Annotated in this window: 58 protein-coding genes, 2 tRNA genes and 1 other RNA gene (1 of these 61 running past the window's edge); 15 read left to right on the forward strand and 46 right to left on the reverse strand. The window is 48.2% G+C overall.

Features of this window, described 5'->3' with window-relative positions:
- Positions 1-131 precede the first annotated feature (131 nt).
- Positions 132-1,061, reverse strand: coding sequence for an NHL repeat-containing protein (locus tag LSE01S_RS06395; RefSeq protein WP_061776804.1), 930 nt, complete (start codon positions 1,059-1,061; stop codon positions 132-134).
- 160 nt (positions 1,062-1,221) lie between these two features.
- A complete protein-coding gene (locus LSE01S_RS06400; RefSeq protein ID WP_061776805.1) occupies positions 1,222-1,821 on the reverse strand; it encodes a DUF1054 family protein in 600 nt (199 codons plus the stop codon).
- A gap of 73 nt (positions 1,822-1,894) precedes the next feature.
- Between LSE01S_RS06400 and LSE01S_RS06405 the strand changes: the two genes are divergently transcribed.
- From LSE01S_RS06405 to LSE01S_RS06420, 4 genes are all read left to right on the forward strand, one after another.
- The gene (locus LSE01S_RS06405) at positions 1,895-2,356 is read left to right on the forward strand and encodes a YueI family protein (protein WP_061776806.1); all 462 of its coding nucleotides are present in this window, start codon (positions 1,895-1,897) and stop codon (positions 2,354-2,356) included.
- Positions 2,357-2,373: 17 nt separating this feature from the next.
- Positions 2,374-3,645, forward strand: coding sequence for a replication-associated recombination protein A (locus LSE01S_RS06410; protein ID WP_061776807.1), 1,272 nt, complete (start codon positions 2,374-2,376; stop codon positions 3,643-3,645).
- Between the two features lie 299 nt (positions 3,646-3,944).
- On the forward strand, positions 3,945-4,232 hold the full coding sequence (locus LSE01S_RS06415; RefSeq protein ID WP_061776808.1) for a hypothetical protein: 288 nt from the start codon (positions 3,945-3,947) through the stop codon (positions 4,230-4,232).
- 95 nt (positions 4,233-4,327) lie between these two features.
- Positions 4,328-4,807, forward strand: a complete 480-nt coding sequence (locus LSE01S_RS06420) for a universal stress protein (protein ID WP_061776809.1) — start codon at positions 4,328-4,330, stop codon at positions 4,805-4,807.
- Between the two features lie 67 nt (positions 4,808-4,874).
- Here the strand turns inward: LSE01S_RS06420 and LSE01S_RS06425 are convergent, their stop codons facing one another.
- From LSE01S_RS06425 to LSE01S_RS06550, 26 genes are all read right to left on the reverse strand, one after another.
- Positions 4,875-5,732: a helix-turn-helix transcriptional regulator gene (locus tag LSE01S_RS06425; protein ID WP_061776810.1), complete on the reverse strand. Its 858-nt coding sequence runs from the start codon at positions 5,730-5,732 to the stop codon at positions 4,875-4,877.
- Positions 5,733-6,085: 353 nt separating this feature from the next.
- On the reverse strand, positions 6,086-7,693 hold the full coding sequence (locus tag LSE01S_RS06430; RefSeq protein WP_061776811.1) for a glycerophosphodiester phosphodiesterase family protein: 1,608 nt from the start codon (positions 7,691-7,693) through the stop codon (positions 6,086-6,088).
- Between the two features lie 61 nt (positions 7,694-7,754).
- Entirely contained in the window at positions 7,755-8,897 is a 1,143-nt protein-coding gene (locus LSE01S_RS06435; RefSeq protein ID WP_061776812.1) for a D-alanine--D-alanine ligase family protein, read from the reverse strand.
- 74 nt (positions 8,898-8,971) lie between these two features.
- The gene (locus LSE01S_RS06440) at positions 8,972-9,946 is read right to left on the reverse strand and encodes a DUF2785 domain-containing protein (protein ID WP_061776813.1); all 975 of its coding nucleotides are present in this window, start codon (positions 9,944-9,946) and stop codon (positions 8,972-8,974) included.
- 30 nt (positions 9,947-9,976) lie between these two features.
- Positions 9,977-10,825 (reverse strand): SPFH domain-containing protein, encoded by an 849-nt coding sequence (locus tag LSE01S_RS06445; RefSeq protein WP_061776814.1) that lies wholly within the window; start codon positions 10,823-10,825, stop codon positions 9,977-9,979.
- A gap of 106 nt (positions 10,826-10,931) precedes the next feature.
- Positions 10,932-11,234 carry a glycine cleavage system H family protein gene (locus LSE01S_RS06450; protein ID WP_061776815.1) on the reverse strand — a complete coding sequence of 101 codons (303 nt, stop codon included), beginning with the start codon at positions 11,232-11,234 and terminating at the stop codon, positions 10,932-10,934.
- A 15-nt stretch (positions 11,235-11,249) separates the two neighbouring features.
- Complete coding sequence (locus LSE01S_RS06455; protein WP_061776816.1) at positions 11,250-12,455, reverse strand: FtsW/RodA/SpoVE family cell cycle protein; 1,206 nt, start codon at positions 12,453-12,455, stop codon at positions 11,250-11,252.
- A 96-nt stretch (positions 12,456-12,551) separates the two neighbouring features.
- The gene (locus LSE01S_RS06460; RefSeq protein WP_061776817.1) at positions 12,552-12,776 is read right to left on the reverse strand and encodes a DUF2969 domain-containing protein; all 225 of its coding nucleotides are present in this window, start codon (positions 12,774-12,776) and stop codon (positions 12,552-12,554) included.
- Positions 12,769-13,083, reverse strand: coding sequence for a membrane protein insertion efficiency factor YidD (gene yidD, locus LSE01S_RS06465; protein WP_420843296.1), 315 nt, complete (start codon positions 13,081-13,083; stop codon positions 12,769-12,771). The genes LSE01S_RS06460 and yidD overlap by 8 nt, the downstream gene beginning before the upstream one ends.
- A 24-nt stretch (positions 13,084-13,107) precedes the next feature.
- On the reverse strand, positions 13,108-14,115 hold the full coding sequence (locus LSE01S_RS06470; RefSeq protein ID WP_061776818.1) for a rod shape-determining protein: 1,008 nt from the start codon (positions 14,113-14,115) through the stop codon (positions 13,108-13,110).
- 127 nt (positions 14,116-14,242) lie between these two features.
- Complete coding sequence (gene murA / locus LSE01S_RS06475) at positions 14,243-15,550, reverse strand: UDP-N-acetylglucosamine 1-carboxyvinyltransferase (protein ID WP_061776819.1); 1,308 nt, start codon at positions 15,548-15,550, stop codon at positions 14,243-14,245.
- Positions 15,551-15,577: 27 nt separating this feature from the next.
- Positions 15,578-15,808 (reverse strand): DUF1146 family protein, encoded by a 231-nt coding sequence (locus tag LSE01S_RS06480; protein WP_061776820.1) that lies wholly within the window; start codon positions 15,806-15,808, stop codon positions 15,578-15,580.
- A 196-nt stretch (positions 15,809-16,004) separates the two neighbouring features.
- The gene (locus LSE01S_RS06485; RefSeq protein WP_061776821.1) at positions 16,005-16,424 is read right to left on the reverse strand and encodes a F0F1 ATP synthase subunit epsilon; all 420 of its coding nucleotides are present in this window, start codon (positions 16,422-16,424) and stop codon (positions 16,005-16,007) included.
- A gap of 13 nt (positions 16,425-16,437) precedes the next feature.
- A complete protein-coding gene (gene atpD / locus LSE01S_RS06490; RefSeq protein WP_061776822.1) occupies positions 16,438-17,853 on the reverse strand; it encodes a F0F1 ATP synthase subunit beta in 1,416 nt (471 codons plus the stop codon).
- A 22-nt stretch (positions 17,854-17,875) separates the two neighbouring features.
- Positions 17,876-18,778 carry a F0F1 ATP synthase subunit gamma gene (locus LSE01S_RS06495; RefSeq protein ID WP_061776823.1) on the reverse strand — a complete coding sequence of 301 codons (903 nt, stop codon included), beginning with the start codon at positions 18,776-18,778 and terminating at the stop codon, positions 17,876-17,878.
- A gap of 29 nt (positions 18,779-18,807) precedes the next feature.
- Complete coding sequence (gene atpA, locus LSE01S_RS06500) at positions 18,808-20,352, reverse strand: F0F1 ATP synthase subunit alpha (RefSeq protein ID WP_061776824.1); 1,545 nt, start codon at positions 20,350-20,352, stop codon at positions 18,808-18,810.
- Positions 20,353-20,383: 31 nt separating this feature from the next.
- Positions 20,384-20,926: an ATP synthase F1 subunit delta gene (gene atpH, locus LSE01S_RS06505; protein ID WP_061776825.1), complete on the reverse strand. Its 543-nt coding sequence runs from the start codon at positions 20,924-20,926 to the stop codon at positions 20,384-20,386.
- Complete coding sequence (gene atpF / locus LSE01S_RS06510) at positions 20,916-21,431, reverse strand: F0F1 ATP synthase subunit B (RefSeq protein WP_061776826.1); 516 nt, start codon at positions 21,429-21,431, stop codon at positions 20,916-20,918. Before atpF ends, atpH begins: the two co-directional genes overlap by 11 nt.
- 49 nt (positions 21,432-21,480) lie before the next feature.
- Positions 21,481-21,693, reverse strand: coding sequence for a F0F1 ATP synthase subunit C (gene atpE / locus LSE01S_RS06515; protein WP_061776827.1), 213 nt, complete (start codon positions 21,691-21,693; stop codon positions 21,481-21,483).
- A 42-nt stretch (positions 21,694-21,735) separates the two neighbouring features.
- The gene (gene atpB / locus LSE01S_RS06520) at positions 21,736-22,452 is read right to left on the reverse strand and encodes a F0F1 ATP synthase subunit A (protein ID WP_061776828.1); all 717 of its coding nucleotides are present in this window, start codon (positions 22,450-22,452) and stop codon (positions 21,736-21,738) included.
- A gap of 352 nt (positions 22,453-22,804) precedes the next feature.
- Positions 22,805-23,434, reverse strand: a complete 630-nt coding sequence (gene upp, locus LSE01S_RS06525) for a uracil phosphoribosyltransferase (RefSeq protein WP_061776829.1) — start codon at positions 23,432-23,434, stop codon at positions 22,805-22,807.
- Between the two features lie 91 nt (positions 23,435-23,525).
- Positions 23,526-24,767: a serine hydroxymethyltransferase gene (gene glyA, locus LSE01S_RS06530; protein WP_061776830.1), complete on the reverse strand. Its 1,242-nt coding sequence runs from the start codon at positions 24,765-24,767 to the stop codon at positions 23,526-23,528.
- A 91-nt stretch (positions 24,768-24,858) separates the two neighbouring features.
- Positions 24,859-25,875 (reverse strand): L-threonylcarbamoyladenylate synthase, encoded by a 1,017-nt coding sequence (locus LSE01S_RS06535; protein ID WP_061776831.1) that lies wholly within the window; start codon positions 25,873-25,875, stop codon positions 24,859-24,861.
- A gap of 19 nt (positions 25,876-25,894) precedes the next feature.
- A complete protein-coding gene (gene prmC, locus LSE01S_RS06540; protein ID WP_061776832.1) occupies positions 25,895-26,737 on the reverse strand; it encodes a peptide chain release factor N(5)-glutamine methyltransferase in 843 nt (280 codons plus the stop codon).
- Complete coding sequence (prfA, locus tag LSE01S_RS06545) at positions 26,730-27,815, reverse strand: peptide chain release factor 1 (RefSeq protein ID WP_061776833.1); 1,086 nt, start codon at positions 27,813-27,815, stop codon at positions 26,730-26,732. Before prfA ends, prmC begins: the two co-directional genes overlap by 8 nt.
- A gap of 69 nt (positions 27,816-27,884) precedes the next feature.
- On the reverse strand, positions 27,885-28,469 hold the full coding sequence (locus tag LSE01S_RS06550; RefSeq protein ID WP_061776834.1) for a thymidine kinase: 585 nt from the start codon (positions 28,467-28,469) through the stop codon (positions 27,885-27,887).
- A gap of 203 nt (positions 28,470-28,672) precedes the next feature.
- Between LSE01S_RS06550 and LSE01S_RS06555 the strand changes: the two genes are divergently transcribed.
- Both LSE01S_RS06555 and LSE01S_RS06560 read left to right on the forward strand, forming a co-directional pair.
- Positions 28,673-30,022, forward strand: coding sequence for a Mur ligase family protein (locus LSE01S_RS06555; RefSeq protein ID WP_061776835.1), 1,350 nt, complete (start codon positions 28,673-28,675; stop codon positions 30,020-30,022).
- Entirely contained in the window at positions 30,019-30,723 is a 705-nt protein-coding gene (locus LSE01S_RS06560; protein ID WP_061776836.1) for a type 1 glutamine amidotransferase, read from the forward strand. Before LSE01S_RS06555 ends, LSE01S_RS06560 begins: the two co-directional genes overlap by 4 nt.
- A 97-nt stretch (positions 30,724-30,820) precedes the next feature.
- Here the strand turns inward: LSE01S_RS06560 and LSE01S_RS06565 are convergent, their stop codons facing one another.
- The 3 genes from LSE01S_RS06565 to LSE01S_RS06575 form a co-directional block, all read right to left on the reverse strand.
- Complete coding sequence (locus LSE01S_RS06565; RefSeq protein ID WP_061776837.1) at positions 30,821-31,831, reverse strand: serine hydrolase domain-containing protein; 1,011 nt, start codon at positions 31,829-31,831, stop codon at positions 30,821-30,823.
- Between the two features lie 147 nt (positions 31,832-31,978).
- The gene (locus LSE01S_RS06570; RefSeq protein WP_061776838.1) at positions 31,979-33,811 is read right to left on the reverse strand and encodes an ABC transporter ATP-binding protein; all 1,833 of its coding nucleotides are present in this window, start codon (positions 33,809-33,811) and stop codon (positions 31,979-31,981) included.
- A complete protein-coding gene (locus LSE01S_RS06575) occupies positions 33,804-35,537 on the reverse strand; it encodes an ABC transporter ATP-binding protein (protein ID WP_061776839.1) in 1,734 nt (577 codons plus the stop codon). The genes LSE01S_RS06570 and LSE01S_RS06575 overlap by 8 nt, the downstream gene beginning before the upstream one ends.
- 170 nt (positions 35,538-35,707) lie before the next feature.
- Between LSE01S_RS06575 and LSE01S_RS06580 the strand changes: the two genes are divergently transcribed.
- Complete coding sequence (locus tag LSE01S_RS06580) at positions 35,708-36,037, forward strand: hypothetical protein (protein ID WP_082622360.1); 330 nt, start codon at positions 35,708-35,710, stop codon at positions 36,035-36,037.
- A 41-nt stretch (positions 36,038-36,078) separates the two neighbouring features.
- Here the strand turns inward: LSE01S_RS06580 and LSE01S_RS06585 are convergent, their stop codons facing one another.
- Both LSE01S_RS06585 and LSE01S_RS06590 read right to left on the reverse strand, forming a co-directional pair.
- Positions 36,079-36,282 (reverse strand): hypothetical protein, encoded by a 204-nt coding sequence (locus LSE01S_RS06585; protein ID WP_061776841.1) that lies wholly within the window; start codon positions 36,280-36,282, stop codon positions 36,079-36,081.
- A 90-nt stretch (positions 36,283-36,372) separates the two neighbouring features.
- The gene (locus tag LSE01S_RS06590) at positions 36,373-37,497 is read right to left on the reverse strand and encodes a GGDEF domain-containing protein (RefSeq protein WP_061776842.1); all 1,125 of its coding nucleotides are present in this window, start codon (positions 37,495-37,497) and stop codon (positions 36,373-36,375) included.
- A 292-nt stretch (positions 37,498-37,789) separates the two neighbouring features.
- On the opposite strand from LSE01S_RS06590, the gene LSE01S_RS06595 reads away from it, so the two are divergent.
- From LSE01S_RS06595 to LSE01S_RS06605, 4 genes are all read left to right on the forward strand, one after another.
- On the forward strand, positions 37,790-38,476 hold the full coding sequence (locus LSE01S_RS06595; protein ID WP_061776843.1) for an EAL domain-containing protein: 687 nt from the start codon (positions 37,790-37,792) through the stop codon (positions 38,474-38,476).
- Between the two features lie 209 nt (positions 38,477-38,685).
- Complete coding sequence (locus LSE01S_RS06600; RefSeq protein ID WP_061776844.1) at positions 38,686-38,979, forward strand: helix-turn-helix transcriptional regulator; 294 nt, start codon at positions 38,686-38,688, stop codon at positions 38,977-38,979.
- A gap of 190 nt (positions 38,980-39,169) precedes the next feature.
- Entirely contained in the window at positions 39,170-39,313 is a 144-nt protein-coding gene (locus LSE01S_RS11135; RefSeq protein WP_156470484.1) for a zinc-ribbon domain-containing protein, read from the forward strand.
- A 153-nt stretch (positions 39,314-39,466) separates the two neighbouring features.
- Positions 39,467-40,483, forward strand: a complete 1,017-nt coding sequence (locus tag LSE01S_RS06605; RefSeq protein WP_156470485.1) for a DUF805 domain-containing protein — start codon at positions 39,467-39,469, stop codon at positions 40,481-40,483.
- Positions 40,484-40,899: 416 nt separating this feature from the next.
- On the opposite strand, the gene LSE01S_RS06610 is transcribed toward LSE01S_RS06605, so the two are convergent.
- Positions 40,900-40,973 (reverse strand) — tRNA-Glu (locus LSE01S_RS06610).
- A gap of 174 nt (positions 40,974-41,147) precedes the next feature.
- Between LSE01S_RS06610 and LSE01S_RS06615 the strand changes: the two genes are divergently transcribed.
- Positions 41,148-41,220: transfer RNA gene (locus tag LSE01S_RS06615), tRNA-Gln, on the forward strand.
- Between the two features lie 356 nt (positions 41,221-41,576).
- On the opposite strand, the gene LSE01S_RS06620 is transcribed toward LSE01S_RS06615, so the two are convergent.
- The 6 genes from LSE01S_RS06620 to LSE01S_RS06645 form a co-directional block, all read right to left on the reverse strand.
- Positions 41,577-44,597, reverse strand: a complete 3,021-nt coding sequence (locus tag LSE01S_RS06620; protein ID WP_061776846.1) for a YfhO family protein — start codon at positions 44,595-44,597, stop codon at positions 41,577-41,579.
- Positions 44,598-44,813: 216 nt separating this feature from the next.
- Complete coding sequence (locus LSE01S_RS06625) at positions 44,814-46,160, reverse strand: glucose-6-phosphate isomerase (RefSeq protein ID WP_061776847.1); 1,347 nt, start codon at positions 46,158-46,160, stop codon at positions 44,814-44,816.
- Positions 46,161-46,287: 127 nt separating this feature from the next.
- Positions 46,288-47,154, reverse strand: coding sequence for a GRP family sugar transporter (locus LSE01S_RS06630; RefSeq protein WP_061776848.1), 867 nt, complete (start codon positions 47,152-47,154; stop codon positions 46,288-46,290).
- A gap of 183 nt (positions 47,155-47,337) precedes the next feature.
- A complete protein-coding gene (locus LSE01S_RS06635) occupies positions 47,338-48,486 on the reverse strand; it encodes a class I SAM-dependent methyltransferase (RefSeq protein WP_061776849.1) in 1,149 nt (382 codons plus the stop codon).
- 63 nt (positions 48,487-48,549) lie between these two features.
- Positions 48,550-50,025: an ATP-binding protein gene (locus tag LSE01S_RS06640; RefSeq protein WP_061776850.1), complete on the reverse strand. Its 1,476-nt coding sequence runs from the start codon at positions 50,023-50,025 to the stop codon at positions 48,550-48,552.
- Positions 50,022-50,756 carry a response regulator transcription factor gene (locus LSE01S_RS06645; RefSeq protein ID WP_061776851.1) on the reverse strand — a complete coding sequence of 245 codons (735 nt, stop codon included), beginning with the start codon at positions 50,754-50,756 and terminating at the stop codon, positions 50,022-50,024. The genes LSE01S_RS06640 and LSE01S_RS06645 overlap by 4 nt, the downstream gene beginning before the upstream one ends.
- A gap of 274 nt (positions 50,757-51,030) precedes the next feature.
- On the opposite strand from LSE01S_RS06645, the gene ssrA reads away from it, so the two are divergent.
- Positions 51,031-51,401: a transfer-messenger RNA gene (gene ssrA, locus LSE01S_RS06650) on the forward strand.
- A gap of 207 nt (positions 51,402-51,608) precedes the next feature.
- Positions 51,609-52,607: a cation diffusion facilitator family transporter gene (locus tag LSE01S_RS06655; protein ID WP_061776852.1), complete on the forward strand. Its 999-nt coding sequence runs from the start codon at positions 51,609-51,611 to the stop codon at positions 52,605-52,607.
- A 20-nt stretch (positions 52,608-52,627) separates the two neighbouring features.
- Here the strand turns inward: LSE01S_RS06655 and LSE01S_RS10935 are convergent, their stop codons facing one another.
- From LSE01S_RS10935 to LSE01S_RS06680, 6 genes are all read right to left on the reverse strand, one after another.
- Positions 52,628-52,798: a hypothetical protein gene (locus LSE01S_RS10935; protein WP_156470486.1), complete on the reverse strand. Its 171-nt coding sequence runs from the start codon at positions 52,796-52,798 to the stop codon at positions 52,628-52,630.
- Between the two features lie 133 nt (positions 52,799-52,931).
- Positions 52,932-53,513: a signal peptidase I gene (lepB, locus tag LSE01S_RS06660; RefSeq protein ID WP_061776853.1), complete on the reverse strand. Its 582-nt coding sequence runs from the start codon at positions 53,511-53,513 to the stop codon at positions 52,932-52,934.
- A 256-nt stretch (positions 53,514-53,769) separates the two neighbouring features.
- Complete coding sequence (locus tag LSE01S_RS06665; protein WP_082622361.1) at positions 53,770-55,146, reverse strand: M20/M25/M40 family metallo-hydrolase; 1,377 nt, start codon at positions 55,144-55,146, stop codon at positions 53,770-53,772.
- Between the two features lie 143 nt (positions 55,147-55,289).
- A complete protein-coding gene (locus LSE01S_RS06670) occupies positions 55,290-56,210 on the reverse strand; it encodes an anti sigma factor C-terminal domain-containing protein (protein WP_061776854.1) in 921 nt (306 codons plus the stop codon).
- On the reverse strand, positions 56,203-56,685 hold the full coding sequence (locus LSE01S_RS06675) for an RNA polymerase sigma factor (RefSeq protein WP_061776855.1): 483 nt from the start codon (positions 56,683-56,685) through the stop codon (positions 56,203-56,205). The genes LSE01S_RS06670 and LSE01S_RS06675 overlap by 8 nt, the downstream gene beginning before the upstream one ends.
- A gap of 188 nt (positions 56,686-56,873) precedes the next feature.
- Complete coding sequence (locus LSE01S_RS06680) at positions 56,874-57,365, reverse strand: alcohol dehydrogenase (RefSeq protein ID WP_061776856.1); 492 nt, start codon at positions 57,363-57,365, stop codon at positions 56,874-56,876.
- A gap of 211 nt (positions 57,366-57,576) precedes the next feature.
- On the opposite strand from LSE01S_RS06680, the gene LSE01S_RS06685 reads away from it, so the two are divergent.
- Positions 57,577-57,671, forward strand: the start of a protein-coding gene (locus tag LSE01S_RS06685) for a DUF1304 domain-containing protein (RefSeq protein WP_061776857.1). The gene runs 277 nt beyond the window's last position; the window shows 95 of its 372 coding nt (coding positions 1-95); it begins with the start codon at positions 57,577-57,579; the stop codon falls past the right edge of the window.

A 57,671-nucleotide genomic window follows, 5' to 3' on the forward strand; every position in this document is an offset into this window, starting at 1 on the left:
CAGACTTTTCCAAGACGGTGATTCTGAATTCAAAGTATCCAGTTGGCCGACCAACCAGCAACGAACGACACGCCGCATCAAAAAAGATTCAGCAACGTAAAGTCGTTGCTGAATCTTTTGATTTGACTCGACTATTTTTCACTAACTCGCTGCATTGTGCTATTACTAAAGACCACGTACACCCCCTGCTTACCGGCACTCACAGATACTGGTAAGGCACTGGTATCACTCGTGGTCTCCCAAACCAAGTCTCCAGTCGTAGCGGCCAATCGTTCATAAGCCGTCTGCCGATCATTGGTCTGGTAAACATGATAGAGATCGCCACTGGGCCCGACGGCTAACAGAGAATTGTGGCCACCGACGGACGTTGACCAAACCTGGTTCCCCTCAAAGTCAAACTTGAAGAGCACCCCGCTGGTTGCAACCCAAATGGCATCGTTAACGACGATGTTTTGCAGTTTGCCAGTAACCGCCTGCTGCCATTGCTCTTGACCATCGGCATCCAGCTTGGTCACAACCCCATTCGACCCAACATACGTATTCCCCTTGCCATCACAGGCCAACGTGTCGATCGGCGCATCAAAACTAGTAGTCCAATCAAGTTCGCCCGTCTTCGTGACCTTCTGAACCGATTGGCCCGTCACATTACCGACGATAATATTGTCAAGCTGGTCGGCCGCCATCGTCACGATGTAGCGATTCAACAAATCATTGGTCCACTCAGTATCCAATTGACGATTGAGCTTGGACAGATCGCCTGAAATGTCACCAAACAGTAAGTTGTCTTGATGATCCACAGCCAACGCACGAATTGCACTCAGAAATCGATGCGACCAAAGGGTGTTCTGCGCTGGATCGATTTTAGCAGCAAAGCCGTTGGCTCCCCCGACAATGGCATTACCATCCTGGTCGGTCCGCACCACGTACAGGCTTTGCTCGAACTCCTCAGTCCACTGAACCTGTGGGCCCCCAGATGTTCGTGACGTTGAGAGTGGTGTGGTCGCGGTCGACTGATCCTTCTCCTCGTGACGATGCTTGCGCCAACCACTAAAAATTCCCATGGAAATTCCTCCAATCATTCAGCTTCGAAATAAAGGTGTAATGAAATAATTATTAGATGAGTACGGTTGATACTTTAAACGGTCTACTTACCATTATTTTAGCAGACTTTCATTTAAATGAAATAAAGATTCCGATATTTCGAGTGCCAATTAAGTTGCCTTACAAACGAATCAGTTGATCGTAGACTGGTAGGAGTGCTTGTACATGGTCCCGAATCGTTTGGGCCTGTTGCGCCGCCGATAATTGAAAAAAGTCGCTACCTCGCAAGTAGTTACGGCCAACTTGCCACTCCGCATGTCGAGCCGTTTGGGTCGCCATCAACGCCTGATAATTCTCCCGATTCAGTGGTCGTCCCGAGTGCTTGTCGGTGTGATCACCCCCGCATTCGAAGTCCGCTGGCAATTGCAGCACTAAGTCTTCGCTCAATTGGCTCAATAAGGTTTGACGATTCTTGGCCTCTTCTAAGACCGCCAGCCAAATGAAGAACCGATCATCCCAGAAACCCACTTCAATGTGGGGGAGCATCTTGTATCCCCGCTTGGACGTGCTAAATGCTACCCAGGTATCAGTTGGCGGATTTTTAGTCCGGCGCCGATGCAGTGAAACATGTTCATAGATGGGCATTGCCAATTCGGCAAAGACCGGTTGCAGGTCTGCCGCGGTTTCCAGAAATTTCGGATCAATCTGCGCCTGGATTTTACCCAAGCGTCCTGGTAGGGTCAGATCGTCAAATACACGAAAGTCTTGATCCTGATACATGGTGACGCCTCCTTTGAACCCAATTTTAATTCCATGGTATACTAGTCTAACTACATTGAAAAGAGGTATTTGGATGGCGGAAAAGAGCTTAATGGAACAGCATATTCAAAAGGCACAATACGGAACGCCTAAGGTCAATCCCGATGAACAACGACACTACCTTGGGACGTTTCGTGAACGAATCTCTTTGATGATGACCATTGCAGAAGTGACAAGTCATCAACATCTTGACGCATTCACCACGGAAATCACCGCCCATCCTGACTACCAATTAATTTTAAACGGTCATATTGATCAGGCTAACCTCGCCCCCTACCTTAAGCTAGCCAGTCAACACCAGGTTCGCCTCACGATCCGGCAGGAAGCCATCTATGGTGAAGCGCCCGACGAGCTCGGTCTCATCGTGGCAAGTAATCAGGCCATCAATCAGAATCCCATTAGTCTTAATAAAAAGTATCCCCAAAAGATTGCCCCGACCCCGCCTACTGTTGCGCCAAAGCGCTCATGGTGGCAACGGTTGTGGCACCGTGATTAGTGAAAGGAGTCTCCCCATTGTCTGAACCATTAGCCTATCGCATGCGCCCCCAACGCCTCAGCGACGTTGTCGGCCAGCAACACCTCGTGGGCCCCGGAAAAATCATTGCGCGGATGGTTGCGGCTAAGCTACTGTCCTCGATGATTCTCTACGGTCCCCCTGGTACGGGAAAAACCAGTATTGCTAGTGCCATCGCGGGGTCTACCAAGTATGCCTTTCGCAAGCTAAATGCCGCCACCGATTCCAAGAAAGATCTGCAGATCGTGGCCGAAGAAGCCAAAATGAGCGGCACCGTCATTTTATTATTAGACGAAATTCATCGGCTGGACAAAACCAAACAAGACTTCTTGCTTCCCCACCTAGAAAGCGGCCGCATCATTCTGATCGGGGCAACTACCGAAAACCCCTATATCAATATCAATCCGGCCATTCGGAGTCGCACACAAATCTTCGAGGTTAAGCCCCTAACATTAACCGATATCGAAACCGCACTGGAACGAGCCCTGACCGATCCAGAACGGGGGCTCGGAAAGCTCCCAATTAAGCTTGACGATGATGCGAAGCGTTTCATGGCCGATGCCACCAACGGCGATCTTCGGAGTGCCCTGAACGGCCTCGAACTAGCCGCACAATCCACACCCCCAGCCGAAGACGGCACCATTCACATCACGCAGGCCATCGCCGAGGAATGTTTCCAGCGAAAAGCCATCGCCGGTGACAAGAATGGTGATGCCCATTATGATGTTATTTCCGCCTTTCAAAAGTCTATTCGGGGCAGCGACACCGATGCAGCACTCCACTATTTGGCTCAGCTCGTCGCGGCCGGCGATCTGCCAATCATTTGCCGACGACTCATGGTCATTGCCTACGAAGACGTCGGCTTGGCGAATCCACCAGCGGCTTCGCGCACGGTGCAAGCCGTTCAGGCAGCCCAGCAGCTTGGTCTGCCTGAGGGACGAATTCCCTTGGCCAATGCGGTCATTGAGTTGTGCCTATCGCCAAAATCAAACTCCGCCATGGTAGCCATGGATGCTGCCCTAACCGATGTGAACGCCGGTCATAATGGCGCCGTGCCGGATCACTTGAAGGACGCCCACTATGCGGGCGCTAAAAAACTAGGCCACGGGAACGACTATAAGTATCCGCATAATTTCCCGAACGACTGGGTGAAGCAGGATTACCTGCCAGCTGGTTTAAAAGGATCTGAATATTACCAACCGAAGATGAATGGTCGTTTTGAAACCCAGCTGGCTGAACAGTACCACCGGCTGCGTAAAGCCAACCAGTGACCCTAATTGAAATTTAGATATTTATATGCTAAGATACAGGTGGTTCTAAGGTGTACGCGTTGTCTCACTACAAGTTGCCGAACAAGTAATTCTTAAACGGGAATGTCTAACGGTAGAGAACATGACAGGCCTTATCACTTGGAAGTCAGACGCTCTATCAAGCTTTCCCCCCTGCATTGTCATCGCGGGTCAACATGACTAGACAATTAACGGCACCACTTAGATCATTCAAAGCCTAGCTTTGAGGGCCATTCCATTGAATGGTCCTTTTCTTTTCAAAAATGAAGGAGGCATCCCTTGTGGCCATTACGATTCTGATGATTTGTTATACCCTGATCGCCCTGTGGTTCGGCTGGTACCTATTTAGCCACCGGCAACGGACGTTCTTAGTCTTTCACCCGGAAAACACCCCTGCCCTGAGTAAAGTCGTTGCGACAGGTGGCGTCTTACTCCTGATTGTGGGTGTCCTGTCCGCAGTTGCAACATTCTTAAACAACACCGTCTTCATTGCTGCCGTCCTCTTGATCGGTATCATTATCATCGTTAGCCTCCAGGTTATCCTGGTTCGTTGGCTCCCCAAGAGTTAACCGGTTACATATCCATGACCTTTTTTGCTATTTTACTTTTTATTTACCCCTAAATAACGTATGATAAGAGTATAAAGTAATGAGAGGTGAGCAATATGTTACAACAATATAAACACATTTTAGTTCCAGTTGACGGTTCTTATGAGGCTGAATTAGCTTTCAAGAAAGCGGTTGCTGTGGCTAAGCGTAACGATGCTGATTTACATCTCGTTCACGTCGTAGACACCCGGGCTTTCCAAAACATTTCTAGTTTTGATACCAGTATGGTCGAACAAGTTACCGAAACGGCCAAGAAGACCCTCGATAAGTACGTGGCCGATGCCAAGGCTGAAGGCTTGGAAAATGTTGACTACGCCATCGAATATGGGGCGCCCAAGACCATTATCGCCCGTGACGTTCCTCGGGATAACGATACCGACTTGATCATGATTGGGGCCACCGGTCTAAACGCCGTTGAACGCCTCTTGATTGGGTCCGTGACTGAATATGTTACCCGGACGGCCGTTTGTGACGTGATTGTTGTGCGGACTGATTTGGACAATGAACCTGCCAAGCCCCAACATCCAGAAAAATAAGTCATAGTTTTCTAAACGCAAAGACGCCACTGCAATGATTGCAGTGGCGTCTTTTTTATGGACTCAATTAGTCGGCAACCAGTGACCCCAATGAGGGTGCCAATCGCTCCTGCAAAGCCACGTTGTGCGTAACCAACGCTAACGTCTTCGCAATCATCAAGCTTCGCTTGGCCGCAGCCGTCGCTAACAAGGCCTGTTCGGCTTGCCCACGAACTTCGTACAAGACATCGATTAGATACAACGATGCTTGATGCTTCACGGCGGTCAAAGCCGATTCAACATTTTCAATGACCAACTGAGGCTGTTCCAATTCCAAATACATCTGAGCCATCCGGTAACGGGCCCAGATGAGCCGTTTAAAGTTGGCCTCATCATGCCATTCGAAATCATCTAGATAGGTCATCGCTTCGTTGAGATAATAGCGAGCCTTTTCCAATTCGTGACGTTCCATGTAAGCCGCTGCCATCCCCACATTACCAACGATGGCGTACAGATCCCAAGGCATCCGATATGACCGGTGCAATAAGAGATTAAAGTGGAAAATAGCTTCATCGGGGCGTTGTTTAGCCCCTAACTCAACGAAACCACGATAATAGTGATACCGTTCGCGGTCAAAGGAATTCTGAACATTGCTCATGTTAAGCTTGCCCAGTAATCCATCGGCACTCAAATAGTCTCCCTTACGAATGGCCAGTGAAATGGCCTCGAACTGTTCGTCCATCCCGCTCCCCAGACCGGATAACACATCATTCAGCGAGACATTTAATCGCCGGCAAATTTGTAGAATAATCTTGATGCTTGGAACCTTGTTTTTCTTCTCCATTAAACTGACCGTAGCCTGGGTACAGATGCCATCAGCCAACTCCTGTTGTGATAAATTTTTCTGTTTACGATATTGTTTAACTTTACTCCCTAGTAGACGCATGTCTTCTCTCCCTCACAAAGCGTAACGTTGGTCAACTGCCGATTTATTCTGATAAAACCGAACATTATACAAAGCGCGATTGATGAAAATAGTTCGCTACTAATTTACCAAGCCTGTGAAAAAAACATTGAAAACTGAATGGCCTAGTCCAGTTGGTTTATCATTAATTATTATAATAAGCGTTCTACCAACGATTACAAGTAATATACGTTATTATGAAGGAAATCTCATCTGTCTAGGCCACTTTTTCATTTTGATATAAATATATTTATATTTAGCTAGATTATGCGTAGATAATTAATATATTTGTTGCGATCGTTCGTCTATTTGGAGACAACCTAATTACCGGATTATTAAATATAGCTATAAACAAAGTTCTGGAGAATGGCCCAACTCACTCGCCAGGGCTTTTGCGTCGTGACCTGGCGTAATTGCCCAAGATTATTCGTGATCTGACCATCGGCGCCCAATTCCCAACTCCGCGTCATGGTTGCCAGTGAATCGGGTGTCCAAACGTAGGCCGCGTGCCCTTGCTGCTTAGCAGCCAAGATGAACTGTCGGCTCACTGAAATTTGTTGTAAGGAATAAAAATTGGCGGGCAAGGCCTGTGGATTAACCCAATTGAAGGGCGTAATGTACCCTACCATTAGTCCGGGAACCCGTCGTCGTAGCTGTGCCACCACTCGGTAGTCGAGCGAATGGACACATGATCCATCGCGCCGCAGCCGCTGGCCATACTGCTTTCCAAACCGTCGTACCATGTCGGCTGAATCCGCCGGGGTCGTTTTAATCTCCACCAACAGGGGTTGATGCAGACGCTCGGCCAATCGCAGATAGGCCGGCCAACTAGCCAGATGAGCCCGTTGACCATTTTCCCTAATCGCTAGTTGTTGCAGTTGATGGAGTGTTAACTGACGTGGTGTCACCCGCCGCTTGGCCAGTGTCGCCAAATTTTCGTCATGTAAGACCACCCACTGACCATCACGCGTTTCGTGTAAATCCATCTCAACGAAGTCTGGGCGTTCACGATGAATCTTACGCAACGCCCCCAAGGTGTTTTGAACTCCCCGGCGGTGATCGACCCCCCGGTGGCTGATCAGGACCTGCTTCGTAAAGGTGGGCCCAGCCGTCATCGTTTGCCAACTCACCCCACCGGCTAATGCCAGTGTGGCAATACTCAAAACGATCCTCAGTCCGTGACGAACCTCAACTGTTCGGCGAAGTTCCGGAGCACCACACCAACTCCAAATGAGTGTCGTTATCCCTAAGACGGTCAGGCACTGAAAGCCCAACCAACTCACCATGATGCCAGCCGTTGTCACCATTTTCATCGACGTCGCCGAATCCGGTGGCCAGGCTTGCAAGCCCTTGACTAATAATTGACTACCACCAAACCATAGACCCAATAAGCCTAAGCTAACGCCGATTGCTCGGACCATCTGTCCCGGGCGCCCGGGATGCTGCAATCCGGGTGTCAATCGCCGAAAAAACCTGGGACCGCCGATCAAACAAAACAGCGTCACCAGTAAGTAGCCGATTGCGACACTAATAACCACCGGGCGCCGGTGCAACCCCACCAGGTTGACCCACTCACTAGGTAACCAAATACGGGCCAACAGCTGACTGCTAAGGCCAAAAAGGCCCCAGGGAATCATCAGCACCGTTAGTCCCAACTCAAGGAGCAGCCACATTAGCTTATGGGCCCACACGAGCCGCCAGACCCTTTGCCAGGTAACTGGTTGGTCCGGGTGACTAAAGGTTAATGCCAAGGCTGCTAGCTGCCCAGCAACCATGACCAGTGTCACTAGTGTGCCCAGTACTTGACCGAACGTCCAGCCCGGCCGCTCGCCCAACCAGCGTAATCCTGTCAGGGCGGTAATCACCGCCAGCCAACCCCATAACAGCCCTGGCGTCAAGCCACGCTGCCACGCACCGATCAACTTATGCCAACGTCGTTGCATCAATAATCCCCTCCAATAAAAAAATCGCTTGAGCCCGCAGCCCAACCGATTCTCGTTGACATTATTTCTTTGGTTTAAAGGTCGATGCTGCCGAATTATCATCCAATGGAATGAAGTCATAGGCCAACTCGTCCTGAACCTCAAACTCATCTTGTGCTAAGCCGATCAGCCGATCAATTAAGTCCGTATAGCTAATCCCGGTTGCTTGCCACAATTGTGGATATAAACTAATGTTAGTGAATCCAGGCAATGTGTTAACTTCACCGATGTAAGGAACCCCGTCCTTTGACACCAGGTAGTCAATCCGCGCCATCCCCTTCAAGCCCAAAGCCTTGTATGCTTCAAGCCCCATCGAGGTGATTTCGGCCGTCAAATTGTCTGACAATTCAACGGGTACTTCAAAGGTCACGCCACTAGCATCCACAAACTTATTGTTGTAGTCGTAGAAGACGTCTGACTTAGGAACCCGAATGGCCCCCAGCCGTGAAGCCTTAGGATCTTCATTACCCAAAATGGAAATTTCGACTTCTTCAGGACCATCGATGGTCTGTTCAACCAGCACTTTATAGTCATAACGGAAGGCATCAGAGATCCCTTCGATATACTCCTTAGCGTTGCTGGCTTTATGAATCCCAACTGATGAGCCTTGGTTAGCAGGCTTGATGAAGACGTTGGTCCCTAATTTTTCCTGAACCATTGCGTAATCGTAACGGTCCCGGTTGTCAGGGGTCAACACAAGATATTTCGTATTACGAATCCCGTGGGTCGTCAAGACTTGCTTCGTCATATCCTTATCAAAAGCCACGGCTGATGCTAAGACGCCACTCCCCACAAAAGGCTTTTTCAATAGGCGGAAAAGCCCCTGGATCGTCCCGTCTTCACCCAAGTTACCATGAATAATTGGGAAGAAAACATCAATGTCTTTTGCTTGGGATAAATTCCAAATGGGTGCCAATGGGTTAGACCGGTCTACTTTGGACAACTCCTCAGTTGCCACAGCAGCTTCATCCTCACCATCAAAGACCCGGCGAGAAGCCGCGTCGCTCAAAACAAATCCGCCCCGCGTCAGTAAGAATAAACTAACGTCGTAACGTGACTTGTCCATTGCATCGTAGATGTTGTGAGCCGAACGCTTTGAAACGTCATGCTCCGAGGAATTGCCACCGAATAATAGACCTACGTGTAACTTTGTTTTCGTCTCCATGTTGTCACTCATCCAATCGTATAAATTTCGGTTAGCCTACATTATACCATTTTTAATAAACTTTGCGTAGCGGATCAGCCTAAAAAGTCAATCGTTGAGTTCAAATAGTCCTCAAGACTTTGTGGCAGATCCTTATGTAACCGAAAAGAATCCAGAAGCCGTTTACGATTGAAAAATCGGTTCCATCCGGCAATGGTGTCGGGCCGCCGGTGAAGCGCAACCGCCTTGCGCCACTGCTGCAAAACCATCACCAACGTCTGTTCATAGAGGGTGTGTCGATTGGCCAGATCGATGAAGTACGCCGCCATCCGGTCATTTTCACCATAGATTAAGGGCGTCTTTAGCCGCCGCAATCGTTCGATCAGACTGACCATCAGAAATAGTTTATCGGCCCGATCCAGGCGTTCACTGGCCGCCAGAACAACCAATAAATCCGTCAACGCGGCGAAAGTATGGGCCCACCCCTGATGGTTGATGAACCCCCGGGTATCCGTTTCCAAACAAACGGCCGTGGTGGCCAAGATAACCAGCTGATGCCAGTCGATCTTAGCCGCTACCTGTCCGTTTTCGCCAACGAAATGCAAGAGCACCGCCAACAAATTAATCCGACCGGAACGGCCAAAGACGGCCGCATTGGCCGGTTCTAACGCGTGAGCAAACAGGTCCTCTGGCTGCGTCAGTTGATTAAAGATGAAGAGCAGCTGTTCAGAACTTAGAGCGTTTTGCTGTAGGGCATCATAAATGGTAAAGTTCACACCCTGATAGCGAATCAGCGGGTCCGGCGAGCCCAGGTGTTGGATGAGTTGCCGCATTTTGCGGAATGGCAGGTTAACCGGATCATTGGCCTGGAGCTGGCCCTTCAGGTTGGCCAAGATCTCATCGATCCCATCCTCGTCATCCGGTAACTCAACTTCGGTCCGCCGGCGTCGATGAATACCATCCATCAATTCACCGAGCCGCCGCCCCAATGACTGGTAAACCTCACCATTTTTCACCTCTGCGTTGAGCCCTTCGATTTGGGTCATTAACGCCCCGATCTGTTCGTCCATTCCAGCAACCTCCAGTTATTTTTGTCTCGCCTATGGTTCAACCTTGTCCGTGTGGATAACGGGTTGCGAACCCCGTTCATTGATGATTGAAACCATCATATTATTGATTAATTGTAACTTCTGATTATCCGATAAGTCCAGTGTCGTTTCGGCTTCCAAACGCTCAATCGCGCCTTCGGTAATCGAAACCGCCCCTTCCACTATAATCTTACGTGCAGAGAGGATTGCTTGGGATTGTTGTCGTTGCAGCATTGCCGACGCAATTTCGGTGGCGTAGGCTAAGTGTGTGAGTCGGGTCTCCACAATTTCAACACCGGCTACGTCTAAGCGTGCTTGCAATTCCTTGGTCAATCGGTCGGAAACCTCCGAGGGATTACTGCGTAGGGTCAACTCCGCGTCATCCGTAAAATTATCGTAAGCATACTCCGAAGCCACGTGGCGAATAGCGGATTCGCTTTGAATTTCTACAAACTCTTCGTAATTTTCGACAGCAAAGAGCGCCTTACTGGTATCCACAACCTTAAACACAATCACCGCCGCAATCTCCACGGGATTCCCGCGAAGGTCATTAACCTTTAGAATCGCACTATTAAAGTTACGAACTCGCAAAGAAACCGTTGCCTTATTAGTGAGCGGCACCGTGAGATACAGCCCGGATTCGCGAATGGTGCCGATGTAACGACCAAAGAAGGTCAGTACCTTGGCTTGATTCGGTCCAATAATGGTCAAGCTGCTGGCAGCAATCAGTGCCACCACGATGACCAAACCTCCAAGTGGCCGGTTCACGTTAACTACCAGTTCGCCCCCGATACCTAGGAGAATCAAAACGAGTACTAAGCCAAGATAGCCATTTAAATGAAACACCTTTTTCTCTTGCATATAATTTCCTCCATCCCCACAACTATCTTCATTATACCCGACAATTCACCAAACCACTAAAAAACCGGCCACCCTCGTAAAGAAGGTGGCCGGCCGCTTTGCTTAATTAATCTTCTCGGACATCGACGAACCAAGCCGCTTGAGTGTCGCGACCGTTTAGGGGCGCGAAATCATCGGTTAGAGCGGGATTAACCGCCGTGACCGTCCCCGTTACGGGGCTTTGAATATCTGAAACTGCCTTATCGGCTTCAACACTCACCAAGTTGTCACCCTTGGTGACCTTGTCGCCCACGTCAGGCAACTTAGCAAACTTGATGGTGCCTAATTCGTCTTGACCCTCACTGGTTAAGCCAATGCGTGTCCCATCGTTGGTTGCTGCCGTCCAGAAATACTTGACCATTTCACTCATGTTAAGCGCTCCTTTTTATTCGAAAGCTTTATTACGACTAAACATGTAACTCTTATAATGATAACGCATTGACATGATTAACCCAATCCCAATCAGGTTACCAATCAATGCCGACCCCCCTTGACTAACAAACGGCAACGGAATCCCCGTCAGTGGTAGCAGACCAATACTCATCCCAATGTTTTCGAACACGTGGAAGAGAATCATCATGATAACCCCGGTAGAGATGTACGCGTAAAACACGTTCTTGGTATCAAAAGTGACTCGAATCATTTGGTAAATCAATAAGAAATACAGGAATATCAGGACGCAGCCTCCAATGAACCCGAAGTTTTCGCCAATCACGGAGAAAATCATATCGGACTCCCGGACAGGAACATAGACATGCGACACATTGAACCCGGTGCCGAAAATCCCACCGGAACCTACCGCCTTCATACTTTGCCAGAGTTGATAACCCTGGTTAGAGGTGTCGGCTGAGGGATGTAACCACGTATCAACCCGAGAGAATTGGTAGGCTTGAAAGCCAAACTTCTCCAAAATTTTGCGTCCCCAGTCGGTGGTAACCAGCGTTAAGGCGGTTCCACCAACGACAGCAATTCCCCCAAAAGCAGGCGCAATGATCTTCCAAGTAATTCCGGAAACGAGGATCACCCCACCAACGATGGCGAAGAACACCAGCATTGTCCCAAAGTCATTTTGCAACTTCAACAACACAGCAACCGGTAGGGTCCACAAGATCAGCTTTCCAATTAACCGCCAGTCCGACCGAACCGTGTGGACAGGGAAATTATTGTTATGTTCCGTGACCACCCGCGCCAACATTAAAATGAAGGCGGGCTTCATTACTTCTGATGGTTGGAAGGTTAGAGAGCCAATCGCAAACCAACTCCGAGCACCGGTGTTGGCGAAATAAGCCCGACTATAAAAGATCAGAACGGCCGCCAACAGGAAGATCCCAATTCCATAAAGGACGGGTGCCACCTTCCACAACTGTTCAGAATCAAACTGCATAATAATCACGATGGCAATGGTCCCTATGATGTACCATGCCAACTGGGAGATAACCGCGGACGTAATGCTGGTTGCACTACTATCATGAGTGGCCGCCACATAAATGGAAGCCAGCCCAATCAACGCGAGCATCATGACACAGAAGATGATGCCCCAGTCGATTCGCGAGTCTACCTCGCCACGCTTTTCTGTCGCATTCTTTGCCACTATGATTGCTCCTTAACTCAAACTAAGATTTTGTCTTAATTATAAAGGCCGCAGTGAACAAACTTGAGTCACTCCGGCCGACTTTACTAAAATTTATTAACCCCGGTGTAAATGGTAATCCCGAAGTAAGAGTTCGACTCCCTCATCAACCGTCTTCACTCGGTAGACATCGCCATCATTCAACTGAGCTTCCAGACGGTCTTCAACGGGCGTTACCGTTCCAATGGTTTCGTCGCCAATCTTCAGGACGGACATGGTCTGTCCATCCGGGAGCTTCTGCTCGTCGATGGTGACTTGTACTGATTTTTCTCGCTTACTCATGCAGGCTCTCCTTTGATTGTGTAAGGGGTTGGTCTAGTTGCATGGCCTCACGGTAGGCCTTCTGGGCCACAACATTGCGCCGCAACGTAAAGTGGTCCGGCACGGGGTCAATGCCCCCATGCACAAAGGGGTGACACCGTAAAATCCGGGCGAGCCCCATCAGGCCACCCTTGATGGCGCCATGCTCAGCCAGGGCTTGCAACATGTAGTTTGAGCAAGTCGGATAATACCGGCAGGTTGGTGGAAACAGTGGCGAAATGAATCGCTGATATCCCCGAACCAACAGGCTAAAAAGTTGCCGCAACATAAAACCCGCCCCCTTACTTCATTTTTAGTTACTGTTCTTCTTCGATCCCTTAGTATCCATATGCTCCAAGAGGACTCCTGCACCCTTAGCAACGTTGTCCAAGGGATCATCGGAGATAATGACGGGAACCGTCAAACGCTCTGAGAAGAGCTTGTCGATGCCATCTAAGAGGGCACCCCCACCGGTCAGCATGATGCCCCGATCGATAATGTCTGCCGCCAGTTCTGGTGGGGTTGTTTCCAAGACCGCCATAGCGCCTGCAACAATCTGTTCAACGGAGTCATGGATGGCAATTTCGACTTCAGCAGCCGTAATTGTTGCCGTGGTTGGCATCCCGCTCACGGAATCCCGGCCACGAACATCCATGGTCTTCTCCTCATTACCTGGCTCTGGATAGGCAGTTCCGATCGTAATCTTCACAGTTTCAGCCGTCCGCTCACCGATAATCAAGTTGTGATTGTGCTTCAGATAGTTGACGATTTCAGTATTCATCCGGTCACCGGCTACCCGAATAGAGCGGCTAGCGACGATGTCTCCTAAGGACAGGATCGCAATATCACTGGTCCCACCACCCATATCGATAACCATGTTACCGCTAGGCTTGAAGATATCCATGCCGGCACCCAGAGCGGCCACTTTGGGTTCTTCTTCAAGATAAACCTTAGCACCACCGGACTTTTCAGCCGCCTGAATAATCGCTTTACGTTCAATCTCCGTAATGTTCGTTGGCGCACAGATCATGATGTTTGGCTTTGATAAGAAGCCCTTCACACTTAACTTGTTAATGAAGTATGAAAGCATTGCTTCGGTAATATCAAAGTCGGAAATCACGCCGTCCTTCAACGGACGAATGGCCCGGATATTGCCTGGTGTCCGGCCAACCATTCGATATGCTTCTGATCCCACGGCCAGGACCTTATCCGTCTTCGTGTCAATTGCCACGACCGACGGTTCATTCAATACGATCCCCTTACCGACAACGTAGATCAAAACGTTTGCCGTACCCAGATCAATTCCAATGTCATTCGCCATACTTATGCGTCCTCCTGATTGTTAGTGCCAATTTTCAACATTTCATTATACCATAATCTACAGAAACTCTAAATGGTTTCTCAAATCAAATAAAAAGGCGGCCCAAAGCCACCCTTCATCTTGTGTATTAGTTATTAACGTGTGCGTTATTTAAAACAACGGTATCGTTATCGGAAACAGTGATCCGCTTGACCTCTGCCCCGAGAGCGGTTAACTTCTTGTGGAAGTCATAGTAACCGCGGTCTAAGTACTTTAAATTAGTTACCTGGGTGTAACCGTCAGCCACTAACCCGGCCAGAACCAACGCCGCCGCCGCCCGTAAGTCGGTTGCAGCCACTTCAGCCCCGTTAAAGTCAGTCGGCCCATGCATCACAACGGTCCGTCCATTCACTTGATACTCTGCATTCATTCGCCGGAGTTCTTCCAGGTGCATGAACCGATTCTCAAAGACGGTTTCCGTCATGGTACTGGTCCCTTCGGCAGCCAACTGCAGCACCGTCATTTGTGGTTGCATATCAGTTGGGAAGCCCGGGTATGGTAACGTCTTAACGTCCGTTGGTTGTAATTTCTTAGGCCCAATGACCCGCACACCAGCGGGTTCTTCGGTCACTTGTGCGCCCATTTCACGAAGCTTAGAAATCAACGGCTTGTTGTGTTCAACGATGCCATCCTTGATCAGCACGTTACCTTGTGTCAAGGCAGCACCGACCATGAAGGTCCCCGCTTCAATCCGGTCTTGAACCACACTGTGGTCCGTCCCGTGCATTTCACTAACACCTTCAACCCGAATGGATTCAGTCCCAGCGCCGAAGACCTTCGCGCCCATCTTATTCAAGATATTCGCTAAGTCCACGATTTCAGGTTCGCGAGCCACGTTATCAATCACCGTGGTCCCCTTGGCCAAACAAGCCGCCATCATAATGTTTTGGGTGGCTCCAACACTTGGGAAGTCGAGATAAATATGGCTGCCCTTGAGTTCATCGGCGAAGGCTTCAATGTAGCCATCGTGTTGTTCAATTCGGGCCCCTAAGGCCTCGAGACCCTTAAGGTGCAGGTCAATTGGTCGCGTCCCAATGGCACAACCACCAGGCAAGGCAACACGCGCATGACCCAACCGCGCCAATAATGGCCCCATGACAACGATAGAAGCTCGCATCTTAGAAACATATTCGAACGGCGCTTCACTAGAAATTTGGTTAGTGGCGTCGATAGTCATTTCGCGAGCATCCTCGTCGAAATCAACTTTTAAATTCAAGAAGCGTAAAACCTTACTCATTGTATAAACATCAGACAGAACCGGAACATTTGCTAAGTGAGTGAGTCCATCTTCGCCAAGAATTGAGGCTGCCAAAATTGGCAAAACAGCATTCTTAGCGCCTTCGATCTGAACAACACCAGTTAAGCGGTTCCCACCATGAACGACAATTTTTTCCATGGGATACCTCCAAAGAATTTTATGGGTTTACTTGACCAAGTAACCCAGATTACGAACGTTATCGATGAAGTCCAGAAAAAACGAGCTGCAGCCAAAACCAATGGCCACCGCTAACATCACAATTAATAACCGCGACTGGCGAGGATAAAAAGTCATTAATCTCTCGATATGTAACCCTGAAATTGCCCAAAAGGCAATGGCAATAAAAAAGAGATGACTAACGATAGTTAAGATTCCTTGAACGCCTAGTTGCTTCATGACTTCGTTCCTTTCTGAACATTCTCGTCAACTATAGCATATTTTGTCAGGCTTGTCCCCCGAAAATCCCATGAAAGCGGCGTTTGTAATATTACAAATTTTATTTGAACAAATTCACTGCGAATTTTGACAAATGACAATAAAAAGAGTCCTCCCCAAATTGGGAAGGACTCTAACCGTTACTAGAGCTAATAAATTAGTGGTTAGCAACGTTAATTCGATTGATAGCCCGGCGCAAAGCCACTTCGGCACGAGCCAAAGAATCCGTATCATGCGAAGCCTTAGCCTGCTTGATCGTCTCTTGAGCTCGTTGACGGGCACTTTCAGCCCGCTTGACATCAATCTCGCTTTGACGTTCGGCACTGTCAGCAACGATCGTGGCGGTATCGTTAGAGAACTCCATAAAGCCTCCATTAACCGCGATGCGATCCTGTTCCTCACCGTACTTAACCCGGACTTCGTCGACCTTTAAGGTGGCGATGACCGGAACGTGTTTTGGCAAAATTCCTAATGGACCGATAGCCGTGGTTACGACTAAGAAGTCCCCTTGATGTTCATAGACTCGGCCGTCGGGAGTTACGATACTAATCGATAAAACTGGTTTATTATCAGCCAATTAGAATCCCTCCCTAATTATTTGCAACCGCGTCGTTCATCTCTTTTGCCTTAGACACAACGTCCTCTACGCCACCACAGTTACGGAAGGCATCTTCTGGTAAGTCATCGTACTTACCAGCGAGGATTTGCTTAAACCCTTCGATGGTGTCTTCCAACTTAACGTACTTCCCTGGTAAACCAGAGAATTGAGAGGCAACCGTAAATGGTTGTGACAAGAAGAATTGAATCCGACGTGCCCGGTTAACGATCGTTTGTTCCTCTTCAGACAGTTCATCCATCCCTAAGATAGAGATGATGTCTTGTAATTCATGGTAACGTTGCAAGACATGTTGAACTTCGGTGGCAACATGGTAATGTTCTTCCCCAACGATCTCTGGTGCCAAGGCCGTTGACGTTGAAGCCAATGGGTCCACGGCAGGATAGATCCCTTGTTGAGTCAGTGAACGTTCCAAATTGGTCGTTGCATCCAAGTGAGCAAAAGTCGTTGCTGGGGCAGGGTCGGTGTAGTCATCGGCAGGAACATAAACGGCTTGAATAGAGGTGATTGACCCCTTGTTCGTTGACGTAATCCGTTCTTGCAGTTGACCCATTTCAGTTGCCAGCGTTGGTTGGTAACCAACGGCTGAAGGAATCCGACCCAACAGGGCGGAAACTTCAGATCCAGCTTGCGTGAACCGGAAGATGTTGTCGATAAACAACAGAACATCTTGGCCCTTAACATCACGGAAGTATTCCGCAATAGTTAACCCGGTTAAGGCAACCCGCATCCGGGCACCAGGAGGTTCGTTCATTTGACCATAAACCATGGCCGTTTGTTTCAGAACTCCTGAGCTCTTCATTTCCCAGTACATATCGTTACCTTCACGGGTCCGTTCACCAACACCGGTGAAGACGGAAATCCCGTTATGGCCTTGGGCAATGTTGTGAATTAATTCTTGAATTAAAACGGTCTTACCAACACCGGCACCACCGAACAACCCAATCTTCCCACCACGAACGTAAGGTTCGAGCAAGTCAATAACCTTAATCCCCGTTTCAAGGATTTCAGTCGTTGGGTTCAATTCGTCATACTTTGGTGCGTCACGGTGAATTGGCATCCGTTGCGCATCTTCTCCAAATTCGGCACCGCCGTCAATTGGATCCCCAAGAACGTTAAACACACGACCTAAGGTGTCGTCACCAACTGGAACTGAAATAGAAGCACCTGTGTTTTCTACTTCCATTCCACGGCGAAGACCTTCAGTACCATCCATGGCGATGGTCCGCATAACCCCGTCACCCAATTCAAGGGCAACCTCGGTTACTAAGACACTGCCATCATCCCTCTTAACTTTGAGGGCGGTATTGATGTCGGGTAATTCATCGTTCAGTGGGAATTCAACGTCAACAACTGGTCCGATAATTTGAATAACTTTACCAGCACTCATTATTCGTTAATTCCTCCCGTCATTAATTATTCAAGGCTTCCTGACCACCGGTAATTTCTGTGATTTCAGTCGTAATCGCAGCTTGTCGTGCACGGTTATAGTGCAGTTGTAAGTCGCTGATTAAATCGTCAGCATTATCAGTGGCTGATTGCATCGCGTTCGTACTTGATGCGTGTTCGGAAGTCTTCGCGTCCAGAATAGCGCCGTAAACCAGGCTTTCCGCATATTGCGGCAAGATGGTTTCTAAGACTTCGGCTTCTGACGGCTCCGTTTCATAATCCGATGCGAGGTTAGCCGTTGCTGCGGAATCATCCACGGCATCGGACTCTAACGTCTCACGGTCAACGGGAAGCGTCTTCTCAGCACGAAAACTTGATGAAATGCGGTTCACGAAATGATTATAGCAAACGAAGAGTTCATCAAAGACTTCGCTGTCATACATCGTCGTCACGGTCTTCACGATTTCCCGAACTTCGTTGAACTCCGGAACATCACTCACGCCACGATATTCATAAGCAACATTAACGCCACGCTTCTTGTAGAAATCCGCACCAGTCCCACCAACGGCTAAGATAATATAGTCATCAGGGTTTGGTGTCCGGTTTTCGATAAACTCATTAGCCTCACGAAGCACGCTACTGTTATAACTCCCAACCATACCGCGGTCGGAAGTAACAACTAAGTAAGCCGTTTTCTTAACTGGACGGTCTGACTGTAATTTGCTTGAGGAATGTTCAAACAGTTGAGACTGAGATAAACGCAGAACTACGGACTTAATCTTTGAGACATAGTCTTGATAGCCCCTAGCATGCTTCTGAATCTTGTTCAACTTCGCAGTAGAAACCATGTGCATGGCAGCCGTAATTTGCCGCGTAGCTTTCGTGGAATTAATCCGATGTTGGACATCATGAATCGATTCAGCCATTTTTCCTCACCATCCTTCCTTCAAGCAACTTAATTAGCCGAACCATTATCTGCTGCGGCATCACCATGTTTGGTAGGTTGGAAAGTCTTATCAAACTCGTTGATTGCATCGTTCAGAGTGTCGCCTTCTGGCAAGTTCCCCGTCTCAGTAATCGTGTCCTCAAGGGACTGGTACGAGTTATCCATGAATTCAAACAATTCATTTTGATAACGTAAAACGTCTTCCAACTCAAGCTTGTCTAAATGACGATGAGCCAGTGCGTATAAGATAATGACTTCTTTGGCTACAGGGACGGCCTCGTGAAGTCCTTGCTTCAGAACTTCAACGGTCCGGGCCCCACGGTTCAAACGGGCCTGGGTAGCAGCATCCAAGTCGGAACCGAATTGCGCAAAGGCTTCCAGTTCACGGTAGGCAGACAAGTCCAACCGCAGTGAACCCGCAACCTTCTTCATAGCCTTGATTTGAGCGTCACCACCAACCCGAGAAACTGAAGTCCCGGCATCCATAGCTGGACGAACCCCTGAATAGAAGGAATCACTGTTCAGGAAGATTTGTCCGTCGGTGATGGAAATAACGTTCGTAGGGATGTATGCAGAAACGTCCCCAGCCTTAGTTTCAATGACAGGCAAGGCCGTCATTGAACCACCACCAAGCTCATCACTAAGCTTAGCAGCCCGTTCCAACAAACGGGAGTGGGTGTAGAAAATATCCCCAGGGTACGCTTCACGACCTGGCGCACGCCGTAAAATAAGTGAGAGTTCACGGTAAGCATCGGCTTGCTTAGTCAGATCATCGTAGACAATCAAGACTTGCTTACCAGCATGCATAAACTCTTCACCCATAGCGGCACCAGCATATGGAGCGATGTATAGAAGTGGAGCAGGCAATGCAGGACCCGCACTGACAACAATCGTGTAGTCCATAGCGCCATACTTCTCTAAAGTTCTAACCTGCGAACGTACGGTGGAGTCCTTTTGACCAATAGCGACATAGATACAAATCATATCTTGACCCTTTTGGTTAATGATCGTGTCAATCGCGATCGAACTCTTACCAGTCTTACGGTCACCGATGATCAACTCACGTTGACCACGGCCAATTGGAACTAACGCGTCAATCGCTTTAATCCCGGTTTGCAGAGGTTCATTAACCCCTTGACGTTCCATAACGCCGGGTGCCTTGTGTTCGATTGGCCGTGTTTTATCGGTCTTAATGTCCCCTTTACCATCAATTGGTTGACCCAAGGAGTTAACAACCCGGCCAATTAATTGATCACCAACGGGAACTTCCATGATACGACCAGTGCGCTTAACCGTATCTCCTTCAGTGATTCCAGTAAAATCACCCAAGATAACGATACCAACGTCACTAGCTTCGAGGTTTTGAACCATGCCATAAACCCCGTTATCAAACAAAAGCAACTCACCTTGTAAGGCGTTGTCCAAGCCGTGGGCCCGGGCAATCCCGTCACCAACGTAAGTTACTGTACCAGTTTCTTCAACTGAGAGTTCATCCTCGTAGCCCTCTAATTGTTGTTTAATTAGAGCACTGATTTCCTCAGCTTTAATGCTCATGAAAGTTTCACCTCTTTACCTATGAAATTCGTTATGCCAACAGTTGCTGCCGTAACTTTTGAATTTTAACTTGTAAGCTCCCATCAAAAATCATGCCAGCGGATTTAACAATCGCGCCACCAATAATATCCGGATTAACCTGGCTACTTAAGTTCACCCGGTTAGCCCCAACTCGCTTCGCAAATGCTGCCGCGATTTGGTCACGTTGCGTATCGGAAATTGCCACAGCCGTGGTAACTTGCGCATCCACAATATGTTTTGCTTCGTTATAAATAGTCTTGAATTGATCAATGATCGCAACCATTGCGTCCATTCGATCGTAGTCATAAACCATCTGGATAAGGTTCTTGATATAGGGAGATGCTGTCTTAGAGAGATCTTGCAGTAAGGCCCCGCGATCGCCAGCTTTTACGCTTGTATCCGAAAGTACGGTACTCAACTTGGGATTGTCCTGGAAGACCTGACGGAGTTCTTTCAACTCTGCCATGCCGGTATCCAGTTGGTCTTTTTCAGACAACAATTCAAACAATGCACGTGCGTAGCGCTTCGCTACCGTTGCCTTATCAAGACTCATGTTGTTCCCCCAACCCTTCAATATAAGAGTCAATTAGTGCCTTTTGATCATCAGCCTTTAATTCTCTTTGAAGAAGTTTGGAAGCAATCTCAACAGATAGATCCGCTACGTCGTTGCGCGCACTAGCCAATGCATCCTCACGTTCTTGCGCAATATCTTTCTGCGCTTTATCTTTCAGTGACTGAGCATCGGTCTGTGCTTGGGTAACGATTTGCTCCCGTTGCTGTTGACCATTTTCCTTGGCATCTTTAACGATTGTTTGCGCTTCAACTCGTGAACCAGCTAAGGCTGCTTGACGTTCTTCTGCCATTGCCGCGGCATCTTTCCGTGACTTTTCAGCATTATCGATATCGTTAGAAATCTTGTTCGAACGATCTTGCATCATCTTAGTAACTGGTTTCCAAGCGAAAATCTTAACAATCCACATTAACAGAATGAAACTCAATGCGTAAAAGATGGTATCGCCATTGTAAAGGGTCCGTGCAACCACTAAATGTAAGAGCATCTATTGACACCTCCTTTTACTGTCAAATCAGTTGATAATAGAACCATGATTACTTGTTCATCAACATCAAGGACATAACGAAGCCCAAGATAGGCATTGATTCAACTAACCCAACACCAATAAACATCGTACTACGTAATTGACCTGACATTTCAGGCTGGCGAACCATACCTTCCAAAGTCTTGAAAATAACGATACAGTCACCGAACGCACCAGCGATAGCGGCCCCAACCATAGTTACACTTGCTGCTAAAACACCCATAATCTTGTTTCCTCCTTAAATTTAAAAAACATCCAAAAGTAATTAGTCTTCTTCTTGAAGCTTCCGACCAATATAAACCGACGACAACATGATAAAGACATAGGCTTGAATGGCACCTAGGAAAGCGGAGAATCCTTGCCAAATCATTTCGATTGGCAGAGACAACGCCATCGTTAAGATACCATGTGATTCAGCTAACTGCCAAATCATTTCCAACAGAACTTCACCGGAGTAGATAATCCCGAAGATACGAAGACCTAACGTCAAGAAACTACTCAGCTCTTCAAAAATGTTAATTGGGAAGAAGAACCAAAATGGTTTCACGAAACTGGTTAAGTATCCCTTGGTACCCCAGCGGCGAATACTAGAGTAGTTAGCGAAGACCACCGTCATTAATGACATGGTCAGCGTAACCACCGGATCAGAAGTTGGGCTTCGAACAATAGCTTTACCATTAATCATTAGGTTAAAGAATAACCCGAGTTGGTTCGATAGAAAAATGAAAATAAATAGTGTAAATCCCCAAAGTCCGTAGCCACGTACTTCGTTTGCTGGAAGATTTCCTTTCAAGACCCCGTTGGTGAAGTCAATCAGCCATTCGATCACGTTTTGCCCTTTAGAAGGCCGCATCGTAATGTGCCGTGTCGTTGCAATAACGAAAATGATCGCCAACAAGAAAACTATCGCCCCTGAGACAAGGTTTGCCACACTGAACGTCAGTCCAAATAATTGAAAGGATGCAACTGTACCATTTCCCACCAAATATCACCTCTTTTCATGAACTACATATGTACGCAATAAACCGGGAAATCCTTGCCCTAACGCACGGACGCGAAATCACAGAGCTTGCGAAATTTTGAGCGAAAGAAATACCGCTCAAACACATTAAAAATGATACCACCAAATCCCCTAAAAAACAAAGACTATTTGTGGAATTAATTGATCATTTTCAATAAATTGGACTTACATTTGAAATCAATGATAAAAGGATTGTTATCGCTTCCATAATTTACTTGCGCACGCACACGATTTCAGTTTTCATAGCCACTTCCATGCGATAGATTAAAACAAAAAAGGTTCGGCTAGTAAATTAGCCGAACCCTAGGTAAGTTTATTTTGTCCCAAACAACCGGTCACCCGCGTCACCCAAACCAGGGACAATGTAGCCATCCTCGTTCAAGTGATCATCCAAGGCCGCCGTGTAAATGTCGACGTCTGGATGGGCCTTCTGCAAGGCTTTAACCCCTTCTGGGGCCGAGACCAAGCAGACAAACTTCATGTTGCTGGCACCACGCTTTTTCAAAGCATCGATTGCCATAATTGCTGAGCCACCCGTGGCTAACATTGGATCAACCACGAAGACTTGCCGTTGGTCAATGTCAGAAGGTAACTTAACAAAATACTCATGGGGTTGCAGGGTGACCTCATCACGGTACATCCCAATGTGGCCAACCTTGGCAGCAGGAATTAATTCCAAGATGCCATCGACCATGCCAATCCCAGCACGTAAGATTGGCACGATAGCCACCTTTTTGCCTGAGAGTTCCTTGGCTGTCATCTTCGCCACCGGCGTTTCGATCACCTTATCTTGTAATGGCATATCGCGTGAAACCTCATAGGCCATTAAAGTTGAGATCTCGTTAACAACTTCCCGGAAACTACGAGTACCACAACTCTTATTCCGAATAATTGTCAGTTTGTGTTGAATCAACGGGTGGTCAAGAACTTGAAACTTCCCCATGGATAAACGCTCCTTTGTGATTTCTTACAATTGTACCATTATCTACGGCATTACTGCGGACTTTTTTCAAATGAAACCGTTTTTTTCTAAATTAAGGTAACACTGTTAATGGGTGAGCCGCCGTTAGGTCCCGTACCTGCGAACGAACCCGGTCTAAAACGGCCTTATCGTCAGGATGACTTAAGGTGTCTACAATTAATTTTGCGACTTGTCGGCAATCTGCCGGTGTGAAGCCCCGGGTCGTAATCGCCGGTGTCCCCAACCGAATGCCAGAGGTCTTGAAGGGACTCAGGGTTTCATTCGGAATGGCTTCCTTATTAGTGGTAATCAAGACACTGTCCAGTAAGTCTTGCGCTTGCTTACCATTCAAACCCGTTGCTGAAAGGTCCAACGTCATCAAATGATTGTCGGTTCCGCCGGAGACCACCCGAACCATTGGTAGATCTTCAAAGGCCGCCGCCATGGCACTGGCATTGTCGATGATCCGTTGCGCATAATCCTTGAAGTCTGGTTGCAAGTCTTCGAAGAAGGCGGCCGCCTTGCCAGCAATCACGTGTTCCAATGGCCCGCCCTGGGTTCCCGGAAATACGGCTGAGTTTAGCTGCTTGGCATACTTTTCTTGCGATAGGATTAACCCTCCGCGAGGTCCCCGTAGGGTCTTGTGGGTAGTCGTCGTGACAACATCGGCAATTCCCACGGGACTTGGATGAAGTCCCGCCGCCACTAAGCCGGCAATATGTGCCATGTCAACCATTAGATAGGCCCCCACCTCATCGGCAATGGCTCTAAAGGCTTGCCAGTCAATCGTCCGCGAATAAGCGGATGCCCCGGCAACAATCATCTTAGGTTGCACCTTCAGCGCCAACGCACGGATGGCCGCGAAGTCCAAGCGTTCCGTGTCGGGATTCAGATCGTAACCATAAGTCTGATACAGCTTGCCTGAGAAGTTCACTTTCGACCCGTGGGTCAAGTGGCCCCCAGCATCCAAGCTCATCCCCAGGATGGTATCTCCGGGCTTCAAGAAGGCCGCATAGACCGCCTGGTTCGCCTGGGAACCGGAATGTGGCTGAACGTTTGCATACTCCGCGTGGAACAATTCCTTGGCCCGGTCGATAGCCAATTGCTCAACCACGTCAATGTATTGCGTCCCGCCATAGTAGCGTTTCCCGGGATAACCTTCAGCGTACTTGTTGGTCAGCACTGAGCCCTGTGCGGTTCGGACGGCGTGACTCACGATGTTTTCGGAAGCAATCAGTTCGATTGTATCTTCTTGACGTTGTTCTTCCTGGGCAATGGCGCCCCATAGAGCTGGATCTTTTTCTTTAAAATTCAATGGCGGTCCCTCCTGAACAGTAATTGGTTTCATTTTACCAAACTTTCTGCTCAGGTGGGGCCGCCACCATTCGAGATTCAATTAATTTTGCTTATTTTTCAAAATGAACTTGGCCAGCTGACTTGTTCAACCGGTTCATGTACGCCGCGCCAAGGCCGTCGTCTGGAAAACCTTGCGCCAAGATACCCGTGACTGGCGACTCCAGGTCGAAATACCGTAACCCAGCGAATAGTTGATGACTCGCCGAATCCAAGTTGGCTCCCAACGAATACGTTTCAATATTGTTAGGCAAAGTCAATTCCGCTAGGATTGAATCCGTCGCCATCACACCAATGGTACCAGCTTGATGACTCGCCCAGTCCATGGCTGCCGACCAGTCTGCTTCACGATCCACGATGGTCACCTGGGCATTAGGCGCATAGTGCTTGTATTTCATCCCCGGGGCCTTGGGAACTTCCTTGGCGCCCACCCGATGGTGACTCGACCGAACATTCCCAATGACCGCAGTCAATTCTTCTTCAGTCACCGCACCAGGCCGGAGAATTGTTGGCAGATCGGTCGACATATCAAGGACTGTTGATTCAACGCCCACCTCGGTTGGGCCGTCATCCAAGATGCCGGCGATCTTGCCATTCAAATCATGATAGACATGCTTGGCTAAGGTCGGACTTGGCTTGCCGGAAGTATTGGCAGATGGACCAACTAGGGGTACCCCCGCCGCGCGGATCAAGTCAAGGGTGACCTGGTTGTCCGGATTCCGAAACGCCGCCGTGTTCAGACCGCCGGTGACAGCCGCGGAAAGCTTCCCCGGCTGTAACTTAAAGATTAACGTTAAGGAACCGGGCCAAAAGGCCTTGATTAGCTTCTTAGCAGTGGCTGACAACGGTTGCGCATACTGTTCAACCGTGTCAATTCCCGTCACGTGGACAATCAGCGGATTGTCGCTGGGACGCCCCTTTGCCATGTAGACCTGCTTAACGGCCGTTTCATTGGTGGCATCTGCCCCTAAGCCATACACGGTTTCGGTTGGAAACGCCACAAGTTGACCGTCGCGAATTGCCTTGGCGGCGGCATCGATTTCAGTTGGTTTAAAAATCTTGGTTTCCATAAATATTAAGTCTCCCTTATCACAATTGCACCTTGACCATCCGGTCTTGGCCATTGATATCCTGGCGAACGGTCACCTTAGCTGCGGGCAACGCCACGGTAAAGATCGCGCGCACGGCTGGCCCCTGATGATAGCCAATCTCGGCGAAGAAACACCCCTCCGCGGTTAAGAATCCCGGTAGTGTTAACGCAAAACGCCGGTAAAAGTCCAGCCCATGATCCGCAGCGTACAACGCTTGGTCCGGTTCAAACCGCTTGACGGCGTCATCCATCACCGGTTGCTCTGCCCGATCAATGTATGGCGGGTTCGACACGATCACATCGAAGCGTTGCCCCGCCAACGGTGCCAGCAGATCGCCCACTTCAAATTGTACTTGAGCATTCAAAGCCTTAGCATTCTGCTGAGCCACGGCCACGGCCGCCACGGAAATATCCGTAGCAGTGACCTGCCACTCAGGTCGCTCCAGCTTCAATGAGAGCGCAATGGCCCCGCTACCGGTGCCAATATCAGCTAACTTGAGTGGCGCCTGCGAACAATCCGTTAAGACCCACTCCACCAACTCTTCAGTTTCCTGCCGCGGAATCAGGGTGGCATTCGTCACTTGAAATTCTCGGCCATAGAACGGGGCATGCCCCAACACATATTGCGCCGGCTCACCGGCTAAAACGCGGTCCAGCTGATGCCGAAACTGGTCCAACACAGAAGCCGGAACCACATCCCGGTAGTGTTGGACCAGCTGCGTGTAGCGCCAATTCTGTCCTTCGAGCAACAGATATTGTGCCGCACTCGGATCTTGCCGTGCGCCCGTTAGTTGGTCCTGGGCCGTATGGAGCAAGCTAAAGTAAGTTACTGGGTTAGCCATTGTTCTTGAGATCTTCCAGTTTAGCCGCTTGGTCTGACAGAATTAAGGCATCAATAATATCATCCAACTCACCGTTCATGATCCGATCTAACTTATTCAAGGTTAAACCAATTCGGTGATCGGTGACCCGATTTTGCGGATAGTTGTAGGTCCGAATCCGTTCGGAACGGTCCCCGGTCCCGACGGCTGACTTTCGTTCAGCGTTGTAGGCACTTTCCTCTTGTTGCTTGTAGTAGTCGTAAACCCGGGTCCGCAGAATCTGCATGGCTTTAGCCCGGTTTTGTTGTTGTGACCGTTCGTCTTGCATGGCCACGACGATGCCAGTTGGCAAGTGGGTCATCCGCACGGCCGAAGACGTCTTGTTAATATGTTGCCCACCGGCACCGGATGACCGATAAACGTCGGTCCGAATATCCTTAGGATCAATGTCAATATCAACGTCTTGTTCTTCAGGCATTACACCAACCGTAGCGGTACTGGTATGTACCCGACCGGCTGATTCCGTTACGGGTACTCGTTGAACCCGGTGCGCACCGTTTTCATACTTCAACTTGGAGTAAACCTTATCGCCAGAAATCATCAGAACGATTTCCTTAAAGCCTCCCACTTCGGTATCGTTTTCATCGACAATTTCAATCTGCCAACCCTGACGTTCGGCATACTTGGAGTACATACTAAAAAGGTCCGCAGCAAATAGGCTGGCTTCATCGCCACCGGCAGCCCCATGAATTTCCATGATGATGTTTTTGTCATCGTTAGGGTCTTTAGGCAAGAGCAGCACTTTGATGGCTTCTTCTAAATCTTCTTTTTGTGACGTTAAGTCCTTCAACTCTTCCTTAATCATGGTTTCCATGTCACTATCTAACTTCTCACGTAACATTTCATCATCGTCACTAATTTGCTGAGTCACGTCCTGATATTGGTGGTACTTGTCCACCGTCTCACGGAGTTCCCCCTCTTCTTTTGAAAGGGCCATGAACCGTTGCGTATCCGCAATAATTTCTGGGTCACTAATTAACTCATTCAGCTCGTCATAACGGTCGGCAACGGCCTGGAGCTTGTCAAACATTTCATCCATTCGATTAACCTCGTTTCATTCAGTTGTTACCAGCATCCGGTCACTTTTAACGGTGCTTAACTGAAACGGCTATTTTCCAATCTGGTCTAATGGCGGGTTAAAATAATGCCGCCGGCAGACAGGATAATAGGTTTCATTACCACCGATTTGGACCTGTTCACCCTCGTACACGGGTTTGTTATCATGGAACCGAAGATTCATGATAGCCTTCTTCGTGCAGAACCAGCAAATAGTCTTCATTTCTTCAATTTTATCTGCGTACAGCAGCAGGTACTTTGTTCCTTCAAACAAGTCGTTGCGAAAATCGTTTTTCAAGCCAAAGGTCATCACCGGAATCTTTAACTCATCGACCACTTTTGCTAGTTGTAACACGTGATCCTTCGTTAAAAATTGGGCTTCGTCAATCAAGACACAATTGGCCTTGGGGTCTAATTTCTCAATCGCCTCGTACAAATTTGTCTCTTTAAAGATCGGATGCGCGGCTCGTTTCAATCCGATGCGGCTAGTAATGTAGCCGACGTCGTCTCTGGTATCCAGGCCACTCGTCATGATGATCACCCGTTTACCTTGTTCCTCGTAATTGTGGGCGACCTTCAAGATTTCAATGGTCTTCCCACTATTCATTGCACCGTACCGAAAAAATAACTGCGCCACTGTAATTCCCACCTTTTTGACAGTTTCTATCTATTATAGCCGATCACTTAGGAAAATTCGACTGTGGGATCACCAAACTTTTCTTGCATTTTCCCAAAGTTGAACCGGATGGCTCCTCTTATCTGCCAAACCATGTTAGAATTAACACTTGAACAAACAAGGAATTCGACACGAAATTTGTCTCGATAAGGAGCGAAGTATCCATGTCATTAAGAAGCGACGTTGCAACCTTCGCGGGGAAGTCCTCGTACTGGTTTCTGCATAAATTTCTCAACGGGGGCAGTTCCCTCCCAGGGAAGATTACTCTGACTCTCGACCCAAGTATTCTACGGGCACTCGGGGCAAAGTATGATCTGGTCATCGTGACGGGTACCAACGGTAAAACGTTGACGACCGCCCTCACCGTGTCCGTACTAAATGAAAAGTACCCAGGCGTCTTGACCAACCCCTCTGGTTCCAACATGGAACAGGGCATCGTCACGACCTTTCTTAAGGCCGAGAAGCCTCAATCTGGACGGCCAATTGCCGTCTTAGAAGTTGACGAGGCAAACGTCATTAACATTACCAAATACATTGAACCCAAGGCCTTCGTCTTTACCAATATTTTCCGGGATCAGATGGATCGCTTTGGTGAAATCTATACGACGTATCAAAAGATTCTCGACGGCGTCGCACTGGCACCCAACGCCACGATTATCGCCAATGGGGACTCCCCCATTTTCCATTCAAAAGACCTGCCTAATCCAATTCTGTACTACGGTTTCGACAACGAACCCGACCAGGACTTCAAGGCCAAGGCCAACACGGACGGGGTCCTGTGCCCCAAGTGTGAACACATCTTGCACTACCACTCCCTGACCTACGGAAACCAAGGAAAGTATTTCTGTCCACACTGTGGTTTCTCTCGTCCAGAGCTCACCTACCGTTTGACGAAGCTGGGCGAACAAACCCCAACTTCCTCTAAGTTTGAATTGGACGGTCACCCATTCAAGATTCAAATCGGTGGGACCTATAACATCTACAACGCATTGGCTGCTTACGCGGTGGGACAATTCTTTGATGTCAGCCCAACCGAAATCAGTAACGCCTTCAATAGCGATGAACGGGTCTTCGGCCGGCAAGAAGTCATCGACGTCGCCGGTAAAAAGGTCACTATCATTCTGGTTAAAAACCCGGTTGGGTTGGACCAAGTCTTGCAGACCATTAGCAGTGAAACGCATCCCTTCTCATTGGTCGCCTTGCTGAACGCGAACTACGCCGACGGAATCGATACCAGTTGGATTTGGGACGGCGACTTCGAGAAGCTGACCCAGATGGATGTACCGAAGTTTATCACTGGTGGCGAGCGATACAAGGACATCACGTTCCGCCTAAAGGTGGCTGGCGTCCCCGACGACAAACATATCGTCGAACCCGACCTGAAGAAGGTCGTGGCGGACATCTCCGAGCTACCAACCGAACGGGTCTACGTGCTTGCCACCTACACGGCAATGCTCCAGGTCCGTGATATTCTGAAGGAACAAGGCTACATTAAGGAGGCCATTGGCGAATGAGTTATGAATTAAACGTTGCTCACCTCTATGGTGACCTAATGAATACGTACGGCGACGCCGGTAATATCCTGGCATTGAAGTACTATGCCAAGCAAATGGACGTCGACATCAACGTGACCGTTGTCAGCCTGGATGAAGAATTTCACTCAGACGACTACGACATGGCACTGTTCGGTGGCGGCCAAGACTTCGAACAAACCATCGTCTCTAAAGACATTCAAACCAAGAAAGCTGAACTCATCAAATTCATCGAGTCCGGCGGTCCCATCCTAGCCATCTGCGGCGGTTTTCAATTACTGGGCCACTATTACATCGGAGCCGACGGTGAAAAGATGCCCGGTATCGGGGCCCTGGACCACTACACGTTGTCACAAGATAACAACCGATTCATCGGTAACATCGAAATCAAGAACGAGGAAACCGGCGAAACTTACCATGGCTTTGAGAATCACCAAGGCCGAACCTTCTTGGGCGCAGACGAACGGCCACTTGGCCGCGTTCTCTCCGGCAAGGGAAATAATGGTGAAGATGGTTCGGAAGGCGCAATCTACAAGAACGTCTACTGCTCTTACTTCCATGGCCCTGTGTTGACCCGTAATGGGAATATCGCCAAGCACTTACTGATTGCAGCATTGAAACGAAAGTACCCCGATGTCGATTTTAGTAAACAAGCGGCTTTACCAATTCCGGCAACATTCTAAAATTTTACAATAATGACTGTCACACCGAAATCTCGGTATGACAGTTTTTTTACGCAAAAAAATCCGGATACCCTGAAATTAGGTATCCGGATAGTTGTTATTTTTCTGCTAAATAGGTGCCAATGACCGCGTTTCGTTGGTCGAGGTACGGCTCGTTCGGGGCATAGGGATGAACCCGATTGGTCAGGAAAACCATGGCCTGATCGGTTGCTGGGTCGAGGACCAAATAAGTGCCAGTAAACCCGGAGTGCCAGATGACCCAGTGGGGCGTGGGTGTCTGAGCAACCGTTAATGCCCATCCCAGAGACCGGCGTGCCTTTCCGGACGGAGTCAAATCCGCCGCCAAACGATGAATCCAAGCTGGTGGCAAGATTGCTGCAACCCTTTCCGGATGCAGAACCCCCTGACAGAAGGTCGCCAAGTCGGCTGCCGTGCTAAATAATCCTGCCGATCCACATCGCTTACCTAGGACAAATGCCTTAGGATCGTGAACTTGACCACGAACCATCCCACGGCCCGGCGCAAAGGCCGTGGGCACACATTGGGCGGGATCATTCGGCGTAAAGGTACTGTGCCTCATTCCTAGCGGTTCTAGGACGCGCTGTCGAATGAGGTCCTGGACTGGCGCCCCCAGTACTCGTTCCAAAATCCATCCCAGAAAAATATAATTCACATCGGCATACACCATTTTACGATTGAAGGTTGGCCCGACGTGCAGGGTCAATAGTGCTGCCGTTAACTCTTCAGCATTCAGAGCATCCCGATTAGGAATATACCCAATGATACCGGAGGTATGCGTGAGCAGGTGATGAATCGTCACCCGTCGATCCGGCCACTCCGGCAACCAATCATGTAACGAGTCTGTCAACCGCAGGCGCCCCTGAGCGAGTAGCTGTAGCGTAACCGTCAGCGTCCCCACCACCTTAGTCACAGACGCCACGTCATAGGTCATGCCCGGTCGAAGCACCTCCGACCGGGGCACGGTTGCCGCGCCCCCCATCACGCCACTCAGGACCCGATCGTCATCTACGAAGGCGTAGCTCACTCCTGGAACCACACCATCATCAATTAGGCGTTGCAACGCCGCCTTTGTCTGTGTATATGCCACACCAACACTCCCTCTCTGTCTTCTATTGTAGCTTACCCAGAGCAACCTGCAGCTAATACCGGTCAAACTTCGGTCGATAATAAAAATAGATTGTGCGGTGCTGCGGTCTCACGGCCAGCAAACGCCTCACAATCTATCATGATCAGTTTAAGCTAAGTTGTTTCCCTTGAATTGACTGTTGTACAGGTCCGCGTAGAACCCGTCCGCCGCCAGTAAGCTATCATGATTCCCGGTTTCAACAATATGCCCGTGGTTCATCACCACAATATTCTCGGCATTTTGAATCGTTGATAATCGATGGGCAACCACGAAGCTGGTCCGGCCAGCCAGCAGGCTTTCCATGGCCTTTTGAATCAACATTTCCGTTCGTGTATCCACGGAACTCGTGGCCTCGTCCAAAATTAACACATCCGGATCGGCAACGAAGGCCCGGGCAATCGTCAATAATTGTCGCTGACCTTGAGAGATGTTGGTTGCTGCTTCATTCAACACCGTCTCATAACCCTCAGGCAATTGCCGAATGAAGGTGTCCGCGTGAGCTGCCTTAGCTGCCGCGTACACGTCATCATCGGTAGCATCCTCGCGACCATATTTGATGTTGTCGAAGATCGAACCGGTAAAGAGCCAGGTATCTTGCAGAACCATCGCAAAATGTTTCCGCAGATCATTTCGTGATAATTGTTTGGTGTTTCGGCCTTGGAATCGAATCTCCCCCCCCTTAACGTCATAGAAGCGTTCAAGTAAGTTAATAATGGTGGTCTTCCCCGCACCAGTCGGCCCAACGATGGCAACCATTTCCCCTGGCTTAACCTTTAAGTTAAAGTCGGCAATCAATGGCGTGTCATCGACGTATTGGAAGCTAACATCGTCAAACTCCAAGATGTTGGCCGTGTCGGTCTTTTCAGTAACGGTTGCACTCGCTGGCATTTCACCCTCATCGAGGACGGCAAAAATCCGCTCAGCCGAAGCAATCGTGGCCTGAATCGTATTGGTCAGGTTAGCCATCTGGGTGATGGGTTGTGAGAATTGGTTTGTGTATTGCAGAAAGGCCTGCACGTTCCCCAAACTCACTTGGCCGTTAGCCACTTGAATCCCACCAATCACGGCGACGGCCAGGTAATCCAAGTTCTTAACGAAGTTCATCAGTGGGAAGATCAAGCTGGAAACAAATTGTGCTTTCCATGCTGATTGATAATATTTCTGGTTATGCTCTTCGAATTGTTCCTGCGTGGCCTGTTCCCGGTTGAAGGTCTTCACCACGGTATGCCCCGCATAGGTCTCTTCGACTGTATTATTCAGTAGCCCCAGGTTCTTTTGTTGTCCGGCAAAGAACTTCTGTGATCGTGGGGCAACCAGCATAACCACGAAGAGGCTCAGTGGCACGGAAACCAACGCCACCAAGGTTAGCCAGCCACTAATGGTGAGCATCATGTAGAGCACTCCGAAAAACGTCAGCACACTCGTCACCAATTGTGACAACGTCTGTTGGAGCGTCCCACCAATGTTATCCATATCGTTAGCCATACGGGACATCAAGTCCCCATTACTATGGCTATCATAGTAACTAATTGGCAGGACTTTCATCTTTTCCTTCAGGTCCCGGCGTAGTTGATAAACCACTTTTTGAGAAATCCAGTTCATGATGATGGACTGAATGACATTAAAGACGGCTGCGCCAGCATACATGACCCCAACGACCAATAGAATATGACCAATCTTGTCAAAGTTCACGGGCAAACTGTGAATTGGCAGCCCCGCCTTAAGTTCGGCTTGCCCCTTCATAACCCCCTTGAAGAGTTCCGTCGTCGCCTTCCCTAAAATCTTAGGGGTCCGAATCTGCAGAATCACTGCCACTGTGGCTAGGATCAGTACCAGGGCAATCCCCGGCAACCAATGTTTCATGTACCGGAAGAGACGGAATGTGGTCCGCCAAAAACTTTGAGGTTGCTGTTTTGTTGCAGAACCGCGTCCATTACGCATCGATCACATCCCCCTTTCGGAGTTGGGACTCCAGAATTTCCTGGTAAGTCTGGTTCGTTGCTTTCAACTCTTCATGCGTTCCTTGACCAACGATATGGCCACCGTCAATCACCAGAATCAAATCGGCATTGGCCACCGTTGAAACCCGTTGAGCAACGATAACCGTTACCCCCTGGTTCACTTGGTCATCGGCCTTAAGCGCTTCTCGTAAGGCCGCGTCCGTCTTGAAATCCAATGCTGAGAATGAGTCGTCGAAGATGTAGACACTGGCCCGCTTCAAGATGGTTCGGGCAATGACTAACCGCTGTCGTTGACCACCCGAGAAGTTATCCCCGTTCTGTTCAACCACGGCGTCCAAGCCACCAGCCTCCTTAACAAAGTCCGTTGCCTGGGCAATGTCTAGCGCATGCCAAATTTGATCATCGCTGGCGTCCGCCATCCCATAAACCATGTTGGTCCGAATCGTTCCAGAGAACAGGACCGCTTGCTGTTGCGTAATCGAAATGGCAGCGTGCAGGTTGGCCTGGCTGACCGCCGGCAATGGCGACCCATCGACCATAATTTGGCCGCTTTCGGGGTCAAACAGGCGCGGAATAAGGTTGACCAAGCTCGACTTACCCGAGCCAGTTCCGCCAATGATGGCCACCGTTTGGCCAGCCTTAGCCGAGAAGTTAACATCGGCCAACGCCAATTCTTCGGCGCCGGTGTACCGGAAGTTGACGTGTTCAAAGGTCAGGCTGGCTTCACTATGATCAAAGTTAACCGGTTGAGCCGCATCATTAATTTTGGACTTCAGGTCCATGACCTCGTTAATCCGGGCCGCCGAAGCTTGGGCCCGTGGCACGAAGACGAACACCATGGAGACCATCATAAAGCTAATTAATATTTGAGTCGCATAAGTCATGAAGGCAACTAAATTACCCACTTCCATGGCTTGGCTAGAAATCAGTTGACCCCCATACCAAACGATCCCAATGTTAGTACCACTGATAATCAAGGTGATAATTGGAAACATTAGGGAAACGATCATGAAAACCTTAATCCCGGTCTTCGTGTAGTCTTGGTTAGATTCTTCGAAACGGTCCTGTTCGAATTCATCTTGATTGAAGGCCCGGATAACTCGAACCCCCGTTAATCCTTCACGGAAGATGAGGTTGATGCGATCAATTTTCTTTTGCAGGCTCTTGAAGAGTGGCACAGCAAAGTACATGATCACCCCAGTAAAAGCAGCCAAAACGGGTAAGGCCACCAGGAAAACCACCGTCAAACGGGGGCTCTTGATATAGGCCAAGATCCCCGCTCCAACCAACATAATCGGCGCCATCAGCATCATCCGTAGCATCTGAACCATCACGTTTTGAATTTGCACAACGTCGTTGGTCGTCCGCGTAATTAAGGAAGCATTCCCCACCGTTTCAAATTCCTCGGTTGATGAGAACGTCACTTTCTTAAAGATTCCTGATCGGATACGTTGTCCCATCTTTTGTGATTGTGTGGCCGCAAAGTAAACATTGCCGGCCGCCCCCAGGACACCAATAAAACTCAGCAGGAGCATCTTGCCCCCGGTGCGCCAGATGTAAGCAATGTCATTCGTGGCAATCCCCTTATCGATAATATCTGAGGTTAACGTGGGTAAGGAAAGGTCACAGGATACCTGGATGATCATGAATGCCACCGCCAGGATAACCGCCCACCAGTCAAGGTGTTTACGGGCTAGTCGTATCATTTGATTTTGGCCTTCTTTCTATCTTATTTAACGTTCTATTTAATAAAAAGCATATGCGATAATTATACTCAACTGACTTTCGTTTGCAATCAATGCAGACCCGATCATCAGTCGCTGGTAATGCGACCAGTTTTTGTTACAATGTAAGCACTGAAGGGAGCTAGAGAATTGTGGCGAGTAACTCTGATTCAATCTATAATGTCTTAACTTATATCCACCGGCACCAACAACAGATGACATTTATCCAACGTCGAAATAGCAATGTGATTGCGGTTGGCGTTCCCGACTCGGTCACCGTCGCCAATGCCGACCTCTATTTCCCCGTTAACCACTTACAGGTCAACCTGATGAATGAAGACTTTTTGGCAAAGAATGGTGACCTACTAAACGACTTTTTCGACTTGACCAGCAGTTCTAAACTCGACTACCAGCAGGTTTGGATTACCACGAGTCATATCCCATCGGAACACACGTACCTCGTGGAGATCTCTTTTGAATAAGTCACTAAAAAAGCGAATGGCTGAGCCATTCGCTTTTGATTTTAACTTAACAGCGACCGAGACAGCCACAGGCCACCCAAGACCAATGCGGCCGCGATAAAAACCCAAAAGAAAGCCGCAAAGGCGACGAGAATAATCGTCCCAACAATCAGGGTTCCTAGCAAACCAAGTAGCCAGCCGCCCAATCCGAAAACAATCCGGAGAACGGGAAACAGTAAAAATAACGCTAATAGCCAAAAGATCACGTTGATCGCTCCATTCTGCTAAGCCGTTCAACTTAACTTGTGGTTAGTTTACACTATTTTTATTATAAAAACACGTAAAATTACTGCACTTTAAGCAACCGTAATCTGTTGCCGGCCATTTTGCTTCGAATGGTAGAGATTAGCATCCACCCGTTTGTAAAAGTCCAAGGGATTGTGGTCCGTTTCAACCAGTCGAGAGACGCCGACTGATATGCTGACCTGAATATCAATATCATTGTAAGTGACCACCAGGTGTTGGACCCCGTGAAACACCTGTCCAGCGATTGGCCGAGCCTGTTGGAGATCGTACCCCGGCAAGATGATATTGAACTCTTCCCCGCCTGTGCGGTAAAGAATCAAATCGGTGTCTAGGCTTCGTAATACATCGCTGACTTGCAACGACACCTGCTTCAACACTTCATCCCCAGCCAGGTGACCATAGCTATCGTTGACCCGTTTAAAGTGGTCAATGTCAAACATAATCATTGATAAGTCATGGTCGTGCTCCAGACTCTGCTGGAACTGATAACCAATGGCCCGGTCAAAGGCCGCGTAGTTTTGGACGTGCGTCAAAGCATCCCAGTTAGCCGACTGAAACAACCGATCCTTGATACGGCGGTCCTTATTTTGAATAATAAAGTAACCGTACATCAGTGCTGCCAGTAAAGCGTAGTCGGCAATCTCGGTTAAATAATTTCCCCAGCTTAAGTGATAACGCTGTTTGACCAGGAACCAGAGTGCCAGTGCAAACACCAAGGCAATTCCCATGTAGCGAGGAAATGGCCACCGATTGAGTCGCAAGCTCTGTTGATAAGAAACCACGTAAAAGAGAATGAAAATCATCGTGTAGACCCAGGACAAAGGTGCCGAGACGTTGCCGTTCAAGACCATGAACCCCACTCCCGAAATCAGGATAATCCAGTAAGGGATGCGCAACTGTAGAAAATACGCAACAAAGATGAGTAGCAGTAATTGGAAATTGGTGAAGGTCCACGCCAGATGGCTGTCCCGAACAATGACTTGTAACGTAAAAATCGAGGCAACGGCGCACGTTGTCCCAATAGCGACTTGAACTTTTTTAACCGTGTTCGGTTCATGATGTGCCTGAACTCGCGCGGTAACCCAGTTGAAAATTGACCAGTACAGGGTAATGACCCCGAGGACAAAGAACACGCTGGTAATGATTGGCGGTACTAGCCAAACTGACCAAGCCATCTCATCATGCTCCTTACTGTAGTTAGATTATTAAGTGACCTTTTAAAGCGGGCCCTTGTTGCGTTATCCTAATAGTAATTTACCACATTGACAATTGTGCCTATCCAAACGCTTATATTAACTATAAAACAACCCCAATTATAATGCACGAATTTTCCAGTTAAACTAATCTGTTACTCATTTTGCCGATTGGGGTGTTCATTTTACCACCGATTTCTTTGAGTTGTCACTACTCTACTTCTGCCCATTAAAGTATGATAGACATAAGGATTAAGTTGGAAGGAGGTTCCGCATGACTTATCAATATTTTGCTCAACCACAAGTCGATGCCATCAACGACAGCGTGATTGGATACGAACTTCTTCTCCGGCAAAAACAATCAGGACAATGGCTGACTCCCACCGCTACCACGGGCATAACGGTGGATGATCAAGCTCGCTTAATTGAACAAGCCGCCCAGCAACTACAGCTGAAGGTGGGGTCACTGTCCTTCAATGTTAATGAACCCCAATTTCTGGATCGTCGTATAGCGCAAGCTATCATTCAGGCCCAACACACCATCTACCCCATCAATCTGGTTCTAGAGGTCACTGAAGAACCTACCGTCCATCCGGTCACCGAACGACAACTCAGCGAGCAGATTCACTACTTCGACGACCACGGCATTCAACTCAGCCTGGATGACGTGGGTACGGGGCGCAATACTTACGAGCACTTAGAACCCCTCCTCTCGGCCGTCAGTGAACTGAAGTTTCCTTTACAGAATTTCCGTGAAGCCCATCGTGAGGCAGAAATTCTCCCCGCCCTCCAATTCTGGATGAAAACAGCGCAACAATATCGGTTGCGTTTCATTCTCGAAGGAGTCGAAACACAAGCGGACCACAACTTCGCTAACCAACTCGGTATTCCTAATCGCCAGGGCTGGTACTATGGTAAGCCCCATCCCCTACCGGATACCGTGTTAAGAAAAGAACGATAAAGACATCTGTCCCTTGATCATCGCCAACCAGGACGACTGGTTGGCACGCTCAAAGGGAACGGGTGCTTTTTTACTTTAAAGGTCCTTCACTACAATATGTTGTTATTTAATACCACAATAATCTGTCATATAATTAGTTTCACGCATTTTCATAGTAAACAATTAAAATCACTACCAATCATGGTATGGTTATTTCTTAGGGGGTTCTTATGTTAGCCAATCGCATCAAAGAATTAAGGAAGCTGCTCAATCTGAGTCAACGAGAACTGGCTGAATTACTGAAAGTCTCACAACAAACCATTGCCAGTTGGGAGACCCACCGCTCGGAACCAAGCTATGACATGATGCTTCATCTTGCCTCATTTTTCGATGTGACGTTAGACGATTTATTAGGTCGTCACGATAGCCAGGGAGCCTCACAACCCAATAATTCTCACGATTTACAACAATTTCTACTGGATAATCAAGGATTGTTAACGTATGGTGGCGCAGAACTGACGTAAATTGAAAGAAAACAGTTACGGGTCGCCATCTCGACGATCTTCTGGAACCGACCATTACTCCAGTAACGGTCAAAGATAAAATGTCGTCATTCATTCTCTTAAGTAGTGATCACAGCAAAGCCAGCAAACCAAGTTATGTGTCCAAAACTGATGACTTCAAAAGCTGAACACCTATTTTGGGAGGAAGAAAATGACTAAAGAACAACGATTTTGCGTAGAATGTGGGAAGGAGATTCCTATAGATGTCCGGTTCTGCCCATATTGTGGGACCGAACAACCCACCTTTCAGGAATCTTCAAGCAATCCCGAAAGTGAGATGGCACTCAATTCATAATCAGGTACTGGATCCGAGTCGGAAAATCCGGTCAGCTCTGATTCTGAAACGACCGTCAATTCTGAGTCAGAAACCGTTATCCCACGGGTAACCAACTCCACTAATTCTGACAAACCTGGTCTGGTCAATTCGTTTAAGCGTGGTTTTAAGGATATGTTCACTATCTCCGGTCGAATGAGCCGGGCCGACTTCTGGTGGCAATTTTTGGCGCTATTTATCATAGATTTTATAGTTTCGTTTCCACTGGCTTCAACACTTGAACACGTGAGTCTGGGTGTCATGAACGGTTGGCTATTATTCCTATTTTTAATTTCACTCATACTTGCCCTAACAAGCGTTATGTACTTTACTTCTGAGATTCGACGCCTACACGATACTAGTCGTTCCGGCCATTTTCTATGGTTAATCCTAATTCCATTCTTTGGCACGATCATTGCTATCGTGATGTTTGTCCAGCCAGCCAATGATCTGGGGGAACGTTTCGATACTAAGAAGGTCATTAAGCCCTGGCAGAGAAAATGGTGGACCTGGACCATCCTCGTCGTTGGGGCACTACTGATGACCGCGATGATGAGACCAATCGCCGAATATACAAACGACATTCCACTCACTCAAGATAGCGCTAGCCGTTCTGCGACTAGCGACAATGCTTCAACCGATGACAATGACGACGAAAGCGATTCAAGTTCATCTGACAGCATTGAACTCGGAGACGATTCTATCGATATTGCCGACCAACAAGACTTCACTAGCGACTATTCTGAGGACTGGGCCAAATCAACCTTTGCGATCGACAAGGTCACACTCTACAAAACCGATGGCGTCTACACACAAGGGAGTGGCAAAGACAAATCGGATTTCAATGGGGTTGTAAAGGTTCACATGTCCATCGACGCCGGTCGTGATATTTCAGCCTACCCAACCCAAGCAACTCTGAGCACTGACGATGGCCAACAGGTAGACGTCGATTCATTAGATAGTGATGACTTCGATGGTGACTTGAACTCTGGCACTAAGTCAGATGGAAATCTTTACTTCCTCCTCCCCACTCTGGATAAGGTGTCAGACTTATCTAGTATCCGCCTGAAGTGGGATGCCAATTATGAGACAGACGATTATGACGATGATAACGATTTCAAGAGTTTTGATGCCACGATTAATCTAAGCTAACCAGCTTTCCGGTCCTTTGACACCTCCACAGGTTCACAATTACCCTTGCTATTATTTAGCGATCTAGCCGAAACCCAATCGGTCAGGTTGAAGTGACTCCACTGAATTGGATTTTCTCCAATTCAGTGGAGTCTTTTATGTTCATCATCTTTCCAACTGAGCAATTGATACCAGCGACTTTCAATCAGTTTCAGAATAGTCCGTTGACATGAATAAAAAATTGGCCAGAAATTTTTTCTATGTGAAACTAAAGTGAGTAAAACGACTAAAATCGATAGAAATTAGGTTTTTTGGCTTGCCTGACCTAATCTGACCTTATAAACGCAATCTCAAAAATTTGCCAACAAAAAAAGAAGCTCTAAACACTGTTAACACAGCGTTTAGAGCCTCTCATGATGCCGGTACACTTCAACTTATCACCCGCACGGGACTCGAACCCGTAACTCCGCCTTGAGAGGGCGACGTCTTAAACCAGTTTGACCAGCGGGCAATGTGATCAACTAAGCAACTATTACTTTACATTACCCATCGGTAATTGTCAATCGATTATGTAATAAAATTCGAGAAAAGTCGAATTTATGCAATTTATCGATTTTTCTGCCAAAAGATAGTTGACACTAATAGTTGGACAAGTTACAATTAATTTGTTGTTTGATAACTTTATTGGGTATTCGCCAAATTGGTAAGGCAGCGGACTCTGAATCCGTAATTTACTGGTTCGAGTCCAGTATACCCAATCAGACATAAACCCCAGATATTCGATGCCTTGCATTGAATATCTGGGGTTTATTTATTCATAAAAAGGCATAGCCATTTGGCTATGCCTTTATTCGATCCCTGCACTATTTGTGGGAATGATCACTTAGTTTGACCAAGATGGGAACTCCAAATGATGCCACCATGCAAAGGACCCTTTTCCTGATACGGATATTATTGGCGGTTACCCGTACATTGGACTGACGGTGCCTGCTGGCTCAGCCAACTGGCTCCCCCTTGAAGCTATTAGAAACCGTGGCTGTTTTAGCAAGCAAAAAAGGCCATCCGATCAGCCGATCGGATGGCCCCTTCTTTACTGCAACTTTAGTTGACACCGTTATTTCGTGCGCCGTGACCACCAAAACTGGAAGCCACCGATGAACACGACCACCAGCACCCCTAAGAGCGTCAGTAAGCCACCAAGCTTCAATCCTGGTGTCCGGTAAGCCAAACGGATTTGATGCTTACCAGCAGGAATTTTAGCCCCTACAAAGCCGACATTAACCTTAGTGGTTGGCTGTTCATGACCATCCACCGTTAATTTCCAGCCCTGGGAATAAGGAATCGAGGTCGTCAGAACACTAGCAGCTTGGCTGTTGGTACTCCCCTTGACCAAATTATTCTTGACCTTCAGGTTCTTTAAGCCCTGCTTTTGCAGCTTGTGCATCCGCGTACTGTAGGCCTTATTGAACGGCACCGCCACTAACTTGGCTGACTTGAACTTCAAGCTCTGAACACCACTAAAGGTCAACTTGATCTTTTGACGCCGAGTTGGTGAATAACCCAAGTTTAACAGAACCCGTTGCTTGTTTTGGTAATCGGACAGGTTTCCTTGCCCTAATTGGTTAAAGCTCGTCACGTTTTGGAAACTCGTGGCCGTAACGGTATAAGCACCGTCACTCTGATTCCACAAGGCGCTCCGCAGCGTCTGCATCCGGGCAATCCCGGTGTAGGCTTGGTTACTGAACGCCTTTGTGTTCTTTTCATGATGATACTTGTCACGAACACTGAAACGATTAGCCTTAATCCCATCTAATTCTAAATACAACTCTGTATGCTTCGTCGATACGGGCCGGTCAATCAACAAATGATAAGTCATCGGATTCCCCATATTATCACTGGTCATGGTGCTCAACTCATTGGCGTTGACCTTCTCATTATGAGCTAGGGTCTTGGCATTTTCTTGGGCCAATTTCTTGAGCCGAGCCCGGTCGTTGGTAATGTTAACCGAACGGTCCTGATTCTTTTGACGCAAGGACGTCTGCGTGGTCGTGATGAGTTCAGGGTCAACCTGATTCCCTTGCTGCCGAAACTTAACCACTTGGCCCAAGCTATCGACAACCATGGTCTTATCCGGTTCAACATGATAATCAATCGACTTCGTGGAATCCGGTACCGTTGCGGTCTTAACCCCACTGACTGGCTTTTGTACCTCTGCACCATAGGTCAACGCCTGCTCCCGATTCAACCCGTTCATGCCAGCAAATTGTTTGCTGTTAATTTGACTCGTTTGGAGATAAGCCAATGGCAAGGCATCCTTAGACTTCAGAACGGTCGTGCCGTAGTTATTCCCTAAATCATGAACTGGCTGATCACGGTACTTAACCACCTTACCGTTGCGCTTGGCAACCTGGTAAGCATATGGAAAGGCCTGCGTGCCAATCTGGTTGTTACGGGCAAAGATGTACTTAACGCCCAACAAATTACTCATCGTCGTCCGACTATCAGCCTGATTAATCGGCTTGTTCATCTTGAATTGTGAGTTATCTAATTTTTGACTGAAATCACCCACCGCCCCGTTTTCAACGGAGAAGTACGACATAATATCATGGGTACCTAGGTTCATCCCCATGTTGGTTTTGGCTTCATTCGTGAAGTAATAATACTTACTCGTCGCACTCCGCGCGAATCCTTTTTGTTTTTTGACGTAGGCCTGTGCCCCATCGTAAAAGTTCTTTTGATACTTCGTCGATACCCCACGGGTAACCAACTGAGAACTGGCCCCACCGGCATTTGGACTGAAGTAACCATAGGCGTTACCGATCAGGTTAAGGGCTAAACAGGTCATCAACAGTGCCCCAGTCCGTTCAACGGACCAGTGGTAGAAGTGCCCTACTAGCACAATGCCCAACGTCATCAGTAACAACCCATATTGAACAAAGTCATGCGGATGATTGCTAAAGATGAAGCCGTTAGACAACCAAACCACGAGTAGCAACCCCAAGGTACTCAACATCAAGGTGGTTAAGTCACCGCGGTCTAAATTCGTCAGGTTATCAACAAACGCCATGACCGCCAGACTAAAGGCCAGACAACCCAGTAACAACCATCGTTGTGATGGCGTCGTCCCACCATTCATGATGGCAGCAACGGCCGGAATCAAGGTCCCAACAGCCATCATGACAATGGCAATATTTAACCACAGGTAACGCCGAAAATGCCGTAAGACGTAGACCAAGGCTAGGAAAGTAATCCCTGCCAGGCCTAAGTTTACCCAAAAACGCATGGGATTCCCGGTGGTAACCATCGTATTCGATAGCCGTAAGTAATAACTAAATGGATAAACAAAGTAGCCATTCGCAAATTTGGCCGTGGCCCGCGTCGACGACATAACCCCTAACAACGAAGGGATAAACAGGACACCCGCCAGCATAAAGCCAGCAAATCCGGCACCAACCAGTTTACCAATGACCGGCCAAGTATTCAGGCTCCGGTGCTCACGGACACTAAAATACCGTAAAACAGCGTAAATCAAGCTCCCAATCGCCAAAATGTAGGCAAAATAGAAGTTGCTGACCAAAGCTAAACCGGTGAAGATCGCCAGCGGTACCCACGACTTTCCCCGTAACACGTGATCTACCCCAAAGGCCAGCAATGGGAACAGGATCATCGGTAACAGGAAGAATGGGTGCCGGATGCTCACGTAAAGTGAAAACCCGGTAAAGGTGTAGGTTAGCGTCCCAAATAACTGACTAGCGGTCTTAAAGCCGCGTTGACGTGCGAAGAATAGGAAAGCCAATCCACTAACGTATAACCGCAATAGAATTAATAGGTTATACCCTAATTCAATTCGCGCGTGAGGAAAGAACGCGATGAGGTAACTGAATGGGTCCCCTAAGACATAGTAGGAGAAGGTCGTTAACTTATCGGCCCCAAGACCTAAGTCCCACGACCAGCCGGTAAGACTCCCCGAGTGTAGCCAGCTGTAAAACTTCTCCAAGATTGGAAAATGTTGGGCTAACCCATCACCTTCCCAGATAAACGACTTTCCAGTGAGGATGAAGATCCCGTAAGAACATGCGACCAACACTAGGAAAATCGCTGTATACCACAAATATGTACGTTTTGAAGCCTTCAAATTATTCTCTCCCTTGACTTTTCTGCCCCACTCCGGAGCATACCTTATTACTATACCGGTTCAAGATCGCCCCTTCAAGGGTTACTCTCTTTTTATAATCTAAACTTTAAGGTTTTGCCAACCACTCACGTTCCTACCGCCAACAGTATTTCGTCATTAGACCATAAAAATTGCCTGCAGATCAACCGATCTGCAGGCAATGACTGATTAAGTTAATTAAAGGCGATCATTCAATTCCTTACCTAGCTTTTCGAAACCAGGCTTGCCAAGCAGGGCAAACATGTTCGTCTTGTAAGCCTCAACCCCTGGTTGGTTGAATGGATTAATCCCATTCAGGTAACCAGAAATAGCAACAGCCACTTCGAAGAAGTAGATCAGGTAACCCAATGTGTAAGGCGTTTGGTCAGGAATATGAACACTCATGTTAGGAACACCACCATCGGTGTGGGCCAAAACAACCCCTTCGTAGGCCTTACGGTTAACGAAGCTCATTGGCTTACCTTCCAGGTACTTCAGGCCATCCAGGTCATCGGCCACACTTGGAACGCCCACATCATTCTGTGGTTGATCAACAGTAATGACCGTTTCCATCAAGTTTCGCCGACCCTCTTGAATATATTGTCCCAATGAATGCAGGTCGGTACTGAAGTTAGCGGATGATGGGTAAATGCCCTTTTGGTCTTTCCCTTCAGATTCACCCATTAGTTGTTTCCACCATTCTGCAAAGTATTGCAGGCGTGGTTCATAGTTTTCCAACAATTCGGTGGTGTAACCCTTCCGGTACAAGATGTTCCGCAGTGCCGCATATTGGTAAGCCGCATTTTTGGTAAGGTCAGGATCCGTATAGTCATCTTGAGCAGCGGCAGCACCAGCCATCAGTTCATCGATATTGGCCCCTGAGGCAGCGATTGGTAATAAACCAACGGCAGTCAGGACTGAGTACCGGCCACCAACGCCATCGGGAATAACAAACGTTTCGTAACCAGCGGCATCGGCTTCGGTCTTCAAGGCCCCACGTTGCTTATCGGTCGTCGCGTAGATCCGAGACTTGGCATCGGCTTCACCGTACTTCTTAACCAACATTTCCTTGAAAATCCGGAAGGCAATGGAAGGCTCCGTCGTGGTCCCAGACTTCGAAATCACGTTAACGGAAAAGTCCCGATCGCCAATCAAGTTGATCAGATCATGAACATAGTCCGGACTGATTGAGTTCCCAGCAAAGATTACTTGAGGACCTTGGCGCTTCTCAGCAGGTAAGTAGTTGAAAAACGTATCGTGTAAGAAGTCAACGGCCATCTTGGCACCTAAGTAGGAGCCCCCGATACCAATCACAACCAGGACTTCAGAGTCAGAACGAATCTTCTTAGCCGCGGCCTTAATCCGGGCAAATTCGGTCTTGTCATAATCCTTTGGTAAGTTTAACCAATCACGGAAGTCACTACCTGCACCGGTTCCTTGACGTAATTCGGCGTCTGCAGCTGTAACGAGAGCCTGCATCTCTCCCAATTCATTGTCGTGGATAAAGGGTGTCAGCTTGGAACGATCAAAGGCGATATGTGCCATATTAGATAACCTCACTTTTATTGTTATAGACAAGAACATTATAACGCAATCCCCAAGAATGTAAATGGTATAGTCCAAAGTGACCAATAAAAAAGCCCGCCACTATTAGTGACCGGCTTCAATAAACTTAATTTTTCATAATTCCCAAGGTGACCCCACCGGCGACCACGAGGAGCGAGCCAATCGTGATATAAACCATCTCACGTTTAGTCTTCTTTTCGCCTAACAGCCAAATGCTCCCGAAGGTGGAGATCACAATCCCACATTGTGCTAACGAATAACTGATGGCCAGTCCAACCTTAGGAATCGACATGAACATGAAGAAGTTCCCCACGCCCCAAACGATCCCGGTCAGAATATTCTTGGCCGTTGCCTTGTGCATTACTTGTTGCCGTGAGAAAAGGACGAAGATAACAGCCCCCAGAATCATTCCCAAGGATTGTGGGAAGATGATCCGCGTTGCCTTCAAACCGGACCACTCGACAATCACGGTGTAAAGAATGTAGCCAATCGTCGAGATAGCCAGTGCCACGGACCCCTTACCGGCCTCCATCGGTTGGCTATCACCGACAGCCGCGTTCTTATCGCGCAATGAGGTCAAAGCAGCCCCAACGATCAGGACAATCACGGCGATTGTTCCCAACGTAATCATCTTCGTGGTCGTCCATTCGTGGAAAATGAGGACCCCTGCCAACGCCGTCCCAACTAGTTGGAGCCCGGTTGAGATCGGAACCGTCCGCGAAATTCCGATAAACTTCATTGATTGAAATTGTTCAAATTGTCCCACAGACCAGCACAAGCCCGAAGCGATCCCGACGACCATCGCCATGACGGAGAGGTTTGGTTGGTAATAGAACAAAGAAAAAGTTCCAAAGAGCACCGCGCCGGCCGTCATTCCCAGTGTTTGCTGATATGACGTTCCACCCAAGCGGCCACTAATTAACCCAATACTTCCCCAACAGATCGTGGGGATTAAAGCTAGAAGAATGTCCATTGTTGTAAGCCTCAATTCTCATCTCAATTATGCGTTTAACCACTGAAAGCGGTTTTAATTGTAATAGTAAGTTTAAAGTTTTCTATTCTAAAAGTAAACTGGTTCGCATTAAAAAAAGAGTCGATCGGTAAGTGGTCTATCCTTACCGTCGACTCTTCAATTTGTGTTTTCACAATCTTTTCATTAATTAATGGTTAACCGTAATCCCTTTAAGGCTTCCCCGTGACGATCCGCAGAATTGGTTTGGAAATCATCGGGTGCGACGAACTCACTGGAAATGCTTACAGAACCGGTATATTTTTCCAGTACATCCCCCACCGTCTGCCGCAAACGCTTCATCGAATACGTGGGCGTTGTCGTGGTCAAAATGATCTGCGAGCCACTGTGCGTAACTTCCAGGGCTTGGGCTAACAAGGCGGGTAAGTCTTGTTCCAACGTGAAGGAATGCCTCTTCCCGCGAATGAAGGCTGGTGGATTAATCGACACGATATCGAAGCTCAACTCGTGTTTGCGAGCATAATCCAAATAGTTTTCGACGTCCATCGTCCGCATTTCAACCGCTGCTTGGTCCAAGTTGTTGGCGGCCAACTGCGTCTGAATTGTCGTTGTGGCCCGGCTCGTCGGGTCGACCGTGACGGCTTCAACGGCATCTCCGGCCATCGCGGCCGTCACCAGGCCGGTTTCGGCACTGTACAAGTTCAACAAATGCTTCTGAGCACTGTTCGCCTTTACCCAGGCCCGAATGTCACGGAACTCCAAGGCTAATTGTGACCGGCCCACCGTCAAATCGATCGGGTAACTCACGCCGTCCTCTAAGACCTCTGTTTGGGTTGTTGGCAACGTCCCGTTAACAATGGTTAGGTTGTCATGACCTGGCGTTGTCGCCAACATGACGGCGTCCTTACCAATGACGCGTTGGAAGCCCGCATAAATTAACTTTGATTGACGATTTAAGGCCGTGTTCTGCCAACGGAAAATGTACAAGCCGTTGTAGACATCCACCACTAAACCACCGAGGTTATCCCCGGCACCGTTAAACAACCGGTAAGCCGTCGCGTTCTTAAAAGCTGAACGCCGGGCAACCGCTGCTCGAAATTTGCTAGCGAAAAACCGGTCATCGATCGTTTCATTTTCCTTGAGGCTCAGGACATACCCGACTCCCCGATGTTGTTTGGCAAAATATGCCGTGGCCACAAAGTGACCGTGATTTTCCAACTGAACCCAGGCCCCGTTGTCAAAATCTTTACGATCTTCTAAATCCGTTATTGATACGATCGGGTACCCATCCTCAAACTTCCGGACGGACTTCCCTGTAATTTGTACTCGTTTCACAAGTTTCCTCCTTAATGACTATCTGCTATTGTAGCATGAAAAGGACGCCAGCACAGCCATTGACTAGTCGGTGTTCGACTCTTTAGCACGTTCTGAATTGGTTTGATGTTGGTCGGGAAAGATCACCGTAAACGTGGTCCCCACTCCCTCTTTACTGGTAACGCTAATTTTACCATGATGTAACTGAACCAGTTGATGAACAATGGATAGGCCCAGGCCAGATTCACCATACTTGGTGTTCTTCCGGGATGGATCGGCCTTATAGTAGCGTTCCCAAATATTCTCCAATTGATGTTCCGTCATGCCCATCCCGGTATCGGCCACCTTCACAATGGTTTCTTCATAGCCCCGCTGTGCGGAGAGCGTCACGCGACCATTATCGGTAAACTGAATGGCATTTTGAGTAATGTTAAACATGATTTGAACGAACCGGTCGTAGTCGGCAAATACCGGCACCTCCTTGGCCGCTTCCAAATCCAAGCCATCCCCCTTGTCGTCGGCCTTTTGCTTCAGCTGTTCGACGATATTATGGAGGGCATCAACGGCGTTAAATTCATGCAAATTTAGCGCAATTTGATTCGATCGAATCTTTTCATAATCGAGGTTTTCATTGACGAGTCGAATCAACCGGCTGGTTTCACTTCGCATCAACTCGATACTCTCTTCCTTACTCTCTTCGGGAATCGCATCATAGGCCATTCCTTCGAGAAGACCGTTAATCGTCGTCAATGGTGTCCGCATCTCATGGGAGGCATTGGCCATGAACTCCCGCCGGCGCTCTTCCTGGCGTTGAATCTCATCTTGGGACGCCTTCAACGAGTGGGTCATACCATTGAAGTCATTGATCAGATCATCAATTTCATCCCGATTACGACTCGCCATCTGGACATCGTAGTTTCCTTTCGAAACCTGGTTAGTCGCCGATCGCAATCGATTGATCCGCGACGTGTAGTAGCGCGCCAAGATATAGCTGGCAACAATGGCCACGATGCAAGACAACAGTAAGGCGCGAATTAAATTGCGATTGATCTGATTCACACTGGTATTGATATCGGAAACGAAAGCCCCCATGACCACGACGGCCACCAACTTGTGGTTATAGAAGTACGGCTTCATAACCTCGGTCACCGCGGGACTGACGCGGCCATTCTTGTTACGAACTTGCCGGTCCACGACCTTATGGATAATCTGGTTATTCTTCAGTTTCTTCCAATCGGCAGGTCTGATCGACTGTTGATAAACATTCGCTGGAAAAACAATCTTGTTCGTTGCACTATAAATCGTCGTGCTGACGGCTTGATTTTGCAGTAACTGTTCGCTGTTAGCCAGCGCCGTCGTATCAAAGTTAACCGTCTTGGGCTCTTGAGAACTGATCCGTAATGACTGCTCAATCAGACTGTTCGAATATTTTTCTAAGGAGTTCCAGGTATTGCTATACACCATTCGCCGGGTCATCTGCGAATATGAAACTCCCATGAGAACTAGGATAATCATAATTGCCGCGAAGAATCCGAGCATCTGTTGATACATTAACTTCATTGTTGATCGGCTCCACTGTCATCAAATTTATAACCCACACCCCACACTGTTTGAATAATCTGGGGACCAACCTTTTCAATCTTCTGCCGTAACTTTTTAATATGGGCATCCACGGTCCGCTCATCACCATAGTATTCATAGTCCCACACCAACTGCAGGAGCTGTTCTCGTGAGAAGACTTGGCGCGGCTTTTGAGCCAACGTCTTCAACAGATCAAATTCCTTCGGCGTCAGGTCCTGAATCTGCCGTCCATTCAAATAGGCCTCCCGCGTTTTGGTGTTTAACTTAAAGTTATCCGTCATCACGTCAAAAGATTCCGTATCATCGGTGGGCGTATCCGCGGTTGCCTGAGCAACGGGCCCTAATGCGGCCCGTCGATGCAACGCTTTGATCCGGGCGATTAAGGTGATAGGACTGAACGGTTTCGTCACATAGTCGTCCGCCCCCATCTCCAGCCCTAGGACCTGGTCACTTTCCGAGTCCCGCGCCGTTAGCATAATGATGGGGACTGTCGGCGAAATCTTTCGAATCTCGGCACTAACCTGCATGCCATCCATACCAGGTAAATTCAAATCAAGGGTCACCATGTCCCACTCATTGGGCGTCGCGGAAAACATGGTCATGGCTTCCTTGCCATCATAGGCAAAATGAGCATCCCACTGTTCCTTCTTAAAAAACATCGACATCATTTGGGAAACAGAATGATTATCTTCAATCATTAATAATTTCATTGCGACCTCCAAAGAAAATTACTGTCCTTCTACGGAGCCAGCAAAAAGTTAAGTTATAAGCACTCGAAGTTTATCAGACCCATCAGACAGGCGTGTGATAAAACCATGACCTTTCTGTAACTTTTTGTCGGTTCACCATTAATCATTAAATATTTAGCACTTATACCATTTATTATACTATATTGTCGGGGATCCACGACGGTTAATTACCTATTCACAAGCGCCCAGTTTTGCAAGCCTCCAAAGATGTGATAAACTATTCTAGTATCGTCATGGGGCCGTTCTGGATTCGACTGGTATAGGTTGAAGCTTGACTGCGCGTCGTAGCGGCATCTACGTTAAAAGGTCCAGTTTATTATAACTGCAAAAAATAATAACAATTCTTACGCTTTAGCTGCTTAATAGGCGCTTAACGTAGATCCTCCTAGGCTTGCCCGCGGTCTAGATCTGGGTCCTAAATTTAACGGGCTTACGCTAACGGCTCCCACCTGAAGTTCGTTAGAAGAGATGAATCAGGTTAGCTGAGTATGTGGGCCCTGACAGGCGGCAAGTTATTCAGTGAAACGATAAGTAGTCTGCCTATGCGTGTAGACGTTAAGTTGGCAATATGCTAGGACGCGGGTTCGATCCCCGCCGGCTCCATAAATGCCAGTATGACTAAACCTATGACGGGGAAAACCACATTCGCTGAATGTGGTTTTTTTGTGGCCTTTTTTAAATCGGTGATCCCTGCCCTATTCGTCAATCGAAATGCCTAACCACCTGTTTAACAGGCAACCAGGATCGCCAATTCTCCAGTCTGTGGCTAAATAGGAACCGTTAAGCCAGCAGTCATCCGAGGGGGTAAAGACGATGAATGAAACGAATCAGGACTGGCAACATGTCCAACGGACGGTGGTTGCCAACCTTAGCCTGGCCTATCGCCATTTATGGGAAAATGTTGGTATTTACTTGGCGCTCTTTCTCATTGAATACTCGGCCGCCTGGATGGGTCATTCGCAAGTCCTCCGGGCGGATGCCCTCAACAATTTATCCGGTATCTTTTCCACCAGCTTGCTTATGACTGGTCTATACATTGCTGCTAAGACGCGCGACAACGACCTTTGGGGCGCCCCCATTGCTGCAACCGACCGTTCCCATGTTGGGCCAAGAACCCAGCAATCTCGATTTCGCTTTGAAACAATCTACACCCTCTTGGCAGGAATCGTGATGGTCTTCATTGCCGCAGATATTTTATTTGAGGCTAGTCACCACTTAATCTGGCCATCCCACGAACACTTACAACCACTGCTATCAGGCCTTGCGGCGGCCACCTCAGGTCTGTTACTCACCCTACTTTGGTGGTCCAACCGCCGCTGGGCCCGGCAATTAAGGAATACTGCGTTGGCGGCAGCCGCCAAGGATACCTTCACCGACGTTCTAACAAGCCTCGTCACTCTACTCACGATTGCAAGCATTGGCTGGTTTCATCTCACTTGGATCGACGGCGTCGCTAGCCTAGCCCTGGGATTATATATCTTATACGCGGGCACTCAAATCTTTCGGCAGTGCACGCTAAAGCTAGTCGACTACTTCGATCCACGGCTCGAGGCAGCCTATCGACAGGCTGTGGCTACCTTACCTGCCGTTCAGCAAGTCCTATTCATCAAGGCTTACTATGACGGTAACTTAATTATGGTTAGTGTGACGATCGCCGTCGCTCCCAACATGACGGCAGCCACGATCTATCAACTCACCCAAGATATCAATCGGCTACTTCGCACCCAGTACGGCGTTACCGAAACGGCTTTGATGGTCATGCCAGCCGATCAGCTCAGCACAAAAAAAGGCTCCGCCACTCGTCCAACTTGACGAGAACGAAACCCAGTCATTTATATGGCTAAAAAGGTGGCAATGCTCAGCAAGCCAATTCCCACTAACCAGCCCCAAATTGCCCACATCGGTTGAACCTGCCAATTACGGTGCTGAAAGGCCACGAACAGTTGAGCCAGCCCCGTGATGATCAGACAGGCAATGCCGGCATAATAAAAAATATTCTCCATACGACTGGCCTCCTTGATCTTAGTTCTTTCAGTATACCGGATCCTTTCCACCATTTATAACTAAATGTTTAGCATGCTAAACCAGGCTTCCGCGTGGTTAAACCACGGAGAAGCCTGGTTTGTCTTAACTGCTTTAATTAGCCAGTTGGTTGATCCGTTGCCGCTGTTCATTCGTCCCATCCCAAAAGACGAGCTTAGCAACCCCGACAACGTTTTTAGCACTGACATAACCCCAGTCACGGCTATCCTCAGCATGGCTAGTTGATCGGTCATCACTTAAAACAAAATACTTTCCCTTAGGCACAACGGCACTTGACGAACCGATTTGCTTGCCTAAGCTCTTAAGGGTCCAGTTACCGGTTTGATTGCGTTGATCACCACTTAAGAATGACTGGTCAAGCTGCTTACCGTTCACATATATTTGACCATTCCGACTAATGATGCGATCCCCTGGAACCCCGATGACTCGCTTAACGAATGTGCTATGGGCCTTAGACCCCGGGACCTCGCTTTGAGCATCAAGGGCAATGACGCTTAACCGTTTGACCTTAGCCATCCGCCAAACCACCAGCGTGTCTCGATTCTTGAGGTTAGGCGCCATTCCGGCTCCTTGAAACGACTCGAATTGTAACACATATGTAAATGTGAGAAAGACCATTAGAAAGGCAAATACCACGGCACCACCCCAACGCCATAGATAACTAAACGTTTTCATATCAATAACCACCCTTCACACTCACTTATTTAACGTCAGTGTATCACAAATCGAAATCGGCGTTAACCATTATGCGAATGAATGTTAAGTATCCGATAAGTATTATCAAAAAATCAATTAATCGGATTACATATACGTCCTGCCAAGCTAATTCTCCGCCATGTCATCAGGCTTTCAATCCGGTGCTCAGATCTTTTCACCCTCATCAAAAAGGCCGTGACCCCGTCACGACCTCCTTGATAAATTAATTAATCACTCACTTACTGACTCCCACACCGAATTTTTGTAGCAGCCGGGCAGTATAAAAGACATCCTGTGCGTAATCGGCGATCCGTACGCTTTCATTAGGGGCATGTGCGCCGGACCCCGACCAATTGGCCCCAAAGGCTACGATGGGGGCATGCAGCGCCTCATCGAATGGTGCTTGAGGACCCGTACCTGGTGTATTCGGGACCAATTTAACCCGATCGCCGTAAACCTCGTGAGCTGTCGTGATCGACGTCTGGACAAACGGATCGGTCAAATCAGATCGGAATGGATTCTCCCCCAACAAGTAGTTAACGTGCACGTCCGAAAATCCATTCCGTGCTAGCTGAGCTTGAATTAAGCGGGCTAACTTCTCTGGTCGCTGGTCCGGAACTAGCCGACAGTCAAGCTTGGCTTTGGCGAACTTAGGTAGAACCGTCTTAACGCCAGCTCCTTCATACCCACTTGTCAGACCATTAATCGTCATGGTCGTCGCATTTGCAAGTGCCATCTTGGGATCATCGGTAACTAGTGGGCCCGTAATGCCAAAGGTTTCCCTGGTCTGAGCCTCGTTAAAGTTCAGATCGGCAATGGCCGCCAGTTCGGGCCCGGTCAATTCGCGGATATCATCATAGAAACCATCGACCAAAATTCGATCGGCAGGCCCCCGCAATGATGCCAACGCCTTGGTCAGGCGCCAAGCCGCATTATCGGCATAGGCGGCAAAGGAAGAATGCAAGTCGACCGCGGCAGTTTGCACGGTCAGCTCAAAGCTCATAATTCCTTTGACACCACAGGTAATATTAAAGTTTTCATCGGCATCCTTGCCCCCCGTTTCCCAAACCACGACGTCGGCCGCAAGATCGGTCGCATGCTTCTGCGTCATCTGGGGAATATGCACGCTCCCAATCTCTTCTTCACCCTCTAGGATGAATTTGAGATTGCAGGGTAAACCGCCGGCGTTCTGAAGTGCCTTAACGGCCGACAACCGCGCCATGAGTTCGCCTTTATCGTCGGAGACCCCACGGGCCACGTACTTGCCATCAACTTCGGTTAGTTTAAAGGGCTCGGTATGCCATTCTGCTAATGGTTCCGGTGGCTGAACATCGTAATGGTTATAGAAGAGTAGCGTCTTACTAGCGTTGCCGGTGGGACCTGCTGGTAGCGTCGCAAAAATGAAGGGGTTACTTCCGGGAATATCTCGCCAGACCTGAACTTTGGCCCCAAGTTCTTCAAAGGCCTGCTGAACGAAGGCCACAGTCTCTGGAATACCCTTTTTCTGGGCCGAAACCGTTTCGATGCTTAAGTATTTGGCTAATCGCTGTCGATCGGCGGTCAAGGCCTCGTCTACGGCGGTTTGTAACTTGTCGATTTTGCTTGCTGACATTCAACCACGCTCCCATTCAAATTAAAAATCGTTCTGAACTTGCCCCAGAACGATTCAACTCTCTGATGTTTTTCTGGTCAGGTGAAATTTGAGTTACTTATGACATTAAGCTTTGATTAGAAAAATGTCAAATCTCTCATAAATCATTTTATTCTGGTCTTCGGAGCAACAATCCCCGCCGAACTAGCTACGACCCAGTTTGCCTTAACCAGCTTTTGAAAATCAGCACTGTTCCCCGTCACGATGACCCCAGCAAACGGCGCCTGGTCGAATTTAGGATACTTTTGGGCATACTGCCAAGCAAACTTAAAAACGTCAAAGTTGTCGTAGACTAAGTGGTAGGGCTTAGCTGCCTCTAAGGCTCCCCGTAGCCGAATGTAATCCCCTTTAGTCAACTGGCCCTTGGGGTTCGCACTAAATCCTAAATAATTATTGTCCACATAGGTAACGTCCGTATCTCCCTTAGCCCCTAGCCAATACCAAGTTGCGTGCAGCTGTTGGGGCAGTTTGGCCTGAATCTGTGCATACGTCAACGGCCGCTTGAAGGTCAAGGCCACCTCCGCAATGGCATCCTTGGTCTTAGCCACTTTTTTAACTTCATGAACAACCTTCATCGAGTGTTTCTGCATTTTCAAATTATAAAATGACGGAATTTTTTGCTGGGTGTCCTGATCGTAGGTCGATGGTCCAAAATTGGCTGACGTTCGTGACACTAGGTCTGTTTGCGCGAACCTAAGCAACCAAGAATAATTGCTAGAACTGGTTGACCAAGGGAAGCGTTGCCCCTCAATCTCCTTATACCGGTGGCTGACCACTTTCCCTCCCATCAAGTTATTATCCACCAAGCGTAAATCATCGTGCTGGATATTTGGAGACATGATATCACCAATCACATTCATATAGCGCATCAAGGCCGAGGACTCCTGACCGGCCTTAATCTGCGTCACCTTATACGTCACGACCGTCATGACTAACATGACCCCCGCGGCCAAGACGATGGTCATTACCCAGTGTCGAACCCTAACCCGACGTGCCAACTGCTTGAACTCTTTTCCCTCATTCATGTTCCTCACTCCTCATTAGTCGTTCTAACTTACGATGAACCCTGCGCAATCGCATCTTCGTCGCCGATAACTTCAGGCCCAGCCGATCCGCCGTCTGCTGCATACTTAGGCCTTTGACATACCGCAAGACTAACAACTCGCGCTCCACGACCTTCAGTCGAGACAACCCGTGTGCTAATGCTTCATCATGATTAAAGTTCCCCTCGTTTTTCAGAGTTGGCTGTATATACAGTTCCACCAACTGTTGGTATCGTTGTTGCCGGCGAAACTGGTCGAGATACGTTGTCCAGGCCACTCGAAACATATAAGGCCGCAATTGGTCGGCCGGCAAGATCAGTTGCATTTCCAATAACTTAACAAAAACGTCCTGTGTGACATCTGCCGCGACCTCCGTGTCGGCCCCCCGGCTAACGAGATACCGACGCACAGTGACGGCCAAATCGGCCAGCTGCAATTCATATTGCTGTAAGCGCATCTGTTCCCCCTCCCACCTAGACAACGAACGACTTCCAGAAAAGTCACCAACATTTCACAATTATTTTGCCAGTCTACCTAACCGTGTGATGGCGGCGCAATCTAAATGCTTACGGACACCAAAAAAGCCGCCCATTAATGGGAGCGGCTTCTTAGCTTCAATATTATTCTGCTGATTCATTAAATGGCTTAGCCTTCAGCGGCCTCAACCTTTACTTCTTCGTTATGATTCAATTGTTTTTCCGCCGCCTTACGAGCTGCCACGGCATCAGAAAATTCACTAAAAGTTTGATTCAAGATGTAACGGCCATGGTAAAATAGGCGTGCAGCCCATTTGCCGGAACGCTTGTCAAAACTGACCCCGATAACTCCAGAAATGTTTCGCGAGCTAATCTTGGTCAAAGCAGCAACGTTAGATCCGTTAACTAAGGGCAAATTAGTCGCGTTCCCAATCTGCTTACGGGTCCGGGGATCTTTAGTCAAACGTTCCTTACTGATGTCACGACGATAACAGCCACAACTGACCGTGATGCCATGACGGAGGCGATAACTGTCAACCGTGACTAAATTGCCACAGCTACATTTACACAACCACGTGGCGTTACCGTTCTTGGCGGTTCCGTCGCGCCGAATAACCGTCAGTCTGCCGAATTGTTGTCCACTTAAGTCTAGGAGTCTCATAGGTAATTCCTCCATTCAGATTTCAAAAAGATTGTCATGAGGCCATTCTCCCCGTGAATGACCGAAGCTCCCCTGACAAAAAATAATCTTACTTATTATTCTACACGCCAAACTAAAAATTAGCTTAAAGTACGAATGATTTCGGCCCACAATCGGCAATCCACCGATCAATTCGCTGGGTATCTACTATCGAGAAAAGAAGGTTTTGTTCATGTCCATTCTAATCACTGCTTTAATGATCCTTATCGGGATTGAGCATCTCGGTATCATGGTTTTAGAAATTTGGGGCCGACCAGAGTTTCAAGC

Source organism: Levilactobacillus senmaizukei DSM 21775 = NBRC 103853, assembly GCF_001592085.1.
In the GTDB taxonomy this organism is placed as follows: Bacteria; Bacillota; Bacilli; order Lactobacillales; family Lactobacillaceae; genus Levilactobacillus; species Levilactobacillus senmaizukei.

What these genes read in the sequence shown, in the direction of transcription:
- LSE01S_RS06395 (WP_061776804.1), bottom strand. Translation starts at nt 1,061, where the DNA reads ATGGGAATTTTTAGTGGTTGGCGCAAGCATCGTCACGAGGAGAAGGAT.
- LSE01S_RS06400 (WP_061776805.1), bottom strand. Translation starts at nt 1,821, where the DNA reads ATGTATCAGGATCAAGACTTTCGTGTATTTGACGATCTGACCCTACCA.
- LSE01S_RS06405 (WP_061776806.1), top strand. Translation starts at nt 1,895, where the DNA reads ATGGCGGAAAAGAGCTTAATGGAACAGCATATTCAAAAGGCACAATAC.
- LSE01S_RS06420 (WP_061776809.1), top strand. Translation starts at nt 4,328, where the DNA reads ATGTTACAACAATATAAACACATTTTAGTTCCAGTTGACGGTTCTTAT.
- LSE01S_RS06425 (WP_061776810.1), bottom strand. Translation starts at nt 5,732, where the DNA reads ATGCGTCTACTAGGGAGTAAAGTTAAACAATATCGTAAACAGAAAAAT.
- LSE01S_RS06430 (WP_061776811.1), bottom strand. Translation starts at nt 7,693, where the DNA reads ATGCAACGACGTTGGCATAAGTTGATCGGTGCGTGGCAGCGTGGCTTG.
- LSE01S_RS06435 (WP_061776812.1), bottom strand. Translation starts at nt 8,897, where the DNA reads ATGGAGACGAAAACAAAGTTACACGTAGGTCTATTATTCGGTGGCAAT.
- LSE01S_RS06440 (WP_061776813.1), bottom strand. Translation starts at nt 9,946, where the DNA reads ATGGACGAACAGATCGGGGCGTTAATGACCCAAATCGAAGGGCTCAAC.
- LSE01S_RS06445 (WP_061776814.1), bottom strand. Translation starts at nt 10,825, where the DNA reads ATGCAAGAGAAAAAGGTGTTTCATTTAAATGGCTATCTTGGCTTAGTA.
- LSE01S_RS06450 (WP_061776815.1), bottom strand. Translation starts at nt 11,234, where the DNA reads ATGAGTGAAATGGTCAAGTATTTCTGGACGGCAGCAACCAACGATGGG.
- LSE01S_RS06460 (WP_061776817.1), bottom strand. Translation starts at nt 12,776, where the DNA reads ATGAGTAAGCGAGAAAAATCAGTACAAGTCACCATCGACGAGCAGAAG.
- yidD (WP_420843296.1), bottom strand. Translation starts at nt 13,083, where the DNA reads ATGTTGCGGCAACTTTTTAGCCTGTTGGTTCGGGGATATCAGCGATTC.
- LSE01S_RS06470 (WP_061776818.1), bottom strand. Translation starts at nt 14,115, where the DNA reads ATGGCGAATGACATTGGAATTGATCTGGGTACGGCAAACGTTTTGATC.
- murA (WP_061776819.1), bottom strand. Translation starts at nt 15,550, where the DNA reads ATGGAAAAAATTGTCGTTCATGGTGGGAACCGCTTAACTGGTGTTGTT.
- LSE01S_RS06480 (WP_061776820.1), bottom strand. Translation starts at nt 15,808, where the DNA reads ATGAAGCAACTAGGCGTTCAAGGAATCTTAACTATCGTTAGTCATCTC.
- atpD (WP_061776822.1), bottom strand. Translation starts at nt 17,853, where the DNA reads ATGAGTGCTGGTAAAGTTATTCAAATTATCGGACCAGTTGTTGACGTT.
- LSE01S_RS06495 (WP_061776823.1), bottom strand. Translation starts at nt 18,778, where the DNA reads ATGGCTGAATCGATTCATGATGTCCAACATCGGATTAATTCCACGAAA.
- atpA (WP_061776824.1), bottom strand. Translation starts at nt 20,352, where the DNA reads ATGAGCATTAAAGCTGAGGAAATCAGTGCTCTAATTAAACAACAATTA.
- atpH (WP_061776825.1), bottom strand. Translation starts at nt 20,926, where the DNA reads ATGAGTCTTGATAAGGCAACGGTAGCGAAGCGCTACGCACGTGCATTG.
- atpF (WP_061776826.1), bottom strand. Translation starts at nt 21,431, where the DNA reads ATGCTCTTACATTTAGTGGTTGCACGGACCCTTTACAATGGCGATACC.
- atpE (WP_061776827.1), bottom strand. Translation starts at nt 21,693, where the DNA reads ATGGGTGTTTTAGCAGCAAGTGTAACTATGGTTGGGGCCGCTATCGCT.
- upp (WP_061776829.1), bottom strand. Translation starts at nt 23,434, where the DNA reads ATGGGGAAGTTTCAAGTTCTTGACCACCCGTTGATTCAACACAAACTG.
- LSE01S_RS06535 (WP_061776831.1), bottom strand. Translation starts at nt 25,875, where the DNA reads ATGGAAACCAAGATTTTTAAACCAACTGAAATCGATGCCGCCGCCAAG.
- prmC (WP_061776832.1), bottom strand. Translation starts at nt 26,737, where the DNA reads ATGGCTAACCCAGTAACTTACTTTAGCTTGCTCCATACGGCCCAGGAC.
- prfA (WP_061776833.1), bottom strand. Translation starts at nt 27,815, where the DNA reads ATGGATGAAATGTTTGACAAGCTCCAGGCCGTTGCCGACCGTTATGAC.
- LSE01S_RS06555 (WP_061776835.1), top strand. Translation starts at nt 28,673, where the DNA reads ATGTCATTAAGAAGCGACGTTGCAACCTTCGCGGGGAAGTCCTCGTAC.
- LSE01S_RS06560 (WP_061776836.1), top strand. Translation starts at nt 30,019, where the DNA reads ATGAGTTATGAATTAAACGTTGCTCACCTCTATGGTGACCTAATGAAT.
- LSE01S_RS06570 (WP_061776838.1), bottom strand. Translation starts at nt 33,811, where the DNA reads ATGCGTAATGGACGCGGTTCTGCAACAAAACAGCAACCTCAAAGTTTT.
- LSE01S_RS06575 (WP_061776839.1), bottom strand. Translation starts at nt 35,537, where the DNA reads ATGATACGACTAGCCCGTAAACACCTTGACTGGTGGGCGGTTATCCTG.
- LSE01S_RS06590 (WP_061776842.1), bottom strand. Translation starts at nt 37,497, where the DNA reads ATGGCTTGGTCAGTTTGGCTAGTACCGCCAATCATTACCAGCGTGTTC.
- LSE01S_RS06595 (WP_061776843.1), top strand. Translation starts at nt 37,790, where the DNA reads ATGACTTATCAATATTTTGCTCAACCACAAGTCGATGCCATCAACGAC.
- LSE01S_RS06600 (WP_061776844.1), top strand. Translation starts at nt 38,686, where the DNA reads ATGTTAGCCAATCGCATCAAAGAATTAAGGAAGCTGCTCAATCTGAGT.
- LSE01S_RS11135 (WP_156470484.1), top strand. Translation starts at nt 39,170, where the DNA reads ATGACTAAAGAACAACGATTTTGCGTAGAATGTGGGAAGGAGATTCCT.
- LSE01S_RS06605 (WP_156470485.1), top strand. Translation starts at nt 39,467, where the DNA reads ATGTTCACTATCTCCGGTCGAATGAGCCGGGCCGACTTCTGGTGGCAA.
- LSE01S_RS06625 (WP_061776847.1), bottom strand. Translation starts at nt 46,160, where the DNA reads ATGGCACATATCGCCTTTGATCGTTCCAAGCTGACACCCTTTATCCAC.
- LSE01S_RS06630 (WP_061776848.1), bottom strand. Translation starts at nt 47,154, where the DNA reads ATGGACATTCTTCTAGCTTTAATCCCCACGATCTGTTGGGGAAGTATT.
- LSE01S_RS06640 (WP_061776850.1), bottom strand. Translation starts at nt 50,025, where the DNA reads ATGAAGTTAATGTATCAACAGATGCTCGGATTCTTCGCGGCAATTATG.
- LSE01S_RS06645 (WP_061776851.1), bottom strand. Translation starts at nt 50,756, where the DNA reads ATGAAATTATTAATGATTGAAGATAATCATTCTGTTTCCCAAATGATG.
- LSE01S_RS06655 (WP_061776852.1), top strand. Translation starts at nt 51,609, where the DNA reads ATGAATGAAACGAATCAGGACTGGCAACATGTCCAACGGACGGTGGTT.
- LSE01S_RS10935 (WP_156470486.1), bottom strand. Translation starts at nt 52,798, where the DNA reads ATGGAGAATATTTTTTATTATGCCGGCATTGCCTGTCTGATCATCACG.
- lepB (WP_061776853.1), bottom strand. Translation starts at nt 53,513, where the DNA reads ATGAAAACGTTTAGTTATCTATGGCGTTGGGGTGGTGCCGTGGTATTT.
- LSE01S_RS06665 (WP_082622361.1), bottom strand. Translation starts at nt 55,146, where the DNA reads ATGTCAGCAAGCAAAATCGACAAGTTACAAACCGCCGTAGACGAGGCC.
- LSE01S_RS06670 (WP_061776854.1), bottom strand. Translation starts at nt 56,210, where the DNA reads ATGAATGAGGGAAAAGAGTTCAAGCAGTTGGCACGTCGGGTTAGGGTT.
- LSE01S_RS06675 (WP_061776855.1), bottom strand. Translation starts at nt 56,685, where the DNA reads ATGCGCTTACAGCAATATGAATTGCAGCTGGCCGATTTGGCCGTCACT.
- LSE01S_RS06680 (WP_061776856.1), bottom strand. Translation starts at nt 57,365, where the DNA reads ATGAGACTCCTAGACTTAAGTGGACAACAATTCGGCAGACTGACGGTT.